The organism is Streptococcus sp. ALY_211 (assembly GCF_058314555.1).
This window is the reverse complement of sequence record NZ_JBZFUN010000006.1, coordinates 1-56,781: the sequence shown is the minus strand read 5'-3', so window position 1 is coordinate 56,781 and position 56,781 is coordinate 1. Positions and strand designations below refer to the sequence as shown.

General features: G+C 41.2%; 61 protein-coding genes, 1 tRNA gene and 1 rRNA gene (1 of these 63 only partly in view). 44 read left to right on the top strand and 19 right to left on the bottom strand.

The features are described from left to right. The 3 genes in view from accD to AC4HAJ_RS06465 are tightly spaced (at most 54 nt apart) and all read left to right on the top strand, a layout consistent with a single transcriptional unit that may run on beyond the window. Positions 1-165 carry the 3' portion of an acetyl-CoA carboxylase, carboxyltransferase subunit beta gene (gene accD / locus AC4HAJ_RS06475; protein ID WP_491079347.1) on the top strand. The gene continues 699 nt to the left of window position 1, outside the view, so only the last 165 of its 864 coding nucleotides appear in the window; the start codon falls outside the window, past its left edge; it ends in the stop codon at positions 163-165. Continuing rightward, positions 162-932: an acetyl-CoA carboxylase carboxyl transferase subunit alpha gene (locus AC4HAJ_RS06470; protein WP_491079346.1), complete on the top strand. Its 771-nt coding sequence runs from the start codon at positions 162-164 to the stop codon at positions 930-932. The genes accD and AC4HAJ_RS06470 overlap by 4 nt, the downstream gene beginning before the upstream one ends. Positions 933-986: 54 nt before the next feature. Further along, positions 987-1,610 carry an HI_0552 family protein gene (locus AC4HAJ_RS06465; protein WP_491079345.1) on the top strand — a complete coding sequence of 208 codons (624 nt, stop codon included), beginning with the start codon at positions 987-989 and terminating at the stop codon, positions 1,608-1,610. A gap of 776 nt (positions 1,611-2,386) precedes the next feature. Here AC4HAJ_RS06465 and serS read toward each other — a convergent pair. From serS to AC4HAJ_RS06415, 10 genes are all read right to left on the bottom strand, one after another. Next, a complete protein-coding gene (gene serS / locus AC4HAJ_RS06460) occupies positions 2,387-3,661 on the bottom strand; it encodes a serine--tRNA ligase (protein ID WP_491079344.1) in 1,275 nt (424 codons plus the stop codon). Between the two features lie 322 nt (positions 3,662-3,983). Continuing rightward, positions 3,984-4,355 carry a DUF956 family protein gene (locus tag AC4HAJ_RS06455; protein ID WP_491079343.1) on the bottom strand — a complete coding sequence of 124 codons (372 nt, stop codon included), beginning with the start codon at positions 4,353-4,355 and terminating at the stop codon, positions 3,984-3,986. 72 nt (positions 4,356-4,427) lie between these two features. Next, a complete protein-coding gene (locus AC4HAJ_RS06450) occupies positions 4,428-5,345 on the bottom strand; it encodes a PTS system mannose/fructose/sorbose family transporter subunit IID (RefSeq protein ID WP_491079342.1) in 918 nt (305 codons plus the stop codon). A gap of 14 nt (positions 5,346-5,359) precedes the next feature. Then, on the bottom strand, positions 5,360-6,172 hold the full coding sequence (locus AC4HAJ_RS06445; RefSeq protein ID WP_491079341.1) for a PTS mannose/fructose/sorbose transporter subunit IIC: 813 nt from the start codon (positions 6,170-6,172) through the stop codon (positions 5,360-5,362). 20 nt (positions 6,173-6,192) lie between these two features. Further along, positions 6,193-7,185, bottom strand: a complete 993-nt coding sequence (locus AC4HAJ_RS06440; RefSeq protein WP_491079340.1) for a PTS sugar transporter subunit IIB — start codon at positions 7,183-7,185, stop codon at positions 6,193-6,195. Positions 7,186-7,482: 297 nt separating this feature from the next. Next, positions 7,483-7,857 carry a DUF956 family protein gene (locus AC4HAJ_RS06435; RefSeq protein WP_491079339.1) on the bottom strand — a complete coding sequence of 125 codons (375 nt, stop codon included), beginning with the start codon at positions 7,855-7,857 and terminating at the stop codon, positions 7,483-7,485. A 17-nt stretch (positions 7,858-7,874) separates the two neighbouring features. Then, positions 7,875-8,795, bottom strand: coding sequence for a PTS system mannose/fructose/sorbose family transporter subunit IID (locus AC4HAJ_RS06430; protein WP_491079338.1), 921 nt, complete (start codon positions 8,793-8,795; stop codon positions 7,875-7,877). A 16-nt stretch (positions 8,796-8,811) separates the two neighbouring features. Beyond that, positions 8,812-9,612 (bottom strand): PTS mannose/fructose/sorbose transporter subunit IIC, encoded by an 801-nt coding sequence (locus AC4HAJ_RS06425; RefSeq protein ID WP_491079337.1) that lies wholly within the window; start codon positions 9,610-9,612, stop codon positions 8,812-8,814. A 19-nt stretch (positions 9,613-9,631) separates the two neighbouring features. After that, positions 9,632-10,639: a PTS sugar transporter subunit IIB gene (locus AC4HAJ_RS06420; protein ID WP_491079336.1), complete on the bottom strand. Its 1,008-nt coding sequence runs from the start codon at positions 10,637-10,639 to the stop codon at positions 9,632-9,634. A gap of 255 nt (positions 10,640-10,894) precedes the next feature. Beyond that, positions 10,895-11,707 (bottom strand): Cof-type HAD-IIB family hydrolase, encoded by an 813-nt coding sequence (locus tag AC4HAJ_RS06415; RefSeq protein ID WP_491079335.1) that lies wholly within the window; start codon positions 11,705-11,707, stop codon positions 10,895-10,897. A 283-nt stretch (positions 11,708-11,990) separates the two neighbouring features. Between AC4HAJ_RS06415 and AC4HAJ_RS06410 the strand changes: the two genes are divergently transcribed. The 5 genes from AC4HAJ_RS06410 (at position 11,991) to AC4HAJ_RS06390 (ending at position 16,317) form a co-directional block, all read left to right on the top strand. Beyond that, positions 11,991-13,412, top strand: a complete 1,422-nt coding sequence (locus AC4HAJ_RS06410) for an NCS2 family permease (RefSeq protein WP_491079334.1) — start codon at positions 11,991-11,993, stop codon at positions 13,410-13,412. 290 nt (positions 13,413-13,702) lie between these two features. Next, positions 13,703-14,161 carry a tRNA (adenosine(37)-N6)-threonylcarbamoyltransferase complex ATPase subunit type 1 TsaE gene (tsaE, locus tag AC4HAJ_RS06405; RefSeq protein ID WP_491079333.1) on the top strand — a complete coding sequence of 153 codons (459 nt, stop codon included), beginning with the start codon at positions 13,703-13,705 and terminating at the stop codon, positions 14,159-14,161. Further along, on the top strand, positions 14,136-14,645 hold the full coding sequence (locus AC4HAJ_RS06400; RefSeq protein ID WP_491079332.1) for a GNAT family N-acetyltransferase: 510 nt from the start codon (positions 14,136-14,138) through the stop codon (positions 14,643-14,645). The genes tsaE and AC4HAJ_RS06400 overlap by 26 nt, the downstream gene beginning before the upstream one ends. Position 14,646: 1 nt before the next feature. Next, positions 14,647-15,846, top strand: a complete 1,200-nt coding sequence (gene lytR, locus AC4HAJ_RS06395; protein WP_491079331.1) for a glycopolymer--peptidoglycan transferase LytR — start codon at positions 14,647-14,649, stop codon at positions 15,844-15,846. 225 nt (positions 15,847-16,071) lie between these two features. Continuing rightward, complete coding sequence (locus AC4HAJ_RS06390) at positions 16,072-16,317, top strand: hypothetical protein (RefSeq protein WP_491079330.1); 246 nt, start codon at positions 16,072-16,074, stop codon at positions 16,315-16,317. On the opposite strand, the gene AC4HAJ_RS06385 is transcribed toward AC4HAJ_RS06390, so the two are convergent. Continuing rightward, positions 16,314-16,604, bottom strand: coding sequence for a hypothetical protein (locus AC4HAJ_RS06385; RefSeq protein ID WP_491079329.1), 291 nt, complete (start codon positions 16,602-16,604; stop codon positions 16,314-16,316). The genes AC4HAJ_RS06390 and AC4HAJ_RS06385 overlap by 4 nt on opposite strands. Continuing rightward, positions 16,601-17,020 carry an HIT family protein gene (locus AC4HAJ_RS06380; protein WP_491079328.1) on the bottom strand — a complete coding sequence of 140 codons (420 nt, stop codon included), beginning with the start codon at positions 17,018-17,020 and terminating at the stop codon, positions 16,601-16,603. The genes AC4HAJ_RS06385 and AC4HAJ_RS06380 overlap by 4 nt, the downstream gene beginning before the upstream one ends. Positions 17,021-17,133: 113 nt before the next feature. Here AC4HAJ_RS06380 and AC4HAJ_RS06375 point away from each other — a divergent pair, with 113 nt between their 5' ends. The 16 genes from AC4HAJ_RS06375 (at position 17,134) to AC4HAJ_RS06300 (ending at position 30,976) form a co-directional block, all read left to right on the top strand. Further along, positions 17,134-17,859: an ABC transporter ATP-binding protein gene (locus AC4HAJ_RS06375; RefSeq protein ID WP_491079327.1), complete on the top strand. Its 726-nt coding sequence runs from the start codon at positions 17,134-17,136 to the stop codon at positions 17,857-17,859. Between the two features lie 2 nt (positions 17,860-17,861). After that, positions 17,862-18,917, top strand: coding sequence for an ABC transporter permease (locus AC4HAJ_RS06370; RefSeq protein WP_491079326.1), 1,056 nt, complete (start codon positions 17,862-17,864; stop codon positions 18,915-18,917). Between the two features lie 50 nt (positions 18,918-18,967). Next, the gene (ccrZ, locus tag AC4HAJ_RS06365) at positions 18,968-19,762 is read left to right on the top strand and encodes a cell cycle regulator CcrZ (protein WP_491079325.1); all 795 of its coding nucleotides are present in this window, start codon (positions 18,968-18,970) and stop codon (positions 19,760-19,762) included. Continuing rightward, entirely contained in the window at positions 19,759-20,397 is a 639-nt protein-coding gene (gene trmB / locus AC4HAJ_RS06360) for a tRNA (guanosine(46)-N7)-methyltransferase TrmB (protein ID WP_491079324.1), read from the top strand. The genes ccrZ and trmB overlap by 4 nt, the downstream gene beginning before the upstream one ends. A 36-nt stretch (positions 20,398-20,433) precedes the next feature. Beyond that, positions 20,434-20,520 (top strand) — tRNA-Ser (locus AC4HAJ_RS06355). 221 nt (positions 20,521-20,741) lie between these two features. Continuing rightward, complete coding sequence (gene rimP / locus AC4HAJ_RS06350; RefSeq protein ID WP_491079376.1) at positions 20,742-21,224, top strand: ribosome maturation factor RimP; 483 nt, start codon at positions 20,742-20,744, stop codon at positions 21,222-21,224. A 99-nt stretch (positions 21,225-21,323) separates the two neighbouring features. Further along, positions 21,324-22,487: a transcription termination factor NusA gene (nusA, locus tag AC4HAJ_RS06345; RefSeq protein ID WP_491079323.1), complete on the top strand. Its 1,164-nt coding sequence runs from the start codon at positions 21,324-21,326 to the stop codon at positions 22,485-22,487. 22 nt (positions 22,488-22,509) lie between these two features. Further along, complete coding sequence (gene rnpM, locus AC4HAJ_RS06340) at positions 22,510-22,806, top strand: RNase P modulator RnpM (RefSeq protein ID WP_491079322.1); 297 nt, start codon at positions 22,510-22,512, stop codon at positions 22,804-22,806. Then, the gene (locus AC4HAJ_RS06335; RefSeq protein ID WP_491079321.1) at positions 22,799-23,101 is read left to right on the top strand and encodes a YlxQ-related RNA-binding protein; all 303 of its coding nucleotides are present in this window, start codon (positions 22,799-22,801) and stop codon (positions 23,099-23,101) included. Before rnpM ends, AC4HAJ_RS06335 begins: the two co-directional genes overlap by 8 nt. Before the next feature lie 18 nt (positions 23,102-23,119). Continuing rightward, positions 23,120-25,807, top strand: coding sequence for a translation initiation factor IF-2 (gene infB, locus AC4HAJ_RS06330; protein WP_491079320.1), 2,688 nt, complete (start codon positions 23,120-23,122; stop codon positions 25,805-25,807). A gap of 32 nt (positions 25,808-25,839) precedes the next feature. Then, the gene (gene rbfA / locus AC4HAJ_RS06325) at positions 25,840-26,193 is read left to right on the top strand and encodes a 30S ribosome-binding factor RbfA (RefSeq protein ID WP_491079319.1); all 354 of its coding nucleotides are present in this window, start codon (positions 25,840-25,842) and stop codon (positions 26,191-26,193) included. Between the two features lie 165 nt (positions 26,194-26,358). Further along, positions 26,359-26,775: a CopY/TcrY family copper transport repressor gene (locus tag AC4HAJ_RS06320; RefSeq protein ID WP_491079318.1), complete on the top strand. Its 417-nt coding sequence runs from the start codon at positions 26,359-26,361 to the stop codon at positions 26,773-26,775. 16 nt (positions 26,776-26,791) lie between these two features. Continuing rightward, positions 26,792-29,029 (top strand): heavy metal translocating P-type ATPase, encoded by a 2,238-nt coding sequence (locus AC4HAJ_RS06315; protein WP_491079317.1) that lies wholly within the window; start codon positions 26,792-26,794, stop codon positions 29,027-29,029. 128 nt (positions 29,030-29,157) lie between these two features. After that, a complete protein-coding gene (gene copZ, locus AC4HAJ_RS06310; RefSeq protein WP_491079316.1) occupies positions 29,158-29,364 on the top strand; it encodes a copper chaperone CopZ in 207 nt (68 codons plus the stop codon). A gap of 157 nt (positions 29,365-29,521) precedes the next feature. Then, entirely contained in the window at positions 29,522-29,836 is a 315-nt protein-coding gene (gene trxA / locus AC4HAJ_RS06305) for a thioredoxin (RefSeq protein WP_491079315.1), read from the top strand. Positions 29,837-29,929: 93 nt separating this feature from the next. Beyond that, positions 29,930-30,976, top strand: a complete 1,047-nt coding sequence (locus AC4HAJ_RS06300; protein ID WP_491079314.1) for an alcohol dehydrogenase catalytic domain-containing protein — start codon at positions 29,930-29,932, stop codon at positions 30,974-30,976. Between the two features lie 790 nt (positions 30,977-31,766). Here the strand turns inward: AC4HAJ_RS06300 and AC4HAJ_RS06295 are convergent. Together AC4HAJ_RS06295 and mutY are read right to left on the bottom strand one after the other, a co-directional pair. Next, positions 31,767-32,195, bottom strand: coding sequence for a YjdF family protein (locus tag AC4HAJ_RS06295; protein WP_491079313.1), 429 nt, complete (start codon positions 32,193-32,195; stop codon positions 31,767-31,769). A gap of 135 nt (positions 32,196-32,330) precedes the next feature. Next, positions 32,331-33,494 carry an A/G-specific adenine glycosylase gene (gene mutY / locus AC4HAJ_RS06290; RefSeq protein WP_491079312.1) on the bottom strand — a complete coding sequence of 388 codons (1,164 nt, stop codon included), beginning with the start codon at positions 33,492-33,494 and terminating at the stop codon, positions 32,331-32,333. Positions 33,495-34,381: 887 nt separating this feature from the next. Here mutY and AC4HAJ_RS06285 point away from each other — a divergent pair. The 4 genes from AC4HAJ_RS06285 (at position 34,382) to rpsR (ending at position 35,865) form a co-directional block, all read left to right on the top strand. After that, positions 34,382-34,546 carry a hypothetical protein gene (locus AC4HAJ_RS06285; protein WP_491079311.1) on the top strand — a complete coding sequence of 55 codons (165 nt, stop codon included), beginning with the start codon at positions 34,382-34,384 and terminating at the stop codon, positions 34,544-34,546. A 223-nt stretch (positions 34,547-34,769) separates the two neighbouring features. Continuing rightward, a complete protein-coding gene (gene rpsF / locus AC4HAJ_RS06280) occupies positions 34,770-35,060 on the top strand; it encodes a 30S ribosomal protein S6 (protein WP_491079310.1) in 291 nt (96 codons plus the stop codon). A 30-nt stretch (positions 35,061-35,090) separates the two neighbouring features. Next, the gene (locus tag AC4HAJ_RS06275) at positions 35,091-35,585 is read left to right on the top strand and encodes a single-stranded DNA-binding protein (RefSeq protein ID WP_491079309.1); all 495 of its coding nucleotides are present in this window, start codon (positions 35,091-35,093) and stop codon (positions 35,583-35,585) included. A gap of 40 nt (positions 35,586-35,625) precedes the next feature. After that, complete coding sequence (rpsR, locus tag AC4HAJ_RS06270; RefSeq protein ID WP_018030689.1) at positions 35,626-35,865, top strand: 30S ribosomal protein S18; 240 nt, start codon at positions 35,626-35,628, stop codon at positions 35,863-35,865. 119 nt (positions 35,866-35,984) lie between these two features. Here rpsR and AC4HAJ_RS06265 read toward each other — a convergent pair whose 3' ends face one another. The 3 genes from AC4HAJ_RS06265 to AC4HAJ_RS06255 form a co-directional block, all read right to left on the bottom strand. After that, on the bottom strand, positions 35,985-36,683 hold the full coding sequence (locus AC4HAJ_RS06265; protein WP_491079308.1) for a hypothetical protein: 699 nt from the start codon (positions 36,681-36,683) through the stop codon (positions 35,985-35,987). Between the two features lie 97 nt (positions 36,684-36,780). Then, positions 36,781-37,467 carry a DUF1129 domain-containing protein gene (locus AC4HAJ_RS06260; RefSeq protein ID WP_491079307.1) on the bottom strand — a complete coding sequence of 229 codons (687 nt, stop codon included), beginning with the start codon at positions 37,465-37,467 and terminating at the stop codon, positions 36,781-36,783. Positions 37,468-37,491: 24 nt separating this feature from the next. Beyond that, complete coding sequence (locus tag AC4HAJ_RS06255) at positions 37,492-38,436, bottom strand: magnesium transporter CorA family protein (protein ID WP_491079306.1); 945 nt, start codon at positions 38,434-38,436, stop codon at positions 37,492-37,494. A gap of 379 nt (positions 38,437-38,815) precedes the next feature. Here AC4HAJ_RS06255 and gmk point away from each other — a divergent pair, with 379 nt between their 5' ends. The 12 genes from gmk (at position 38,816) to AC4HAJ_RS06195 (ending at position 51,601) form a co-directional block, all read left to right on the top strand. Further along, positions 38,816-39,430: a guanylate kinase gene (gmk, locus tag AC4HAJ_RS06250; protein WP_491079305.1), complete on the top strand. Its 615-nt coding sequence runs from the start codon at positions 38,816-38,818 to the stop codon at positions 39,428-39,430. A 23-nt stretch (positions 39,431-39,453) separates the two neighbouring features. Next, the gene (gene rpoZ, locus AC4HAJ_RS06245; RefSeq protein ID WP_491079304.1) at positions 39,454-39,771 is read left to right on the top strand and encodes a DNA-directed RNA polymerase subunit omega; all 318 of its coding nucleotides are present in this window, start codon (positions 39,454-39,456) and stop codon (positions 39,769-39,771) included. 314 nt (positions 39,772-40,085) lie between these two features. Beyond that, complete coding sequence (locus AC4HAJ_RS06240; protein WP_491079303.1) at positions 40,086-42,470, top strand: primosomal protein N'; 2,385 nt, start codon at positions 40,086-40,088, stop codon at positions 42,468-42,470. Positions 42,471-42,486: 16 nt separating this feature from the next. Then, positions 42,487-43,422: a methionyl-tRNA formyltransferase gene (fmt, locus tag AC4HAJ_RS06235; protein WP_491079302.1), complete on the top strand. Its 936-nt coding sequence runs from the start codon at positions 42,487-42,489 to the stop codon at positions 43,420-43,422. After that, on the top strand, positions 43,406-44,731 hold the full coding sequence (gene rsmB, locus AC4HAJ_RS06230) for a 16S rRNA (cytosine(967)-C(5))-methyltransferase RsmB (protein ID WP_491079375.1): 1,326 nt from the start codon (positions 43,406-43,408) through the stop codon (positions 44,729-44,731). Before fmt ends, rsmB begins: the two co-directional genes overlap by 17 nt. A 25-nt stretch (positions 44,732-44,756) precedes the next feature. Continuing rightward, positions 44,757-45,500: a Stp1/IreP family PP2C-type Ser/Thr phosphatase gene (locus tag AC4HAJ_RS06225; protein ID WP_491079301.1), complete on the top strand. Its 744-nt coding sequence runs from the start codon at positions 44,757-44,759 to the stop codon at positions 45,498-45,500. After that, positions 45,497-47,233, top strand: coding sequence for a Stk1 family PASTA domain-containing Ser/Thr kinase (pknB, locus tag AC4HAJ_RS06220; RefSeq protein WP_491079300.1), 1,737 nt, complete (start codon positions 45,497-45,499; stop codon positions 47,231-47,233). Before AC4HAJ_RS06225 ends, pknB begins: the two co-directional genes overlap by 4 nt. 185 nt (positions 47,234-47,418) lie before the next feature. Then, positions 47,419-48,117, top strand: coding sequence for a cell wall-active antibiotics response protein LiaF (liaF, locus tag AC4HAJ_RS06215; RefSeq protein WP_491079299.1), 699 nt, complete (start codon positions 47,419-47,421; stop codon positions 48,115-48,117). Next, positions 48,114-49,148 (top strand): envelope stress sensor histidine kinase LiaS, encoded by a 1,035-nt coding sequence (locus AC4HAJ_RS06210; protein WP_491079298.1) that lies wholly within the window; start codon positions 48,114-48,116, stop codon positions 49,146-49,148. Before liaF ends, AC4HAJ_RS06210 begins: the two co-directional genes overlap by 4 nt. Next, the gene (locus AC4HAJ_RS06205; protein WP_491079297.1) at positions 49,132-49,773 is read left to right on the top strand and encodes a response regulator transcription factor; all 642 of its coding nucleotides are present in this window, start codon (positions 49,132-49,134) and stop codon (positions 49,771-49,773) included. Before AC4HAJ_RS06210 ends, AC4HAJ_RS06205 begins: the two co-directional genes overlap by 17 nt. 77 nt (positions 49,774-49,850) lie before the next feature. Continuing rightward, the gene (locus tag AC4HAJ_RS06200) at positions 49,851-51,248 is read left to right on the top strand and encodes a Cof-type HAD-IIB family hydrolase (protein ID WP_491079296.1); all 1,398 of its coding nucleotides are present in this window, start codon (positions 49,851-49,853) and stop codon (positions 51,246-51,248) included. Next, on the top strand, positions 51,248-51,601 hold the full coding sequence (locus AC4HAJ_RS06195; protein WP_491079295.1) for a S1 RNA-binding domain-containing protein: 354 nt from the start codon (positions 51,248-51,250) through the stop codon (positions 51,599-51,601). Before AC4HAJ_RS06200 ends, AC4HAJ_RS06195 begins: the two co-directional genes overlap by 1 nt. A 513-nt stretch (positions 51,602-52,114) precedes the next feature. Here AC4HAJ_RS06195 and cysK read toward each other — a convergent pair. Then, entirely contained in the window at positions 52,115-53,044 is a 930-nt protein-coding gene (gene cysK, locus AC4HAJ_RS06190; protein WP_491079294.1) for a cysteine synthase A, read from the bottom strand. Positions 53,045-53,143: 99 nt separating this feature from the next. Beyond that, positions 53,144-53,773 carry a YigZ family protein gene (locus tag AC4HAJ_RS06185; protein WP_491079293.1) on the bottom strand — a complete coding sequence of 210 codons (630 nt, stop codon included), beginning with the start codon at positions 53,771-53,773 and terminating at the stop codon, positions 53,144-53,146. A 45-nt stretch (positions 53,774-53,818) separates the two neighbouring features. Here AC4HAJ_RS06185 and AC4HAJ_RS06180 point away from each other — a divergent pair, with 45 nt between their 5' ends. The 4 genes from AC4HAJ_RS06180 to AC4HAJ_RS06165 all read left to right on the top strand — a co-directional run. After that, complete coding sequence (locus AC4HAJ_RS06180) at positions 53,819-55,123, top strand: ATP-dependent helicase ComFA (RefSeq protein WP_491079374.1); 1,305 nt, start codon at positions 53,819-53,821, stop codon at positions 55,121-55,123. Continuing rightward, on the top strand, positions 55,124-55,792 hold the full coding sequence (locus AC4HAJ_RS06175) for a ComF family protein (RefSeq protein ID WP_491079292.1): 669 nt from the start codon (positions 55,124-55,126) through the stop codon (positions 55,790-55,792). 74 nt (positions 55,793-55,866) lie between these two features. After that, entirely contained in the window at positions 55,867-56,418 is a 552-nt protein-coding gene (gene hpf / locus AC4HAJ_RS06170) for a ribosome hibernation-promoting factor, HPF/YfiA family (RefSeq protein ID WP_491079291.1), read from the top strand. Positions 56,419-56,675: 257 nt separating this feature from the next. After that, a 16S ribosomal RNA gene (locus tag AC4HAJ_RS06165) occupies positions 56,676-56,781 on the top strand; the annotation flags it as partial.

Here is a 56,781-nt window from a genome sequence, read left to right as displayed (position 1 = left end):
GCTGGTCGCCGTGTCATTGAAACAACTGTTCGTGAGCAGTTACCTGATGATTTTCAAAGAGCTGAATTTTTGCTTGAGCATGGTTTTGTAGATGCTATTGTCAAACGGACTGAGATGAAAGAGACAATTGCTGATCTGATCGCATTTCATGGAGGTGTCAAATGAGTGATGTTGCCCGTATATTGAAAGAAGCCCGTGACCAAGGACGACTGACAGCTCTTGACTATGCAGCTCAAGTTTTTGATGACTTTATGGAGCTTCATGGTGATCGCCACTTTGCAGATGATGGTGCTGTTATTGGTGGCCTCGCTCGTCTAGACGGCCGACCTGTAACAGTGATTGGTATTCAAAAAGGTAAGAACTTACAAGATAATCTTAATCGTAATTTTGGTCAACCCAATCCAGACGGTTACCGTAAGGCACTTCGGTTGATGAAGCAAGCTGAAAAATTCGGTCGCCCAGTGATTACTTTCATCAATACAGCTGGTGCTTATCCAGGAGTAGGTGCTGAAGAACGTGGTCAAGGAGAAGCGATTGCTCGCAATCTTATGGAGATGAGTGATCTCAAAGTTCCCATTATTGCTATCATTATTGGTGAAGGTGGCTCTGGTGGTGCCCTTGCCTTGGCCGTAGCTGATAAAGTGTGGATGTTGGAGCACACTATTTATGCTATCCTCAGCCCTGAAGGCTTTGCTTCTATCCTTTGGAAAGACGGTTCCCGTGCGACAGAGGCAGCAGAGCTGATGAAGTTGACTGCCGGTGAATTGTATAATATGGGAATTGTCGATAAGGTTATCCCTGAGCATGGCTATTTCTCAAGTGAAATTATTGAGATGATTAAAACTAACCTCATTAAGGAAATCAATCAATTAAGCCAACTACCAGTTGAAGAGATGCTAGATCAACGCTATCAACGTTTTAGAAAATATTAATAAAAGTAGCCCCGTTAGGGGCTTTTTAGCTATAATAAAAAGAGGATAGTAAACATGTACCAAGAAATAAATGATTATTTGAATTACCAGGGCTTTAAATATATCAAGCCTGAAAAAGCAGGCCCCCTAGCTAGTGAGATGATCAAGCTCAAACAGCTGGGACAAAATGCCCGATCAGAATTTACAGGTATTGCTAAATATCTAGCAGATAAAGTAACCCCTTTTGAAATGACCCGAGTCAGTAACTGGGCTAATCAAGCTCAAGTCGCACGGCCGCGTTTTTGGTGCTATTTCAAGCAGCCTCAGGACAATCCATATGATGTTGGCTTGGCTATCCGCCTCTATGGTCACAAGGATAACTTTGGCATCTCGGTAGAGGTCAGCTTTGTTGAACGCAAAAAATCAGAAGATACCTTATCCAAACAAAATAAGGTCTTGACAGTACCAATCACTGAACCGCTTTACTATTTTGCTCAAGAAAATGGTCATAGCTATCTAGTCGATGGAACAGAAGAAAATAGGATAATGCTAAAGAAACAAGTAACCTCTGGACAGGTTCGTAAAGTTTTAGTTAAATATGATATTCCAATAACAGTTGATCTAAGGAGTGAGCAATTGACAGAACTGCTAGCTAAAGGATTTGAGAAATTATTACCTTATTATAATGTCACAAAATAGGCTTTCTGAATACCTTTAAACTCTGTAGAAAGTATCAATTGGACTGCTTATCTATTGTTTTTGTAAATCAAAAGAGATGTCGTTACCAACCTTTGAAAACGCTTGCGTTTTTAGAGGTTCTATGGCAACATAGTACATATAGATGGTAATATTTAAAGTTTTAGTCTTATTATCTTTGATGCTTGTAGTTTCTATTAGTGTAGTCAATGCAGGAACTGATCCTTATTGGGAGAGGCAAAAGCAGTTGAATCATTGGGCAGCTAAAGTACCAGGAACTTTTGAAACTAAAGTTCGTAAAGCTATCTTAAGGAGACATCCAAAGTTAAGCTCCAAAAAAGTATAGGGTACGTTGGCACCAAAAAATAAATCCCGGCGGTAGGTATGGGATGAGTCAGAATGGATCTGCCGTAGGTTTTTATTGCGAAAATTAGGAGGTGAAAATAAGATGTCTACCATAGTTGATATTTTACTTGCTTTCACAGATTTTATTGCTACTGTTCTTGGTATAAACCACCAAGATGGTAAGTGATGGCAGATAAGATCTTAAACTGATGATGCTCATCACAAATGATTATACTCTTGCTTCATGATCTAATTGATTGATATGGACTAATTATAGCTATGATCAAAAGTTAGAAAAGTTGGAGGCTTTGAAAAATTTTAAAAGAAAAAACGAGTCTGGGACAAAAGTCCCAGACTCTTACGTTTAATGCTATGATAGCGAAGAGAAATCAGTAACTTCAACATACTGATTTCTGGCTCACTCTTATTACAATTTATGGCTTGATAACCTCAACACCACCCATGTATGGACGAAGGACTTCTGGAATAGTGACAGAACCATCTTCATTTTGATAGTTTTCCAGAATGGCTGCGACGGTACGTCCAACAGCTAGTCCTGAACCATTGAGCGTGTGGAGCAATTTGACTTTGCCATCGGCTTCATCACGGTAGCGGATCTGTGCACGACGAGCTTGAAAATCTTCTGTATTTGAGCACGAAGAAATTTCACGGTAAGTATTTTGCGCTGGAATCCAGACTTCAAGGTCATAGGTCTTGGCAGCTGAGAATCCCATATCGCCTGTGCAAAGAGTGATGACACGGTAGGGTAACTCTAATTTTTGAAGGATATTTTCAGCATTAGCTACCATTTTTTCTAATTCATCATAAGAATTCTCTGGTTTAGAAAACTTCACCATTTCAACCTTGTGGAATTGGTGAAGACGGATCAAGCCACGTGTATCTCGTCCGGCAGAGCCAGCTTCTGAACGGAATGATGGACTCATAGCAGTAAATTTGATCGGCAAATCTTTACCATCAACAATCTCATCTCGGTAGAAGTTGGTCAAAGGAACCTCAGCTGTTGGAATAAGAACATAGTCGGAATCAGCTAACTCAAAAGTATCTTCTTTAAATTTTGGATACTGACCAGTACCAAACATAGAGTCGTGATTGACCATATAAGGAGGAATCATTTCGGTATAGCCCTCTTTAGAGTGCTCATCCAACATAAAGTTGTAGATAGCCCGCTCCAGACGTGCCCCTAATCCTTTGTAAAAGAGGAAGCGTGATCCAGTGACCTTGGCCCCACGTTCCCAATCAAGGATATTGAGATCTTCTCCCAGATCCCAGTGAGCCTTGATTTCAAAATCAAAATCACGTGGATTGCCCCAGCGACGCACTTCGACATTATCATCTTCGTCAGCACCGACAGTGACATCATCAGCAGGAATATTGGGAAGTGTTGTGATGAACTCAGTGACCTTGTCATCAATTTCTGAGAGTTCCTGATCAATAGCCTTGATATCGGAAGCCACCTTTTGCATAGTTGCAATTTGATCCGTAGCATCTTCCTTATTGCGCTTAGCCTGTGCAATAGCAGCAGAAGCAACATTTCGCTCAGCTTTTAGTTCTTCAGACTTGACGATGAGATCACGGCGTTTGATATCAAGTGCATGAAGATCTGATAAAGTTTCCTGAGCAACCCCACGACTGGCTAGCTTTTCAGCCACAGTGTCAAAGTCAGTACGAATGCGTTTTAAATCTAACATAAGTCCTTCTTTCTAAATAAAAAGCACAGCTAGTATAGCGTTGGAGTGCCCCTGGGGCACGGTTCCATCCAACTTCACTAGCTGTGCACTTAATTGCTATTTAATTGAATTAATAACGGTAGAATTTCGACCAAGCCACTTTATCTGCTCGCAACCCCCGCAGACTTTCTGAAAAAGCAGACTGACCTACTTATCCGTCACCAGTTATTATAGCGAAATTAGGCTAAAAAGTAAACCAAGACCAAGTATTGCGATGAAAAAAGAAGAATGATTGGATAAAAGAATCTAAAAACTAGTAAGTTTTAGTGCCACTAGTTTTAAATCAACGACGAGAAAGTAAATTTTTTAGATATTTAGTTAGCTTTTGAAGTAGGGTTGGTAACCTGACAATTTTATCATCACCTAGTTTTTCACGAGCAATCTTTAAAATCTTGCCAGAGTCCTTGGATGCAAAAAGAAAGGTACCTTCTTCTGTAAACACCTGAAAGTGACGACTGATTTTACGTCCATGGACATTAGCGCCAATTTTGCTAATCGTTGACCAAGGGATTTTAATATAGTCCTCAGGATTATTGTCTCTATAGAACTCTAAAGCTTTATCACCAATCAAAAAATCCCCTACTTTATTGTCCATGCCACGATAAAAGACACCTGAGGTAGAAAAATCAACACTAGTATTGAATGAAAGAGCCATAAAATATTTCCTATTAGTTTTTTTATATCATATTATAATAAAAAGAGGACCTACGCCCTCTTTGATAGATACTTACATCAATTTAACAAGGTGAGCAAGAACACCGATGATAAAGAGACCAATAATCATAAAGATAGGGGAAACTTTCTTCTTGAGTAACCACATGCACAGCAGAGTAAGGAGAAGTCCAGCAAAGCCAGGAATCAATGCGTCTAATTGTCCTTGTAATGATTGTGGTTCCTTTTGAGTCAAGCTCAAACCATCTTTCACATGAGCCAGAATTTCCTGTAGCTGTCCACTATTGATAGTTTCCTTAGATTCTGGGAATTTGATGTAAGCCCCATCTTGGAGAAGTTTATCAGGGAGTGGGAGGGTGAATTTTACAGTTACCCAACGTTCAACCAAAGCCGCTAAGATAAACATTCCAAGAATAGAAGCACCCTTGGTAATTTTTTGAAGAAGTCCACCGGACAAATCCTTAGTAATTTCAGAACCTGCTCTATAACCGAATTCTTGAGTATACCACAAGAAGGCCATACGAATGATGTTCCAACCAAGGAAGAAAATGATCGGACCGAGAATATTGCCGGCTGATGCTAGTGAAGCTCCAAGAGCACCTAGAATAGGGCGGACAGTAAACCAGAAAACAGGGTCACCGATACCAGCCAAAGGCCCCATCATACCGATTTTAACACCTTGAATAGCAGCATCATCGATTTCAGAACCATTAGCTTTTTCTTCTTCAAGAGCTAGAGATACCCCTAGAATAGGAGAAGCTACATAAGGGTGAGTATTGAAGAATTCCAAATGACGCTCAAGAGCGGCAGCTTGGTCTTCTTTAGTAGTGTAAAGCTTTTTAATAGCAGGGATAAGTGCGTAAGCCCATCCCAAGTTTTGCATACGTTCGTAGTTCCATGATCCTTGAAGGAAAGTCGAGCGCCACCAAACTTTACGACGATCAGATTTTGATAATTGAATTCTTTCTGACATTGTATTGCTCCTTTCTAGTAATCTTCCAAGATATCGCCGATTGGGTCTCCAGAACCACCAGAAGAACCAGCTGATCCGCCACCTTTACCAGCCATATCTGAAAGGTTGAGATAGATAAGAGCAAAAGCGACCCCAATTGTACCGAGAGCTATCAATGTAAAATCAGTAACTGCTGCAAAGACAAAGCCAAGAGCAAAGAATGGCCAAGTTTCACGAGTTGCCATCATATTAATAACCATGGCATAACCTACAGCGACAACCATACCACCGCCGATAGTCATACCATCGGAAAGCCAATCGGGAATAGAATTCAACATAGCCTGAACATCCTCGGTACGAAGTGCTAGAAGAAGGCCAACAGGCACAGCAATACGAAGACCTTGCAGAAGAAGAGCTGTAAAGTGAGCACGTTCTACCCCAGCAATATTACCATTTTTAGCGGCAGCATCAGCACCATGAACAATACCAACAGAGATTGTACGTACTAGCATTGTTAGAGCGAGACCTGCAACAGCCAATGGAATAGCAACACCGTAGGCAATAGTAATACCTTTTTGAGTGAAGTCGTTACCTTTGACCATAATGACAGATGCTGCAGTAGATGCAAGAGCGATATCGGGCGCAACAGCAGCTCCGATATTTGCCCAACCAAGAGCAAGCATTTGTAGTTGTCCACCAAGCATTATACCAGCAACAGGATGACCAGTTGCAAGACCGATCAAAGTACATGACACCAAGGGTTGGTGGAATTGGAATTGGTCCAAGATACCATCAAGCCCTGCAAAGAAGGCGATGATAAGGACCAAAATAATTGAGATAATTGACATTATTTTAGTTCCTTTCCTATTTATTGAACATTTGCTTTATCGATAAGATCGAACAAGTCTTTCTTAGAATCATTCGGAACTTTACGAACATCGAACTCAACACCTAGATCACGCAACTTTTCAAAGGTTGCAACATCGTCTTTATCCATAGATAAGACATTATTAACCATCGTTTTTCCAGTTGAGTGAGCCATGGATCCGATATTCAGTTCCTTGATTGGAACTCCACCTTCGATAGCTTGAAGTGCCTCCTGTGGAGTTTCAAACAAAATGAGAGCATGCGTGTTACCAAAGCGTGGATCTTTAGCAGCCTCGATCAATTTCTTGATCGGAACAACATTAGCCCTAACACCATTTGGTGCTGCTTGCTTAATCAAATTTTTACGAAGATCATCCTGTGAAACTGCGTCAGATGCGACGATAATGCGATCAGCTTTAGAGAAGGGTGTCCAGTTAGTAGCAACTTGACCATGCAACAAGCGTGTGTCAACACGTGCGAGATTGATCTTAAGCTTACCATCGCCAATAACTGTTCCCTCAGGAATCGCTCCTTGAGGGCTAGCACTTTCAGCTGCTTGAGGAGCTGCCTCCTCAGCAGGACTGAGTTCTTCTGGAAGCGGCTTGATGCCTTCTTTAGCTTCCTTGATAATGTTAGCTGCGACAGCTTCAACCCCTGCATCCGCTGCCATGAGACGCTCTGTATAGGCCTGTATCAACATTGGCAAGTTGAGACCTGTAAGAATAGCCATTTTGCGCTCAGGATTATCTCCCATGATCCGGCTGGCTTGGTTGAAGGGTGAACCAGACCATAAATCAGCCAAGACCAAGATCTCATCGTCATCATCAAACTGAGCGATAGCCTCTTGGAAGTGGCTGTAGAGGTCGTCCGGCCCTTCGTTTGGCATGAAAGTAACAACCTGAACCTTTTCTTGCTCACCGAAAATCATAGAGCCAGATTGGTGGATACCTTCAGCAAACTTACCGTGGCTGGCAATAATAATACCGATACCCATTCTTGAATTTCCTCCTTATTTATAATAGTCGTAAAGATTCGCCATAATCTCATGACAACTTTTCTTTTTGAACCTTAGTGACGGTCAAGAACATTCTAATTGTAAAACGCTTTCAAAAAAATGTCAAGACAATTTGTAGGAAAAATTCTGATATTTTCAAAAATTACCATTTTCTACCAATTAATGACAAATTTGAACTGGTGGCAAGAGAGAAACTAGCCAGCTACTGAGTCAAAAGTTTATAATAAAACCAAAAAGACTGGGCGATTTTTTGCCCAGTCTCATAGCTGTAAGGTGTTATCGTCTTTTAACCAATGCCTTAAAGCGATGCTTTAAAATACTTCCAACGCTACTAGCCTTTCTCAAGCTTTCACGTGGGATATGTTGCTGAATCGCCTTCAGAGTTGCTCGACTATTGCGACTGGCAAAGCGCATAACACCATCGTGTTTAGTACGAATTTCAAAACGTGGAATATAGCGATTGCCGAAATAGGTGTCAGCGACTACATAGGTGATCTCATCCCAAGGAATTTGAATATAATCTTGTAACTTGGTGTCATTGTAAAACTCAAAGGCCACATCACCAACCATAATATTGCCATAGATTGGACCATTGCGGAACCAAGTCCCTTTGGAGGTAAGATCCATTTTTGAATTGAGTGATTTAACCATGTAGTATCTCCGCCTGATTACAAGACATTAATAGCGTGAAGTGCAATAGCAAGAACAAAGATTCCAATGATAATGACAATTGGAGAAACTTTTTTCTTGAGTAGGTACATACACAAGAAAGTCAGACCAAGGGCAGCAAGACCAGGGATCAATTGATCCAAGTTATCTTGTAAAGTAGTGACTTTATTAACATCTAAAGCCTTACCTTTACCTAAGTCATATTGGATCAATGCCTCTTTAATTCCCTTAGCACCAGAAGGGATTTTATCCCAATGAATATAGGCATCGTCTTGTTGTTTAACAGTGGAAACAATAGGTGTGAAGTTAATAGTAACCCAACGTTCGATAAGGGCACCGATAACGAACATACCCATCATAGAAGCGCCACGTGTCACCATCTGGAGAAGGTTTCCTGATAAGTCATCAGTAATTGTTGTACCTGCCCTGTAACCAAATTCTTGGGTATACCATTTGACAACTGCTGCCATGATGTTCCAAAGAACAAAGAAAAGAATTGGACCGATGACGCTACCTGAAATTGCCAAGCTAGCTCCAAGGGAAAGGAGGATTGGACGAAGGGTGAACCAAAAGAGTGGATCACCTGCACCAGCCAAAGGTCCCATCATACCGATTTTAACCCCAGAGACAGCGGCATCATCAACTTTGGCACCGTTAGCTCTTTCTTCTTCGAGAGCTAAGGTTACTCCAAAGATTGGGTTTGCCATAAAGGGATGTGTGTTGAAGAATTCTAAGTGGCGTTTAAGAGCGGCAGCACGATCTTCTTTTTTAGTGTAGAGTTTTTTGATCGCAGGGATAAGTGTATAAGCAACCCCACCATTTTGCATCCGCTCATAGTTGAAGGAGCTAAGCAGGAAGTATGAACGCAAGAATGTTTTGATACGATCTCTTTTTGTTAATGTAATTTTATTATCAGCCATAGTATTTTCTCCTCAATTAAAAGTCCTCAAGAATTTCACCAAGCGGATCACCTGAGCCACCACTGTTTGAAGAACCGTTTGAACCGCTACCTTCAAGGGCAAGGAACAAGACAGCTAGACAGACACCAATGATACCCAAACTGATCAAGGTCAACTCACTAATAGCGGCAAGTGCAAACCCAAGGAAGAAGAAGGGCCAGACTTCACGACTAGACATCATATTGATAACCATGGCATAACCGACAGCTACGACCATACCACCACCGATAGTCATTCCATCTTTGAGTAACTCAGGCATAGACTCGAGTCCTTTTTGCACGGTTTCGACTGGGATAAGCATCAAAAGAAGAGCTGGGATTGCCACACGCAGACCTTGAAGAGTCATACCGATGAAGTGCCATCTTTGGATAGCAGCTATGTCAGCCTCTTCAGCATGACTATCCATAATGTGAGCGATGAAGACCGTTGCTGTACGGACAAGCATAGTCAATCCAAGACCCGCAACAGCCAAAGGAACAGCCAAGGCGATGGCTGGACCAATTCCCTTAGCGCCTTCACCACCAAGGATCAGAATAATAGCAGAAGCAACACCAGCTAGTGAAGCATCGGGAGCCATAGCTGCCCCGACATTAGCCCAGCCCATGGTAATCAATTGCAAGCTACCACCGAGCATAACACCGAGCTCTAAGTGCCCTGTTACCAAGCCGATCAAAGAGCAGGCAACAACAGGTTGATAAGTTTCAATCTGGTCATTAACTGAGCTACAACCGACGATAAAGGCAACAATAACGACTAAAATAATTTGTATTGTACTCATTTATGTATCCTCCGGATTATTAGTTTTCTGAGAGTTTCTTTTCAGCAGATGCGACAAGTTCATCAATGTTGGCTGGACTATCACTTGGGACACCGCGAACGTCAAATGTCACACCCAGTGACTGCAATTCCTTGATGGCATCTACATCGGTTTGATCAAATGACAAAGCCTTAGTAACATTAACTTTACCGTCCTTGTAGGCAGATGAACCAAGGTTGATTTCCTTGACATCGACCCCAGCTTTGACAGCAGTCAGTGCATCTTCCACAGATTCAAAGAGAAGCATGGCACGTGTGTCCCCGAACCGAGGATCATTGTTAGCTTTAACCATATTTTCTACAGGGATAACATTAACACGAACGCCACTTGGGGCAGCCTGCTTGATCATATTTGAACGCAAGGTATCACGACAAACAGTGTCTGATACAACAATGATCCGATCCGGATTAGTTGAGCGTGTCCAGCCGGTTGCAACCTGACCGTGCAGCAAACGTGTATCAACACGTGCAAGCACGTACTCAATTTTACCATCACCCAGAACGGTTCCTTCAGGGATAGTTCCCTGAGGAGCTGAACTTTGAGCAGAAGGCTCAGAAGCAGAAGGTTCGTCCGGTGTCAGTTCGCTAGGAAGAATCTTAACGCCTTCTTTCGTTTCCTTGTAAATATTGGCGACAACAGCCTCAACTCCTGCATCCCCAGCCATCATTCGCTCTGTATAAGCCTGTATCAACATTGGCAGGTTGAGCCCCGTCATGATGGCCATCTTGCGATTAGGTGTTTCCTCCATGACACGACTGGCTTGGTTGAAGGGAGATCCAGACCACAAATCAGCCAAGACCAAGATGTCATCGTCATCATCAAATTGAGCAATAGCATCTTGGAAATGCTTGTAGAGGTCGTCCGGCCCTTCGTTTGGCATGAAAGTAACAACTTGAACCTTTTCTTGCTCACCGAAAATCATAGAGCCAGATTGGTGGATACCTTCAGCAAACTTACCATGGCTGGCAATAATAATACCGATACCCATTCTTAAAATTCCTCCTTTAAATTATTTCCATGGGATTCCTCACAATCTCCGAATTAATAACCTTTCTGCAGAACCCTATAGGTATTTAAGAACATTATAATTGTAAAACGCTTACAGATTTTTGTCAATATAATTGTCAGAAAAATATGAAAATTAGCAAAAGCCACCAAGATTTTACAGGGAATATTCCAATATTGAGACAGTAAAAAAGTCGAGAACGATAAGATTCTCGACTTTTGATAGATTTTGATAGATTTACAGGAACAACTCCTCTAACTGGCGAGCCACACCGTCTTCTTCATTGGTAAATTTAGTAACAAAGTCCGCATAGGGCAGTAAGATCTCATTAGCATTTTTCATAGCATAACTGCTGGAAGCGAGTGCTAGCATTTCTGTATCGTTGTGCTCATCTCCAAAAGCTATCAGATCACCAATGTCGGCGTTCAGTTCCTTGAGAAGGTGCTTAAGTGCAAAAGCTTTATTGACCCCCTTAGGTGAGAATTCCAAGATATTCATAGGACCACCCCAAGAATCGACTTCGACTTGATGGTCGAAATGCTGGCGGATTTGATCAGCCAGTTCATATTTATCTTGGGCACGTGTTTGCATGAGTAGGGCGTTAGGATCTCGTGTGATTTTTTCTGGAATGAGAGCCATCTGATCAATAATGGCTGGTACACCAAAAATCTCAGGGGGAATGCGATCACGATTATCCATGGTAATATAGAAGTTTTTACGGTACTCGCTGGCAAGAAAATCAATTTCAAAGGCTTCGTAGTTCTTAAGTGTCTCGAAAAGATAGTGTTTATCCACCTTGATATTGAGTTCCCCTGACCATTTGGTTTCAGGGATATGGGTGAGGGCGCCATTGAAGTTGATCATAGGGCCGGTGTGCCCCAGCAGATCATAGATCCCCTTAGCCATACGATAAGGACGGCCAGTAACAATGACAATCCGGTGACCCTGTGCTTCGATCGCTTTTAGAGTAGATAAGGTATACTCAGAGATAGTATTGTCGCTTTTAAGCAGTGTTCCATCTAAATCAAGTGCAATAATTTTCTTTGTCATAGAGTCATTATAACAAAAAAATGCCTAAAAAACTGGATGGCTTCAGCACCTGATCTGTAGGGATCAGCCAAAGTGAAAATCCTAAGAAAGTGCTTGACAAAAATAAAATAGGATCCTGCTTTTTCCTGCTCATTGTTAAGGAGAAAATGGGAAACAGCAGAGTTGAGGGAGGGGGTAATAAAAAACAGTAGTTGTTTTCCGAACGATTATAAGATATAATGTAATTATCGTTCTAAATTAGTGCTGATGAACGGTGAAGTAGTAGAAAGGATGTTTCCACAAAATGGAAAAATTGTTCAAATTAAGAGAGCATGGTACGGATGTTCGTACTGAAATCACGGCAGGTCTAACTACCTTTTTTGCCATGTCTTATATCCTCTTTGTCAACCCAGCTATGCTGAGCCAAACTGGTATGCCCCAACAAGGTGTTTTCTTGGCCACTATCTTAGGTGCGGTAGCTGGGACCCTGATGATGGCTTTTTATGCTAATCTTCCCTATGCTCAAGCACCGGGAATGGGACTCAATGCTTTCTTTACCTACACAGTGGTTTTCTCTCTAGGTTACAGCTGGCAGGAAGCTCTAGCTATGGTCTTTATCTGTGGCGTCATTTCTCTGGTTATTACCCTGACTAAGGTTCGCAAGATGATTATAGAATCTATTCCTAGCCAGATCAAATCAGCAATTTCAGCCGGTATCGGCGTTTTCTTGGCCTATGTTGGGATTAAAAACGCAGGCTTGCTCGAGTTCGCTATTGATCCAGGTAAATATACCGTCTCTGGTAAAGGAGCTGACAAAGCTCTGGCTTCAATCACTGCTAACTCTGGTGCTACGCCTAGCTTGGTGGCATTTAATTCTCCAGCTGTGATTCTGGCTTTGCTTGGTCTGCTGATTACCATCATCTTTATTGTTAAGAAAATACGTGGTGGTGTCATTCTTTCCATTGCCCTAACAACTCTTATCGGTATTGCTATAGGTGTGGTCGATCTCGGTACTGTGGACTGGCATGCTGCAAGTTTGGGACAATCCTTTAAAGACTTACAGAGTGTTTTTGGAGCTGCTTTGAGTAGCAAAGGACTGGGAGCCTTATTTGCTGATCCTTCTCGTCTACCAGGTGTGTTTATGGCTATTCTAGCCTTCTCATTGACGGACATCTTCGATACCATTGGAACCTTGATTGGGACAGGTGAAAAGGTTGGTATTGTTGCCACAACTGGAGATAATCATGAATCCACTGGACTTGACCGTGCCCTTTATTCAGATCTTGTTGGGACAACAGTTGGAGCTATTGCAGGAACCTCAAATGTGACAACCTATGTGGAGTCTGCCGCAGGTATTGGAGCTGGAGGTCGTACAGGGTTGACAGCGTTGGTGGTAGCAGCCTTATTTGCTGTCTCAAGTATCTTCAGTCCCTTGATTTCTATTGTTCCTAATGCTGCAACTGCACCAATTTTGATCATTGTTGGTGTGATGATGCTGTCTAATCTAAAGAGTATCAAATGGGACGATATCTCTGAGGCAATTCCAGCCTTCTTTACGTCAATTTTCATGGGCTTTGCTTACAGTATCACCTACGGGATTGCTGCTGGTTTCCTGACCTATACGCTCGTGAAAATCATTAAAGGAGAAGCTAAAGAAATTCATGCCATACTTTGGATTTTGGACATCCTCTTCATCCTCAATTTTGTCAGTCTAGCCATTCTTTAGTATAGTATAAGCACAAGAATAAGGGGCGGTAATCGATAATGCTAAAATGTGGATTTCCTTAGCTCTCTTATTTTAAGATCATGTCCGTAGCTTAAAAATCATCCATAAACTGTACAGAAGCAGTTTTCAGGATTTTGTAGCTACCTTAACCAAATATAGAAAAAAGCTGAGAATTTTTATCTCAGCTTTTTGTTTGTATTGTTAATGAAGAAATTTTCAGATTTTCCAGTCTTTAGGCACCTCCAGTAAAAAAATTGAAACTGTTTCAGCTTTTTTGGTATAATGGGATCATGTTTTATAGCCATAACGAAGAGGAATTGATAGCGATTGGCCGCCAAATAGGCTCTCATCTTAAACCAAGAGATGTTCTTATACTGACAGGAGAGCTAGGATCTGGCAAGACGACATTGACAAAAGGTATTGCTAAAAGTCTTGGCATTAACCAAATGATAAAAAGTCCTACCTATACGATCGTGCGAGAATATGAAGGTGAGTTACCACTATATCATTTAGATGTTTACCGTATTGGTGATGACCCTGATTCGATTGATCTTGACGAGTTTCTCTTTGCAGATGGTGTGACTATTATAGAATGGGGAGAGGTTCTGGAAAGCAGCTTGCCAGATGATTACCTTCAAATCATCATAGATAGACTAGACAATGGACGTCAGGTTTCCTTTCATCCTGCAGGTGCTAGATCGCAAATCTTATTGGAGGAGATCAGTGACGAGTCGAGAAGTTCTTATTGAAGAAGCCAGTTCTAGAGATGCTTCTGCCTTGGTAGACTTTCTAGCTAGACTTACCCAGGAGACTGACCTGATTTATAAAGAAGGCCCCTCCTTAGATGTGGAGCAGATGACAATATTTCTAAATCAAAGTGCAGAATCTTTAGGCTGTCTATGTCTTCTTGCCAAGATAGATGAGCATGTAGTTGGTCTCGTTAATGTTGTTGAGGAATCTGGCGCAATTGGGGATGTCTTTCTAGCAGTGGACCAAGACTATCGTGGTCAGGGATTAGGAAATCTCCTCATGGAAGTGATGCTAGATTGGGCTTTAGAAAGTGGTATCCTAGTGGGTTTACGTTTGACTGTCCAAGCTAGAAATACGGTTGCCCTTCATCTCTACAAAAAATTCGGTTTTGAATATGATCGGCTTCTAAAAAAGGCTATCTTAAGTAAAGAGGGCTTGCCCTTAGATGTCTATCAAATGAGTATGCAATTAAGTAAGGAATGATATGAAATTAGGAAGAAAAATTTTTTTGATGCTGACTGCTATTGTTGTGACTACCATGCTTGCTATAGCAGTTTATGGCGGTAGTTTTATCAACTTCTCCAATTTTGAGTTGGCTAAAACATTCGAGCAGTTTGGTAAGAGCAGCAATGCTATTGAAGAGTCAGAGCCTTTTTCAGTCTTACTCATGGGGGTAGATACTGGAGACTCCCATCGTAAAGAAACCTGGGAGGGAAACAGTGATACCATGCTCCTAGTCACCGTTAATCCTAAGACCAAGCAAACAACTATGACCAGTCTAGAGCGTGATATCTTAGTTGATTTATCAGATCAGGAAGGAACACAAGAACACGCCAAGCTCAATGCCGCCTATGCTAACGGGGGGACCAAAGAGGCGTTGAGTAGGATCGGTAACCTGTTAGACATTGATATTGATTACTATATGCAAGTCAACATGCAAGGGTTGGTGGATTTAGTTGACGCTGTTGGTGGCATCAAAGTAACCAATGAGTTTGATTTCCCAATCTCTATCGAAAAAAACGAACCTCAGCACACTGCTAAAGTGGAACCAGGAACCCATCATATTAATGGGGAGCAAGCTTTAGTTTACTCGCGGATGCGCTATGATGACCCTAAAGGGGACTATGGACGTCAGGAGCGGCAGCGTATAGTTATCCAAAAAGTGGTCGAAAAACTGCTCAACATGGGATCTAGCGTAGGAAATTACCAAAAAATTCTCAAAGCCATCAGTGCCAATATGAAGACGGATATTTCGCTTAACAGTAACAATCTTAACAACCTCTTGAAGTACCGTCAGGCCATTAAAAATGTTAAAACCTATCAATTACGTGGATCAGATGCTGAGATTGATGGGGGATCCTACCAAGTGGCAGACTTGGATGGCCTGCTTAAAATCCAAAATAGAATTAAAAAGCAACTGGGACTAAGCCTAGTGACTAAGGACAGCTTGAAGACCAATGCTGTCTTGTACGAAGAATTATACGGAAGTTACGGTAGTTCCAGCTCTCAAAGCAGTGAGGGTTCTAGTCAGAGTGGTGCTGATAATGTTACCCCTTACAGTGAAACAGCACCATCTTATAGTGCTCCATCTGAGTCCTACATAGCTCCAGCACCAAGTAGTCAGGCGCCGGCTTCATCGGTTCCTTCTTCTGGAGCAGCACCTAGCGCCCCGGCAACACCATAAAGAGAGTGGGACTCAATCAGTAAACCGTGAGAAAATCACGGTTTTTATTTACCTCGCTTTCCTATTTTTGGACTCGGAGTTCTGCCACTTTCTTATTTTTAGGTGGCAGGCTTTGGCAGTCTATCCCCAGACTGCCAAAGTCCACTGGAGCATTTTGACACTTGCTTTGCAAGCTCTATTTCCCGATTAAAAAGCTCTACTGGATCTTTGGAGGTCATCACTTGCATGGTACTTAAACAGTCCAGTGGACTGTTTAAGGGGCGCTTGAAAATAAGAATGCGCCCCAAGATAAGGACTGCCAATCAGCAGTGGTTCATTGGTACTAAAGCACCTAATGAACTGGGCAGGGGTAAGACTAAAGTTGGCATAGCCAATAAGTCTTACTCCCAACCACTGCGCCTAGCAAATAAAATTGACCATATAAATAAGGCTGAGAACTTTTGTCTCAGCCTCTTTAATGAAATTGCCTAATTAGTTTGCCATTTTTTGACTTGCTCCTGGATATTTGCCAAGCGAGTCTTGGCTTCTTGTCCAAAGACCTTAGTCTGATAATCAAGATCGTCTTTATAATGATTGATAAGATCAAGCTGCTGTTTAATAGTCGCTGTATTTTTTTGAATAGCTTGCCAATCCTTTTGAATAATCTGGAAAGTTTCTTGGATCTCTGAAAACTGAGCCCTTAGCTCTTTGCGGTGTTGGACAGCTTTGACGCCGCCGTAGCCCAAAAGGCCAATAGTTAATATACTTTTTAGTCTCATTGCATTACCTCTTCACTAATCAATGTTGCTAGCTGATTGAGAGCTTCAAAATCAGGTTCATGCTCAGTGAATTGGATAGAAATAGCATCTGTGTCATCATATCTTGGAATAAGATGAATATGCGCATGATAAACAGTTTGTCCAGCAGCCTCTTCATTATTGTTAAGAATATTGAGACCCTTGGCATTAGTGGCTGCTTTAACAGCGCGTGCTAGCCTAGGAATGCGAGCGAAAAGATCACCAGCAGTAGCCTCGTCCATATCCAGGACATTACGCACATGTGCTTTGGGGATGACTAAGGTATGCCCCTTGGTAGTCTGTGATATATCTAAAAAGGCCATCACAAGATCATCCTCATAAATTTTAGATGATGGAATTTCTCCAGCAACAATCTGGCAAAAAATACAATTATCCATACGGTAACTCCTCGATTTCAGAGTGGCGCATAGCACAGAGCTAGACTAGTTACAATGGCCATCTCTTTAAGATTTTTGTTATAATGATTATATCAAATTTTAGAGAGAATGATATGCTAAAAATAGACAAGATGACAGGTGGTTACCGCAATCTGCCTGTCTTAAAAGAGGTTACCTTCGCCGTTCCAGATGGACAGCTAGTTGGACTCATCGGATTAAATGGTGCAGGTAAGTCGACAACCATTAAGGAGATTATTGGCCTTTTGAGACCTTATCAAGGCCATATTTCTATTGATGAGCTCAGCCTAGACCAAGATAGTGAAGCTTACCGTAAGAAGATAGGTTATATCCCAGAAACGCCAAGTCTATACGAAGAATTGACACTTAAGGAGCATCTAGAGGTAGTCGCTATGTCTTACGATATACCTATCGAGCAGGCCATGCAAAGAGCCCAAGGCCTCTTGGAGACCTTTCGTCTAGCGGATAGACTGGAGTGGTATCCAGTGAATTTTTCCAAAGGAATGAAGCAAAAGGTGATGATTATCTGTGCCTTGATTGTGAACCCCAGATTATTGATTGTAGATGAGCCTTTCTTGGGACTCGATCCTATTGCGATCAATGATTTGACACATTTACTTGATCAAGCCAAACAAAAAGGAACAGCAATCTTGATGTCAACACATGTCCTAGATGCAGCAGAACGGATGTGTGATAGCTTTGTGATCCTGCACCAAGGAAAAGTCAGAGCACAGGGAAGCCTAGCAGATTTGAGAGACGATTTTGGACAAGCTAGCGCCAGTTTGAATGATATTTATATGGCATTGACTAAAGAGGTCTAGTGATGAAAGAATTATTTGCACAAAGACGTTTTGAATTTCATCAGCAATGTCTAAAGTATCTCCGCTATGTCTTTAATGACCATTTTACACTGGTACTGCTGATATTTTTGGGTTTTTTGCTGGTTCAGTACCAGCAGCTCTTGTCTCATTTTCCAACCAATCATGTCCCTGTATATCTATGTTTGGTAACCATTAGTTTGACCCTGCTTTGGCTGGGTCGGATTGCTACTTATTTGGAACCGGCTGATCAGGTCTTTATCTTAACCAAGGAAGCGCAGATATTAGAACAGGTCAGATTAGCGAAAAGGCGGACCTTTCTAATCTGGGGAAGTCTGCTTGTTCTCGTTTATCTTGCCTTGATGCCAGTCTTTTTAGTCCTTGGATTGACTAAGTTTGAATTTATGCTTTGCCTTGTGCTCATGCTGGTCTTGAAGGCTCTCGTTATTCACTTCAAAGGAAGACGTCTGGTTTCAGACAATCACTTGCAATGGGAAGAGGCGATAAATTTAGAAAATAGCCGCAAGCAGTCTATTTTAAAATTTTTTGCCCTTTTTACAACAGTAAAGGGGATTTCAACCAAGATAAAGCGCAGGGCCTACCTGGATCCCTTACTTAACCCCATTCCAAAGACAAGAACCACCCTATGGAAGCATTTGTTCTTACGAGCTTATCTGCGCAGTGGTGACTATTTTGGCCTGAGCTTACGTTTGCTAATCCTAAGTTTGCTGGCCATAATGCTTGTTGCTTCTCCTTTAATTGCAGCGGAGTTGGCTGTTTTGTTTGATTTTTTACTGCTCTTTCAGCTTCTGAGCCTTTATCAGCATTACGATTATCAGTATACGACCGAGCTATTTCCCGTTGGTACCAAGTACAAAAAAAAGCAATTTAAACAGGTCCTACGTAGTGTTCTCTACACTGTTTTGATCTTAGAGATGATCTGTCTACTACTTTTTGCTTTCTCTTGGCAAGCCCTGCTCGTGTTACTAGGAGTTGGTATTCTCTTAGTTGAGGTCTACTTGCCTTATAAACTAAAGAAGGTCATTGACGAGCTATCATAAAACAAGTAAAATAGTAAAACAATCAGTGAAAATACCAGAAAGGAGCTACTGTGTCTAACAACGAATCAGATTTGACCCTAAAACCTTTAAGGGGAAAGAGTGGAAAAGCCTATGTAGGGACCTATCCTAATGGTAATCGTGTATTTGTTAAAATGAATACCACTCCGATTCTTGCTGCTCTGGCAAAAGAGCAGATTGCTCCTCAGCTCTTATGGGCCAAGCGCATGGCAAATGGTGATGTGATGAGTGCGCAAGAGTGGTTGAATGGCCGTATTCTCAATAAGCAGGATATGAGCAGTAAGCAGATTATTAATATCCTTCTGCGCATGCACCGCTCACGCCCCTTGGTCAATCAATTATCTCAGCTCAATTATCGTGTGGAAAAGCCTATAGATCTGCTAGCTGATTGGGAAAACAATGCTCCTGAGCAGCTTAGAGCTAACTCTTTTATCCAATTTATCATTCATGATCTGCGTACTCATCTTCCAGAGTTTGACCGAGACAAAGCGACTATTGTGCATGGAGACCTGCGTCATAGCAACTGGGTCATTACGACAACAGGTGTCATTTACTTGGTTGATTGGGACTCTGTCAGATTGACCGATCGCATGTATGATGTGGCCTATATTCTGAGCCACTATATCCCTCATGCTCATTGGAACGAATGGCTCAGCTACTATGGCTATAAGAAAAATGATCTAGTCATGAGCAAGATAGCTTGGTATGGCCAGCTATCCTTTCTTATGCAAGTCCTCAAATGTTATGATGAGAATGATATGGAACATGTTAATCAAGAGATTTATGATCTGCGCAAGTTCCGTGAGATGGTTGGTGAAAGTCAATGAGGGTACGAAAGCGCAAAGGAGCTGAAGAGTATCTTGCCACTAACAGCCATATCGTAATTGATAATCCAGAGGACATTAAAGGCAAGTGGCATGAGATTTTTGGCAATACAAACCCAATCCATATCGAAGTTGGATCAGGCAAGGGAGCCTTTATCACTGGTATGGCAGCAGCTCATCCAGAAATCAACTATATCGGCATTGATATTCAGTTATCAGTGCTCAGCTATGCTCTAGATAAGGTCCTTGAAAGTGATTTGAACAATATTCGTCTTTTGCGAGTCGATGGCTCAAGCCTGACCAATTACTTTGACAATCATGAGATAGATCTGCTCTATCTTAATTTCTCAGATCCTTGGCCTAAGAAAAAACACGCTAAGCGTCGCTTGACCTACAAAACCTTTCTGGATACCTACAAGCAGATTTTACCAGAAGGGGGAGAGATTCATTTTAAAACGGATAACAGAGGTTTATTTGAATATAGCTTGGCAAGTTTCTCACAATATGGTATGATTTTGAAACAGGTCTGGTTAGACTTGCACGCTAGCGACTACCAGGGCAATATCATGACAGAATATGAGAAAAAGTTCTCAGACAAGGGTCAGGTTATTTACCGAGTCGAAGCCAAATTTCAATAATAATTTTGGGTAAGGGATGTCCCTGCCCTCAAATATGGAGAGGTCGCATAGTGGCCGAGTGCGCACGCTTGGAAAGCGTGTAGTCCTTAACGGGGCTCGGGGGTTCGAATCCCCTCCTCTCCTTATCTTTTTTGATACAAGTGTTGAGCATGAATCCAAAATGCTAGACAAATAACGTCAAGGATAAGCGTAATGATGGTTATTGACAATCTTTCTTGCATATCCTGATACTTTTTGCTATACTATCTAAAGAGTAAGACATATCGAAAAGGAGGCGAAGTGGTAACTTCGCCTCTTAATGTGTATGCAACTTGTTTTCTTATAAGAACTAGGAAGTTGAGGTAATTATTATCAGTAGTCATTCGATTCCAGATATTGTTACAGATGTAGTCGCTCCTGTTATTCCTGAACCCTTTGAATTAGTCGACCTTGTCTATGAGAAATTAGGGGGAGATTATGTGCTCTCAATTTTAGTCGACAAGCCTGGAGGAATTACGGTAGAAGATACAGCAGAGTTGACAGACATTATTAGTCCCCTTCTGGACACTATCGATCCAGACCCTTTTCCAGATCAGTACATGCTAGAAATTTCGAGCCCTGGCTTAGAACGTCCACTCAAGACAGCTGAAAGTTTAGAAGCGGCTGTTGGTTCTTATATCAATGTCAGTCTTTACAAGGCGATTGACAAGGTAAAAACCTTTGAGGGAGACTTGCTTGCCTTTGACGGTGAAACGTTGACCCTTAGCTATAAAGATAAGACAAGACAAAAAACAGTTGAGATTCCCTATCAGACCGTTGCCAAGGCGCGTATGGCAGTCAAGCTGTAGCGTTGATATGAATGTGGTATCTGAAAGGGCCTAACCTCTCAGTAAGTCTAAGAATTAGAAAGGACACAAGGCTTTCCTTTAAGGAAAGAAAAAATCACTATGAGCAAAGAAATGCTAGAAGCCTTCCGCATTTTGGAAGAAGAGAAACACATTGATAAAAATGACATCATCGATGCTGTAACAGAATCCCTGAAATCAGCTTATAAGCGTCGCTATGGCCAATCAGAAAGCTGTGAAGTGGAATTTAATGAAAACACTGGGGACTTTCAAGTTTACAGTGTACGAGAAGTTGTTGAAGAGGTATTTGACAGCCGTCTTGAAATCAGCCTATCAGAAGCTTTGAAAATCAGCTCTGCTTATGAACTTGGAGACAAGATTCGCTTCGAGGAGCCAGTCAAAGAGTTTGGTCGTGTAGCGGCCCAATCAGCTAAACAAACAATTATGGAAAAAATGCGCCGTCAGATGCGTGAAGTTACTTATAACGAGTACAAAGAGCATGAAGGTGAGATCATGACAGGTACGGTTGAGCGTTTTGACCAGCGCTTCATCTACGTCAATCTTGGCTCTATCGAAGCCCAGTTATCTCATCAGGATCAAATTCCAGGTGAATCCTTTAAATCACATGACCGTATCGAAGTTTATGTCTACAAGGTGGAAAATAACCCTAGAGGTGTCAATGTATTCGTGAGCCGCAGCCATCCTCAATTCATAAAACGCATTATGGAGCAAGAAATCCCTGAAGTTTTCGATGGTACTGTCGAGATCATGAGTGTCTCTCGTGAAGCAGGCGATCGTACCAAGGTAGCTGTTCGCAGTCATAATCCTAATGTAGATGCCATTGGTACGATTGTCGGTCGTGGCGGGGCTAATATCAAGAAAGTTGTGAGCAAGTTCCACCCTATGCGTATAGACAGTAGAACGGGTCTTGAGATTCCAGTCGAAGAAAATATCGACGTTATCCAATGGGTAGAAGATCCGGCAGAATTCATCTACAATGCTATTGCGCCTGCCGAAGTGGATTATGTGATCTTTGATGATGAAAACAGTAAGCATGCGACAGTCGTCGTGCCTGATAGTAAGTTATCACTAGCTATCGGACGTCGTGGACAAAACGTCCGTCTGGCTGCTCATCTGACTGGCTATCGCATTGACATTAAGTCAGCTAGCGAGTATGAAGCAATGGAAGAAGAGCTAGAAAGAGAAACCATCGTCGAAACAGCAAATGCCTCAGATGTGGCAGCTGAAACTGACGACCAAGAGTAAGCCTAATAAAGGAAGGTGTTTGATGGCTAAAACAAGAAAAATACCTTTGAGAAAATCAGTTGTATCAGGTGAATTGATCGATAAGCGGGACTTACTTCGCATTGTTAAAAATAAAGACGGTGAGATATTTATCGATCCGACTGGTAAAAAAAATGGGCGAGGCGCCTACATCAAATTGGATAATGAAGAAGCCCAGCTAGCTAAGAAAAAGCGTGTCTTTAATCATAGCTTTTCCATGGACGTCCCAGAGGATTTTTATGATGAATTGATTGCTTATGTTGATCATAAGCTAAAAAGAAGAGAGCTCGGTCTTGAATAATCACGAAAAATTATCCAATTTATTAGGTATCGCTCAACGAGCAGGAGCAGTAACATCTGGTGAAGACTTTGTACTAAAGGCTGTGCAAACCCATAAAGCCAAGCTAGTCTTTCTAGCTGATGATGCCGCTTCTAACCTGACAAAAAAAATAACTGATAAATGTCACTATTATGATATAGAAGTCTCCACAGTGTTTACAACACTGGAATTAAGTGGCGCCATTGGTCGAGCCCGTAAGGTCTTGGCTGTGACGGACACTGGATTTGCAAAGAAAATGAGGACTCTTATGGATTAAAGGATAGGAGGACAAGATTTGTCTAAAAAAAGATTGTATGAAATTGCCAAAGAAGTCGGCAAACCAAGTAAAGAAGTTGTTGAACAGGCTAAGAGTCTGGGCTTGGCTGTCAAGAGCCATGCATCTAGCCTTGAGGAAGCGGACGCAAAACGTTTGACGGATAGCTTTTCACAAAAAGCACCAGCTCCTCAAGCTAAAACAGAAGTAGCTCCACAAAAAGCCAAGACTGTGGAACCTCAAAAAGAGGTTTCAAGTTCTAATGCAACAAGTGCGCAAGCTCCCTCTAAACCAAAAATTCGCAATTTTAAAGCAGAACGTGAAGCCAAAGCCAAAGCCGAAGCGGAACGTCGTCAAAACCAAAACAAGCGTGATGGTCAAGGTAAAAACCGCAAGCGTCGCCATGAGGATAACCGTCCAGCGAATCGTCAGCGAAATAATGATCAAAGAGGAGCAAATCGCAACCAGCAACAAGGTCCACGTATCGATTTCAAGGCAAGAGCTGCCGCTTTAAAAGCCGAACAAAATGCGCAGTATTCCCGTGAAAGCGAAAATCGTTTCCGTCAGGAGCAAGAGCGTAAGGCTCAAGAAGCCAAAAAGGCCCAAGAAAACCGTCAAAATAACAAGAAAAAGGCTGAGCAAGAAGTTAAAGATAACCCAGCTGTCGATGTGGCTTCACCCTCTCCTGCTCCAGCTGCAATTACAAGTCAACCAGCTCCGGCCAAGGATAATCGTCGTAAAAAGGGGAACCGCTCTGAAAAGTCTCGTGATTTTTCAGATAAGAATGAAGATGGACCAAAGCAAGCTAGAAATAAAAAGTGGAATAATCAAAGCCAAGTGAGAAATCAAAGAAATAGTAACTGGAATAACACTAAAAAGAATAAGAAAAATAAAAATAATCGCCATAACGAAGCTACGAAACCAGTAACTGAACGTAAATTCCACGAGCTTCCAAAGGAATTTGAATATACAGAAGGAATGACGGTTGCAGATATTGCAAAACGTATCAAGCGTGAACCAGCTGAAATCGTCAAGAAACTCTTTATGATGGGAGTCATGGCCACTCAAAATCAAAGTCTAGACGGCGATACCATCGAACTCTTGATGGTTGATTATGGGATTAATCCTAAGAAAAAAGTTGAAGTGGACAATGCGGATATTGAGCGTTTCTTCGCAGACGAAGGCTACCTCCATGAAGAAAATATGGTTGAGCGTGCCCCTGTCGTGACGATTATGGGTCACGTTGACCATGGTAAGACAACCCTTCTGGATACCCTTCGTAATTCTCGAGTGGCTACTGGTGAGGCTGGAGGAATCACTCAGCATATCGGTGCCTATCAAATTGAAGAAAATGGTAAGAAAATCACCTTCCTAGATACACCGGGTCACGCAGCCTTTACAAGTATGCGTGCACGCGGTGCCTCTGTCACAGATATTACGATCTTAATCGTGGCAGCTGATGATGGTGTTATGCCACAGACTATCGAAGCCATTAACCACTCTAAAGCTGCTGGTGTGCCTATTATCGTTGCGATCAATAAAATTGATAAACCAGGGGCAAACCCAGAGCGTGTCATTGGTGAGTTGGCTGAACATGGTGTCATTTCAACAGCTTGGGGCGGCGATTCTGAATTCGTTGAGATTTCTGCCAAGTTTGGTAAAAATATTGATGAATTATTAGAAACGGTACTTTTAGTAGCTGAAGTTGAGGAACTCAAGGCTGATCCAACGGTGCGTGCCATCGGTACGGTAATCGAAGCACGTCTGGATAAAGGAAAGGGTGCTGTAGCGACTCTCCTTGTACAACAAGGAACACTGAATGTCCAAGATCCTATTGTTGTTGGGAATACATTTGGACGTGTCCGTGCTATGACCAATGACCTCGGTCGTCGTGTTAAGGTAGCAGAACCTTCTACACCAGTTTCTATCACAGGATTAAATGAAGCGCCTATGGCTGGTGACCACTTTGCTGTCTATGAAGACGAAAAAGCCGCACGTGCAGCTGGTGAAGAGCGTGCCAAACGAGCTCTGCTCAAACAACGTCAAATCACTCACCGTGTCAGCTTGGACAACCTCTTTGACACCCTTAAGGATAGTGAGGTTAAGTCTGTTAATGTCATCATCAAGGCTGATGTGCAGGGATCTGTTGAAGCCTTGGCAACCTCTCTTCAAAAGATTGAGGTTGAAGGAGCTAAGGTAACCATTGTCCATTCGGCTGTTGGTGCTATCAATGAATCAGATATTACTCTGGCAGAAGCATCTGATGCTATTGTCATTGGCTTTAACGTCCGCCCTACTCCACAAGCCCGTATCCAAGCGGAATCTGATGAAGTCGAAATCCGTCTCCACAGCATTATCTACAAGGTTATTGAAGAAATTGAAGATGCTATGAAGGGAATGCTGGATCCAGAATATCAAGAAAAAATTCTTGGAGAAGCGCTTATTCGTGAGACCTTCAAGGTTTCAAAAGTCGGTACCATTGGTGGATTCTTAGTCACAAATGGTAAGATCACCCGCGACTCAAGCGTCCGTGTGATCAGAGACGGTGTTGTTATCTATGATGGTAATTTAGCCAGCTTGCGTCACTTCAAAGATGATGTCAAAGAGATCGGTAATGCTCAAGAAGGTGGTCTCATGATTGATGGCTACAATGATATTAAGGTAGATGATACTATCGAAGCCTACATCATGGAAGAAATCAAACGCTGATACTCAAGGCAGTCTAAAGAAAGGAGCCTTGCATGGCAAATTCATTTCGTATTGATCGTGTCGGTATGGAAATCAAGCGTGAGGTCAATGAAATCCTTCAACTAAAGGTACGTGATCCTCGAGTACAGGATGTCACGATTACGGATGTCCAAATGCTTGGAGATTTATCGCTTGCCAAGGTCTACTATACTGTTCGCAGTGATCTAGCCTCGGTTAATAAAAAGGCTCAAGAAGGTCTTGAAAAAGCGACAGGGACCATCAAGCGTGAACTGGGGAAAAATCTCCAAATGTATAAGATACCAGATTTAACCTTTATCAAGGACGAATCTATTGCCTACGGCAATAAGATTGATCAGATGCTGAGAGAACTTGAGCGCAAAGACTAAGATGGATCAATTAAAACCACCAGTTTTCAGAACTGGTGGTTTTAATTTTTATACTAAGAAAAAAACTAAAAGTTTTTATTTACAAATGTAGATCAAAAGAATATAATATATTTACAAACGTAAATAAGAAGTCATTGTGACAGTCAAGCAGTGAAAGGAGGAGCTATGATTACTAGTAGTGAATGGGAAGTTATGCGGGTGATCTGGACCCAAGGAGAAATTGGCAGTCAGGATATTATGGCGATACTTTTACAAAAGCTAGCCTGGACAGAATCAACAGTTAAGACCCTGTTAGGGCGCTTGGTTGAAAAGGGTGTTGTCAAGACACGCCGAGACGGGCGGCGCTATCTTTACAGTACAGATGTATCGGAAAGAGAAGCAAGCCTTAATCGTGTGAAGGCAGAGCTTGATAAGATATGCCTGACCAAGCAAGCTGATTTAATCTATACTATCCTAGCAGATCTCCCCATGACACAAGCAGATCTCCAACAGTTCCAACAGTTGCTGAACACCAAAGTACCCCAAGAAACCGTTCAGTGCGACTGTATACCGGGACAATGCCTCTGTCACGAACACCAATAGAAAAGGAGTACACACTATGGTAAAAGATACCTTTGTCATTGATGGCATGGTCTGTGCAGCCTGTGCAGCCACTGTCGAAGGCGCTGTCAATAAGTTGTCTGGTGTAGAATCCTGTGCAGTTAATTTGACGACGGAAAAGATGGCGGTCAACTATGATCAGTCGCAAGTCAGTACAGAAACCATTGAAAAGGCAGTTGCCGATTCGGGTTACCGAGCCCATATTTTTGATAAAACGAAAGATCTGAGTCAGGAAGAGCGGGAATTACAACGGCTGGCAGGTATGAAGACCCGTTTGATCTGGTCAGCTATCTTTACCCTTCCCTTGCTGTATATCTCAATGGGGAGTATGGTCGGTCTCCCCCTTCCCGGATTCCTAAACCATACCGCCCACCCAATAGCTTTTGTTGCCAGTCAGCTGATTCTTACTTTACCGGTTATGATTCTAGGTTGGCACTTCTACCGATCAGGTTATAAATCTCTAACCAAGGGACATCCCAACATGGACAGCCTAGTTGCTGTCGCAACGACAGCAGCTTTTGGCTACAGCCTTTATAGCGCCTATCATGTCGTCTTGGGGCATCATCACCATATGCACCAGCTCTATTTTGAGTCAGTTGCAGTGATTTTGACCCTGATTACCTTAGGTAAGTTCTTTGAAACCCTATCTCGAGGACGGACATCCGATGCGATTAAGAAGCTTCTCCATCTCTCAGCTAAAGAAGCTGTCGTCCTGCGTGACGGTCAAGAAATCACCTTACCCATCGAAGAAGTGGCCTTGGGGGACACTGTCCGTGTTAAACCTGGAGAGAAAATCCCAGTAGATGGCCAGATCCTTTCTGGACAGTCATCAGTGGATGAATCCATGCTGACAGGAGAATCCATTCCAGTTGAAAAAACTGTTGATGATCAGGTCTATGGTGGTTCCATCAATGCCCAGGGAAGCCTAGATATTCGAGCGGATAAGCTGGGCAAGGATACCCTTTTATCGCAAATCATCAAGCTAGTTGAAGATGCTCAAGAGACTAAAGCCCCCATTGCCCGCTTGGCAGACCAAGTGTCAGGGATCTTTGTACCTATCGTGATGACCATAGCTTTAGTCACAGGCTTACTCTGGTTCTTTATCGGTGGGGAATCCTTCACCTTTGCACTGACTGTAGCGGTTAGCGTTTTAGTTATTGCCTGCCCATGTGCTCTTGGACTTGCGACTCCAACAGCTATTATGGTAGGGACTGGCCTAGCCGCTGAGCATGGAATTCTCTTTAAATCTGGTGATAGTCTGGAGCTAGCTCATAAGATAGAAACCATTGTCTTTGATAAGACAGGTACCCTCACTCAAGGGAAGCCATCTCTAGTAGCTACTTATAATTATAGCTCCACCCTAGATGATACAGAGCTCTTGGCTTTAGCAGCTAGCTTAGAAGCTGACTCCAGTCACCCTATTAGCCAAGCGATTGTTCAAGCGGCCAAAGAGGCTAAATTGGCGCTCAAACCAGTTGAACAGTTTGAAAATTTAGCAGGCTTTGGCCTGAAAGCCCAGATAGAGAATGACTGGCTATGGGTAGGAAATAAAGCCCTCATGGACAAAGAGGGGATCAGTTTGGATAACTCTCTTACAGACTTGGACCATCTCACCCAGTCTGGTCAGACCCCGATCTATATAGCACGTAATAGCCAGTTACTAGGCTTACTAGGTGTTGCTGATCAGCTTAAGCCGGACAGTTTGGAGACAGTTAAACAACTCAAAGAGCAAGGACTAACTGTGGTCATGCTGACAGGAGACCACGAAAAGACTGCTAAAGCTATTGCTGAAAAGGCAGGCATTGATCAAGTGATCAGTCAGGTACTTCCTGATCAAAAAGCCCAAGCTATCAGCGACTTAAAAGCAGATGGTAAAATTGTTGCCATGGTTGGCGATGGCATCAATGACGCTCCGGCTCTAGCTACAGCAGATCTTGGTATTGCGATGGGTGCAGGCAGTGATATTGCCATTGAATCAGCAGATCTAGTCATGATGAAGCCTGATATGACAGATGTCCCTAGAGCTCTTGAGATTAGTACCCATACCATTAAAACTATTAAGGAAAATCTTTTTTGGGCTTTTATCTACAATGTCCTAGCCATTCCAGTAGCTATGGGAGTCCTTCACCTATTTGGCGGTCCCCTACTAGACCCTATGATAGCCGGTTTAGCAATGAGCTTTAGTTCGGTTTCAGTCGTCCTTAATAGTTTACGACTCAAATATAAAAAACTGTAACCAAAATAAAAGCAAGTTAGTCTAGCCAATAAGTTTTATGCCCAGTTATGGCACTATTTGGAGATATATAGGACAAGGCTGAGGTCTGGACTTCTTGTAAACTAGTATGAATAAAAAGGAGAATTGCAATGTCTAAAGTTTATAACGTCAAGGGTATGAAATGCGACGGCTGTGCTAAAACAGTCACAGAAAAACTCTCAGCGGTCAAAGGAGTCCAATCAGCGACTGTTGACCTTGAAAAAAATCAAGTGACGATTGAAGGCAAACCATGGAAATGGTCGCTCAAGCGTGCACTCAAAGAAACAAAGTATGAGCTTGGTGAAGAGATTTCCTAAGCCTCCTCAAATCAGGGTTTGATCGTCTTAAGCTACTTTAGGAATTATGCGTAGCAAATATTTGGCAAGCCCCCTCTTTTACGTTAGAATATCTCTACAAGATTAAAAAAATGCAGTGCATGTACAGCACTGCTGGCTTATAGAAAAGGAGTTTTATATGGTTGAAGCAGTTACTGATAAATCATTTGAACAAGACACTCAAGACGGTGTCGTACTCGTAGATTTTTGGGCAACCTGGTGTGGTCCTTGTCGGATGCAATCCCCAATCGTTGAGCAGTTAGCTGACGAATACGATGACAGTGAATTGCGTGTACTCAAGATGGATGTTGATGCCAATCCTGAGACAGCCCGCCAATTCGGCATTATGTCTATCCCAACCCTTCTCTTCAAAAAAGACGGTCAAGTGGTTAAGCAAGTGGCAGGTGTCCACACTAAAGATCAAATCAAATCAATTCTTGCTGAAATTGGTTAAGCAAACGAGGCTTGAAAGCCTCGTTTTTGCTGCGCAGAAAAATATAAAAAATATGGTATAATGTCGACACGATAACCATAAAAGGAGTTTGTGATGAAAACAGCTATTTTTGAAAAAGCAGGACAGATGATTGTAGAAGATCTGCCAATGCCAACCCTCAAAGAAAGTGATGATGCTATTATCCAGATTGTACGTGCCTGTGTATGTGGCTCAGACCTCTGGTCTTACTCGCACGGCGATGATCGCAAAGAACACTCTATCAATGGTGGTCATGAAGCCCTAGGTATTGTTCATGAAGTTGGACCTGATGTCACCAACGTCAAGCCAGGTGACTTTGTCATCGTACCTTTCACTCATGGCTGTGGGGAGTGTGATGCTTGTCGTCAAGGATTCGATGGGACTTGTGATAACCACCCAGCTCCAACCAACTGGGGTGGTGGCTTCCAAGCAGAATATCTTCGCTTCCACTATGCTAATTGGGCCTTGATCAAAGTACCTGGTCAGCCATCTGATTATTCAGAAGGCATGATCAAGTCATTATTGACCCTAGCCGATGTCATGCCAACCGGTTACCACGCTGCACGTGTAGCAGATGTCAAGCCAGGTGACCGTGTCGTCGTCATCGGAGATGGCGCTGTCGGTCAATGTGCAGTCATTGCTGCTAAGATGCGCGGAGCCTCTCAGATCGTTATGATGAGTCGCCACGAGGATCGTCAGCAAATGGCCCTTTCATCAGGTGCAACAGCTATTGTAGCTGAACGTGGTGAAGACGGAATAGCTAAAGTACGTGAAATCCTTGGTGGTGGTGCAGATGTTGCCCTTGAGTGCGTCGGTACCGAAGGTGCTTTAGAGCAAGCGCTAGGCGTTCTTCATAACGGCGGTCGCATAGGAGCTGTCGGCGTTCCTCACTACGGTGATCGTCGTATCGGCTCTACCTTTGCCCAAAACATTTCTATCGCCGGTGGATCAGCATCAGTCACAACCTATGACAAGCAAATTCTGCTCAAAGAAGTTCTTGATGGCAATATCAACCCAGGTAAAGTCTTCACTCATACCTACGCTCTAGATGATGTCAACCAAGCCTATCGTGATATGGCAGATCGCAAAGCCATTAAGTCTATGCTGGTTGTCGCAGAATAATCAAAATGATCAGTTCTTTTGGTAGGACTAATCAAGCACCTGAGAAGTTAGCCTTCTCAGGTGCTTTTTGAGTGGCTCAATAGCATAAAGATTAAGGGAATAAGAACCATTCAGGCATAAAAAACGACCGTTCAGGGTATTAGCATGCACAGTCCCAATATTGTTGTATACTAAATTTATCGCATAACAGTAAGAGAAAAAGAGTCAAAGATATCCCCTTAACCTTAGATTGATATGAAAAATAAAAGACATCTGACAGCAAAGCTGCTTTTACCATTTTTAATAGCCTTAACAGTTAGAAATTTTTTGGGTGAACTTTCTCCCTTATCCTACCTGCTTAATGGCATAGCCCTAATCACCTTTTTGACCTTGTACTTAAAATTGCTGCACAAATTATGAAATAATTAATGGCAGATAAAAGTTCCCCACTCATCCAGATCAAAAAAGGAGTATATATATCATCATCATGAAAAGAAGTTTAAAACAGAATTATTGTCATTAGCCCTAGGGATTATTATCATGCTTATTCTAACCATACTAGAGACAAAGGCAAAAATAGATTTATTCTATATCCTGGCAGTCTACACTTCCCTCAGTATAGCTGATGAGCTCATGGAGCTTATCAAGCTGTTTAAAAAATCAGAGTAAGACTGATCTATAATGGATTGATATAGAGACTAGATAAGAAGCAAAATCAAAGGCAGATTTTCTCATAAAAAAAGTCCTATCATATCCTAATAGACTGAGCTATTAGAAAATATGATAGGACTCTAAAATTTAGGACATTCGATCAGTGTCCTTTTTTCTTTTGCCGGCGTTTTTCCTGCTTAAGCTGAAACTGTCTTTCCTTATATTCTTGACGTTTTTGCCGCTTGGAAGCTTTCTTTTCCAGTTTCAGCAGTTCATGACTGGCTTGCAAAGTCTGCTGAGCCTTAGAAGATAGGACAGGTTCTTTCATCTGTTTGCTGATTTCCCTTTGCATTCGCTTAGGATTGATGGATTTATGCACAAGAGATGTATCTGGTTCATCACTGACTAAGCCCAGCCTTTCTTGTTTTTGCATCCATTCGGTCAAATGAAGATGGATAAAATCAAGAATATCGCTGTCCTTGGCTTCCTTGCCAAAGGGATAGCGAAAGGCTTGGTAGCCAAGCTGCTTATCCTGATATTCAATCAAAGCAAACCAGAAACCGCCGTCAAAAAATACTGTCATTTTCATGCCAGCCCTCCAAAAAATAAATTTTGATAAGGGACGACCGGAGGGAAGGTTACTGACAGCTACGGTGATGTAACTGTGTGCAGACTACCCAACTGCACTTGTGTTTTTATATCAATATAAGGCTATTATAGCATTTTATAGCCTATGTTTCTCATAAGCCTCAATCATTTTCTTTTGGGGAGCAGCCATGGGAAACTGATTAAAATCATCGGGGGCTACCCAACGAAGCTCTCGCTCACCTTTTAGCTCAGTCTTTCTAGTAAGACCTAGCTGAAGCTGGATCTGCCATTTTTGATGGCTAAAGGTATGCTTAACTAGGGGAAACACTTGCTCTGACCAATCAGGCTTGAGCTGGTAAGTTTCCTCGAAAAGTGCCTTTTGTGAAATGGTTTCAAGTACATGAACATCATCATCATTTTCAAAGAGATTGAGCTGTTGAGCAACGAAATCAGTCTCTTTTATTGGAAAGGTCCAAAACCCTTCTAAGAGCCGTCCATCGGTTTGCTTTTCAAGAAGAAATTCTCCTTTTTGATTACGGATGATGAAGGCTTGAATTTGTATCGGTTTAGGTTTTTTCTTGGGTAATTTGACTGGGTATTTATCATAGCTTCCATGCAAATAGGCTGCATTGAAACTCCGAATAGGACTTTCATCAGGACGAGGATTTTTAGCAGATTCTATATCGGTTCCCAAATCCATCAGAGCCTGATTAAAGTCCCCAGGTCGCTCAGGATCGATCAGCTTTTCCATAATAGCTTGGAAAATTTTCCTGTTTTTAGGATCTCCAATATCATAATCGACTTCAAATAATCTAGCCATAACCCGCATAACGTTCCCATCAACCGCGGGCTCGGGAAGGCCAAAGGCGATGCTGGAAATCGCACCAGCTGTGTAAGGGCCGATACCCTGGAGCGAAGCGATACCCTCATAAGTATCAGGAAATACTCCATCAAATTTCTCCATGATTTGCTGGGCAGCCGCCTGCATATTCCGTACCCGAGAGTAGTATCCCAGCCCCTCCCAGGCTTTCAGGAGCTTATCTTCTGGCGCATTAGCCAGATCGATGATCCTTGGAAACCACTCTAGAAATCTCTCATAGTAGGGGATAACAGTTTGAACCTGTGTTTGTTGAAGCATAATTTCTGACACCCAGATGGGATAAGGATCCTTGGTTCTGCGCCAAGGGAGATCCCTTTTCTCGCGATCGTACCAAGCCAATAAAGTTCGGCGAAAATCTTTTATAGTCTTGGGATCCCACATATGGATACCATAATTTCTTAAATCAAGTTTTTTACCCATGACTAGATTATATCAGAAGCTTTCTAGCTCACCTAGTAAAATTTTTATAAAAAAATGAAGAAAGTCATTGACAAATGAAAGCGTTTGCAATATAATAAACATGAAAAGAAGGAAAGGTAAGTAAGGAGGACGAGCTCATGGTTAGGCGAAATCTTTCTAGATATAAAAACGGAGATCAGTCTGGACAGTAGGCAAGGAAATCTCAACTTTACAAAAAAATAGGAAATCTTAAGGCTGAGGTGATGTTTATGATGAGACTGACACCATCTAGGTATAAAAACGGTGATTACTAGTTTTAATTGTCGATTAAAGAGTTTAAGAGCCTTTCAGTGGAGGTAGCGCTTATGTTAAGGTATGATATAAGTCGTTATAAAAATGGAGACCAATCTAGACCAGTTGCATAAAATAGCTAAAGGAGTGATTCCAATGTAATTGGTTGTGGTGCTACCAGTTAAAATATATATGGCTGTAAATGAGGTGATCCATCATGCTAAGAATAAATCCTAGTCGCTATAAAAATGGAGATCTAATCATCTATTAGCTCCTTATGAATCATAAAAGGATGTGGTTCCAATGACAAACGAAGATACAAAGTAGGCTGTGATTCGAGTGTGCACGAGTCATAGCCTATTTTTTTATCTATCCTAGATTAAGGGGCGTGGCTCAGCGCCCCTCTCAAGCTTCCTATAAATAAGATAGACATGTGCTGTATAATAATGGGCAATTTAGGAAATCCCAACCTCTAATAGTCAGAAAATTTTCTAGCGTGTCTAGCCTCTATCATTTTAGTGTCGCTGTCTTACAATCCATCGAAATCCCTTGTTCAAGCTGGCTTCAAAGAGTAAAATGATAACCAACACTAAAGGATATAAAAGGAGGTTGCTAGCTTGCCCTATTTATTTCTGGCTATCTTTTGGCTCATCCTCATTATTCTGGCTGAAATGATAATAAAAAAAACGAATAACGCCAAACTTAAATTGATTTTATCAACAAGTACAAAAATCGTGACGATTGTCTGGATCATCTATGCCATTTATCTTGTACAATCTTAAAAGTCAGTTTCAAAGACTCTCTATCAATTAAATAAAAGGGATCTGAGCTGATCCTCTTTTTATATGCCAAGTTTCATCTAAAAATATAAGTTCCAAGCTATTTTAAGACAATAAAATTCTTGCAAAATCTATTGAAATCTAGTAATATAATATCTTGTGAGTATCCCTCACTTCCTGCTAGCAAAGACTAGTAGGCATTAGTCCAAAAGGAGGAGAAATATCAATGGCTAAATACGAAATTCTTTATATCATTCGTCCAAACATTGAAGAAGAAGCTAAAAACGCTTTGGTAGCACGCTTTGACTCTATTTTGACTGACAATGGTGCAACTGTTGTTGAATCAAAAGATTGGGAAAAACGTCGCTTGGCCTATGAAATCCAAGATTTCACAGAAGGGCTTTACCATATCGTTAACGTTGAATCCGATAATGCTCATGCTCTTAACGAGTTTGACCGCCTATCAAAAATCAACGGTGACATTCTTCGTCACATGATCGTTAAGCTTGACGCTTAATGCAAGAACAGTAGACTAAGAAGGTAGACTATGATTAACAATGTCGTACTTGTCGGCCGCATGACTCGTGATGCGGAACTTCGATATACCCCGTCCAATCAAGCAGTTGCGACGTTCAGCCTAGCTGTTAATCGTAATTTTAAAAACCAAAATGGGGAGCGTGAAGCCGATTTCATCAACTGTGTTATTTGGCGTCAGCAAGCTGAAAACTTAGCGAATTGGGCTAAGAAGGGTGCTCTGATTGGGATTACTGGCCGTATTCAAACTCGTAATTATGAGAATCAGCAAGGGCAGCGTGTCTACGTGACTGAGGTGGTTGCGGATAATTTCCAACTGCTAGAAAGTCGTGCAGCGCGTGAAAACAGTGCTGGTGGATCATTTGGTGGTCCTGGCACTCCTGTTGCTTCCAATTTTGGTGGAGATAGCAGACAAGAAGCTGCATCAACACCAGATTTTGGTCGTGATGACAGTCCCTTTGGAGCATCAAATCCAGTAGATATTTCAGACGACGATCTACCATTCTAAGCTATCTTGGATAATGACTAAACTATAAAGGAGAAAAGACATGGCTCAACAACGTCGTGGCGGATTCAAACGCCGTAAAAAAGTTGACTACATCGCAGCTAACAAAATTGAATACGTTGATTACAAAGATACTGAATTACTCAGTCGTTTCGTATCAGAACGTGGAAAAATTCTTCCACGTCGCGTAACTGGTACGTCAGCTAAAAACCAACGTAAAGTAACAGCGGCAATCAAACGTGCTCGTGTAATGGCACTTATGCCGTTTGTAAACGAAGACTAATAAAAAAGCCCTCGAGGGCTTTTTTATTAGTCCGGGAATGACTGGCTAAGGTTTTTTATGATAAAACCTAGTCTTGTAAGCTATATCAAATAAATGAGTCTGGAACAAGCCCAGACTTACTAATGATAAATATCTAACTCTCCACAAAAGATACTGCCAGAGAGGATAATGGTTTGAATATCTCCCTTTGAGTCAGCGGAATGAGGACGGATATTTTTAAATTCAGCAAACGTTTTACTAAAATTTTTTGGAACAACTTCCCAGTGTTCAGGAATACGAATTTTAGCAGATCCAAAACTGACATGCACTTTAATTTCAGGTCGGTTAGTCATAAATTGTGCCTGCCTTAAGTCGATTGTTGACTCACCAAAATTTGCTTCAACGTAAACGATATCAAGGTTTTGTGAGCTAACATGGACATGATCTTCTGAGAAAAATGAGCGGGCGGATGCTTCTCTTTCATGATCATAGTGGTGGGAGGCCTGATAGTCTTTAAATTCTTCAGAATAAATCTTACGGTACTTGCCTAATGAGGGCCTAAACAGATGATTGAGTACTACTCCGATTAGAACGATTCCAACAAATAAAGAGGTTTTGGAGTAGTTGAGGTGTGCAAGATCATGCAGGTAATTGGATAGTATAGCTAATCCAATCGCACCAGGAATAAAACTCTTTTGCTGCCAGGCCAAAAAGAAGAAAAAGGCCATAGCAATCAGATTAAAATTGAGGAAGTCAGAAAGATTTGGGATAAAGGCTATCATAATAAAATAAAGAGCCAATAGGCTAAGGAGAATAGTCCCGAGTGAAAAACGTCTCATAATAAAAACTCCAATCTTTTGGGATAAGAAATCTAATGACATATCAATAGCAATAGGGTTTAGACCAGATGATCTAAACCCTGTTGTCTTATAATTACTAATTATTTCGTGGTGTGATTGGTGCTGAAGCCAAAGCACTTTGAATATTGTAACGTTTTTTGAGGCAAAGTTCACCTGCCAAAGCTATACCACCGATAATCATCATAGGAAGTGGCGCAAGTACAGGATTGATAGCTTTAGGAACAAAGCTAGCGATAGAGACAAAGAGGATCCAAATCAATAAAAAGCCAGCGAGATATAGAGCAGATTTTATGAACTTAGGCCGTTCAGATTTAGGCTTGCCCATATGGCGGTAGATAAAATGATACAGAGCATAGAAGGCAGCTCCACCTGATAAGGAGATAATAATAGTTGTCAAAAAGCCATAAGGATAAGTACTACGGCTGCTGATCATGCCGATCAGTCCATAGAAAAGCGAAAAGAGTGAAAAGATCAACAAGCTGCTATCCATCCACATCAACCAAGGATTTTTATTGGTTTCGGAATCTTGAGACACTTCTTTTGAGCTTGTCTCTTCTGATGATGTGAAGCTTTTAGCCCAAATAGTCGGAGCACCGTAAATTTGGCGAGCGGTCATCCCCTGTTTTTGATGCTCCGTGATGGTTGGAACAATGTCAGAGAGGATAGCATCAATTTCTTCGGGAGTTTTGCCATCTTGACTTAATTGATGACTGGCAATTTTTATAAATTCCTGATTTTTTTTGGTCAGTTTTTGTAAATCCATATGTGATTTCCTTTGATAATGTAATTAAAACCAGCGTTTTCTGATGAAATAAATAACGATGGTCAAGCTGAGGACTGAAGCGATTAAAACGATATACCAAAAAGCATGTTCAAGACCGTTTAAGGGCATCGAGTTGTTTTTAAAGTTCATGCCATAGGCAGAGAAGATAACAGTTGGGATATCGAGAGCCATGGTCATGAGAGCCAAAGTTTTCATAATCGAGTTCTGATTATTGGAGATAATAGAAGCAGATGTCTCGGTCATGACGTTGAGGACGTTTTCATAGATGCTAGCCATCTCAATCGCCTGTTGGGTCTCAATAAGCGTATCCTCCAGGAGATCTTCATCGTCCACATATTTCTTTAAGCTAGAAGCATTACCGGTCAGTTTCTTAACAATTCGTTCATTGATTTTTAGCGAAGCCTTCAAATAGATGATGGACTTTTCCAGCTCCATCATATCGATGAGTTGTTCATTTCTCGTTGCCCCTTCCAACTGGGCTTCAATACGGTCACTCTGCCGATCGATCGAACGCAAGGCGGTCAAAAAGAGCTCAGCATTGCGGTAGAGTAATTGAAAGACAAAGCGGGTCTTCATAAAAGTGTAAAAGCCACGAATGCGATTGTTAAAAAAGTGATCAAAAAGCAGCAACGGCTCCAGACAAGTGGTGATAACTACATCGTTGGTAACAATGATTCCTAAGGGGATAGTGACATAATAATTTTTGCCATTGCGATCTTCTTGAGTAGGAACATCCACGATAATGAGGGTGTAGTTATCCTCAACACTGATACGCGAGCTTTCTTCAGCATCCAAAGGAGCACGAAGGTCTGTGATATCAATGTTGAATTGTTCGGCTAGACTGACGGACTCTTCCTGGGAAGGGTTGACCAGATTGATCCAAGCACCAGGCTCGAATGTTTCGATTTCGTTGAGTTGATTATTAGCAGAAAGAAACACCTGTTTCATAGAAACCCTCCTTCAATATAAGATATAGAGTCCTTAGCAGCACTTCATCTAAGACTATAATACAACAGCGCACCTGAGACTGCTAAGTGAATTTTATAGATCAGCAGATCTCTAAAGCTGCTTTATATAACTGCTTGTAGGCTGAATACAGACCTCCCTATTATACAATATTTAGTGCATTTTGTGGAGGAAGCTGTTAAAAATATTGCTTATTTTTACTAGTCAAGAAACCAAGTTAAAATGAGGAACTCTTGATAAACTAGACCTATTTTGGTAAACTAAAAAGTAAAGTTTTACATGATAGTTGTGGTCTTCCTCCTAGGGGAGAGGTCGTTTAACTGTTAATAACCTTACATGCGCTTAGATAAAGGAGTTCTTTATGTCCGAACGTGGATTGCTGATTGTTTTTTCTGGACCTTCAGGAGTAGGAAAAGGAACAGTGCGTCAGGAGATCTTCTCAACGCCTGACCATAAGTTTGAATACTCTGTTTCTATGACAACACGTTCTCAACGCCCTGGTGAGGTTGACGGTGTCGATTATTTCTTCCGCACACGTGAGGAATTTGAGGAGCTTATTCGCCGAGGTCAAATGCTGGAGTATGCTGAATATGTCGGCAACTACTACGGAACACCCTTGAACTATGTTAATGAGACATTGGATAAGGGAATTGATGTCTTTCTCGAAATTGAGGTCCAAGGTGCTCTACAAGTTAAGAAAAAAGTTCCTGATGGTGTTTTCATCTTTTTGACACCACCAGATTTAGAAGAGCTTAGGGACCGCCTAGTTGGTCGTGGCACTGATAGTCAAGAGGTCATTGCGCAGCGTATCCAGGTTGCCAAAGAAGAGATTGCCCTCATGCGTGAGTATGACTATGCTGTGGTCAACGATGAAGTTCCTCTGGCTGCAGAGCGAGTGAAGCGGATCATCGAAGCAGAACATTTCCGAGTTGATCGAGTGATTGGCCGCTACAACGATATGATTAAAGATATATAAATGTTAGAAAAGAGAATTGCCTTATGATGTTGAAACCTTCTATTGATAAATTGCTAGACAAAGTGCCATCAAAATATTCCCTCTGTGTGCTCCAAGCCAAGCGTGCTCATGAGCTTGAAGCTGGTGCCCAAGCTACTCAAAATTTCAAATCTGTAAAAACAACACTTCAAGCCTTAGAAGAAATTGAATCTGGTAATGTAACGATTCACCCAGATCCAGAAGCTAAGCGTGCAGCAGAATTGGCACGCATTGAGGCGGAACGTCTTGCAAAAGAAGAAGAAGAGCGCAAGATTAAAGAGCAGATTGCTAAAGAAAAAGAAGAAGAGGGCGAAAAGATCTAAAACCAGCCTTGTTCACAAAGATACGAGGCAAGAGAATAGAACAAGTTGCTCACCTTCGCATACGCTTAGATTAATTAGCTGGTATCCCTTGTACAGCACTTAAAAGTCCAGTGTTTTTAAGCTAGTTGCCTCAAATCTAAAAAGTACCCTGTTACAAAGTAGAGGGGAAGATTTAGTTGTCTAAACTGACAAAGCTAATTTTTAACTCTTGCGTCAGTCTGATAAATTTAGAACAATTACTAAAGAGTCTGGACTTTTGTCCCAGACTCTTGCTTAATTTTTAGATAAATTTTTGCAGAGGAAAGGAGGTATTTATGGACCTTGTTGCACAAATTATTGTGGATATTCCCTTAATGCAGACGGATAAGCCTTATTCTTATTCTGTCCCTGATGATTTACAAGGACTGATTAACTTGGGAAGTCGTGTCCATGTCCCTTTTGGAAAGAACAACCGCCTTCTACAGGGATTTGTAGTTGGTCTTGCAAAAGGACAGGTGGATGGATTGAAAGTGATTGAGACTGTTTTGGATTTTGAACCTGTTCTCAACCAGGAGCAGCTCTCTCTAGCTGATCAGATGCGCCACAGTGTCTTTGCTTATAAGATCACCATTTTAAAGTCTATGATTCCTAGCCTTCTTAATTCTAACTATAATCGGCTATTGCTGCCGACACCAGATTTGTCTCAAGATGACCGCCAGGTTATCTTTGGTAACAAAGATCAGGTAACAGATTCATCATTGCCAACCAACCTAGCTCCTAGAGTAGCTCAGTTGGTCAGAAGTGGTCAAATCAAGGCGACTTATCAGGCCAAGGATAAGAAGACGATCAAGACACTTAAGTATGTCCAGTCTGTTCCAGAAGTTTTAGAAACCGTGGAGTGTTCTAAGCGGGCAAAGCGTCGCCAGCAGCTAAAGGATTTTTTACAGCAGCATCCCCAAAAGCATCTGTTGTCTGATCTATTGAAAGATTTTTCACGTGATCAGGTGAATTTTTTTATTGAGCAAGGGGCGCTTAAAATTAAAGAAGTTCAGGTCAATCGGAGTCAGGAGCATTTTGATAAGGTAATAAAAACGGATTTTCTCAAACTAAATGATGAGCAAAAACAAGCCGTTGAGATGATTACTTCTGCTATTGGTCAGGATAACAAACCTTACCTCTTAGAAGGTATCACAGGATCTGGTAAGACTGAGGTTTACCTCCATATCATCGACCGTGTTCTTAAGATGGGAAAAACGGCGATTGTCTTGGTTCCAGAGATTTCGTTGACTCCTCAAATGACAAATCGTTTCATTTCACGGTTTGGTGAGCAGGTTGCCATTATGCATTCTGGATTGTCAGATGGGGAAAAGTATGATGAGTGGCGTAAAATTCGATCTGGCCAAGCCAGGGTTGTAGTGGGAGCACGCTCAGCTATATTTAGCCCCTTGGAGAATATCGGGGCTATCATTATTGATGAGGAGCATGAGGCAACCTATAAGCAGGAATCAAATCCTCGCTATCATGCTCGAGAAGTAGCCCTTATTCGCTCCAAATATCACAAGGCTGTCCTAGTCTTAGGTTCGGCAACACCAAGCATTGAAAGTCGAGCCAGAGCTAGCCGGGATGTTTATCATTTCATCCAGTTGACTCAGCGGGCTAACCCTCTTGCAAAAATTCCAAAGGTAGATATTGTTGATTTTAGAGATTACTTGGGTCAGCAGGAGACGTCTAATTTCACTCCAATCTTATTAGAAAAGATTAGGGATCGTTTGCCAAAAGGAGAGCAGACAGTCCTTATGCTGAATCGTCGGGGCTTTTCTAGCTTCATCATGTGTCGTGAGTGTGGTTATGTGGATGAGTGTCCTAATTGTGATATTTCATTGACGCTGCATATGGATACTAAGACAATGAACTGTCATTACTGTGGTTTTCAAAAGGGAATTCCCCATACCTGTCCTAATTGTGAGAGTAGAAGTATTCGCTACTACGGAACAGGTACCCAAAAAGCCTATGATGAGCTAGCTGAGCTTTTACCTGAAGCACGTATTCTTCGCATGGACGTCGACACTACCCGTAAGAAGGGAGCACACGAAAGGATTCTTGAGATCTTTGGACGTGGTGAAGCAGACATACTCCTTGGAACGCAAATGATTGCCAAGGGACTGGATTTTCCTAATGTCACCCTAGTAGGTGTTCTCAATGCAGATACCTCACTGAATCTCCCTGACTTTCGATCTGCTGAGAGAACCTTTCAGCTATTGACACAAGTGGCAGGCCGAGCAGGCCGAGCAGAAAAAGAGGGTGAGGTTTTAATTCAAACCTATAATCCTAACAATTATGCGATTAAACTAGCCAAAGCACAGGACTATGAAGCTTTTTATGCTTACGAGATGAAAGTGCGCAAGCAATTAGCTTATCCGCCTTATTATTACACAATTGGCTTGACCTTATCACATAAAAATGAGGAAGCGGTTATCAAGAAGTCTTTTGCCTTGGTTAAACTGCTTAAAGAACAATTGAGTGATCAGATTAAGATCCTGGGCCCAACGCCAAAACCTATCGCAAGGACTCATAACCTTTACCACTATCAAATCATTATCAAATATCGATTCGAGGATAAATTGGAAGCTGTCCTCAATCAGATTTTAGACTTGTCTCAAGACAAGGATAATAAAGATTTACGCTTAATTATCGACCAAGAACCACAGAACTTTGTATAAAAGAGGATAGGACATTATGACAAGATTAATTTTTATGGGCACCCCTGTATTTGCGGCAACTGTATTAGATGGGCTGCTAGCAGATAACAACTATGACATCGTCGCTGTGGTCACGCAACCAGATCGAGCGGTCGGCCGAAAAAAAGAAATTCGCAGAACCCCTGTAAAAGAATTAGCTCTATCCCATCATCTCCCTGTTTATCAGCCTGAAAAATTATCAGGGTCAGAAGAACTTACAGCACTGATGAACTTAAAAGCAGACGGCATTATTACTGCTGCTTTTGGGCAGTTTCTACCAAGTCAGTTATTAGACAATGTTGATTTTGCCCTCAATGTCCACGCTTCACTTCTTCCCAACTATCGTGGCGGTGCCCCTATTCACTATGCCCTCATCAATGGAGATGAAAAAACAGGTGTGACGATCATGGAGATGGTCAAGGAGATGGATGCTGGTGATATAGTGCAGCAGGCTAGTCTAAAGATTACAGATACGGATAATGTTGGCACCCTATTTGATAAACTAGCTATTTTAGGACGTGATCTTTTACTTGAAACCCTACCGGATTATCTGGAAGGAAAACTAGCCCCCATCCCTCAAGATCCCAACAAAGTTAGCTTCTCGCCCAATATTACTCCAGAACAAGAACGCTTAGATTGGAATAAATCAGCTCGTGAACTCTTTAACCATATACGAGGGATGTATCCATGGCCGGTAGCTCACACCCTTTTGAAGGGACAACGCTTTAAAATCTATGAGGCTGTGGAAGCTGAAGGACAAGGGGAACCCGGTCAAATTATCGAGAAGACAAGAAAGGCGCTCATTGTTGCCACAGGACAAGGAGCCCTATCTTTAAAAACTGTTCAACCCGCTGGAAAGCCCAAGATGGCTATCGGTGATTTTCTTAATGGAGTTGGCCGCCAGCTTGAAGTAGGTGATCAGCTTGGTCAATAATACTCTAAAAACAGCACGCTCAGCTGCTCTAGCGGTCTTAGAAGAAGTTTTTAACAAAGGTGCCTACTCTAATATTGCTCTGAACCGTGTACTGGGAGCTAATCATCTATCTGACCAGGATAAAGGGCTAGCAACGGAGATTGTCTATGGAACAGTTGCAAGAAAGATCACTCTGGAGTGGCAGCTAGCCCACTATATTGACGATAGGGATAAGTTGGAACCTTGGATCTATATCCTATTGATGCTCAGCCTTTACCAGTTAGAATTCCTGGATCGCCTACCAGATCATGCTGTAGTCAATCAGGCAGTTGATTTGGCCAAGGAGAGAAGTAAGACAGGGGCTGATAAGCTGGTCAATGCTGTTTTGCGCAAGATAACACAGAAAGAATTACCAGATCCAGCTCAGATTAAGCGTAAAAACAAACGTTATTCGGTTCAGTATTCTCTTCCTGTTTGGTTGGTCAAAAAAATGATCAGCCAGTATGGTGAAGAGCGTGCGCTTAAAATATTTGAAAGTCTACTCACTCGAAATAAAGCTAGTGCTCGTGTGACTGATCCCAATCAGCTCCAATCCCTCTTGGAGCAAATGAAAGCAAAGCCATCTGAGATTTCGCCAGTTGGACTTATCAAAGAGACTGGTTATTTTGCCGGAACCGCTGCTTTTAAAGAGGGTTTAATAACCATTCAAGATGAGTCCAGTCAATTAGTCGCACCGACTCTAAATATACAGGGAGATGAAAATATTCTAGATGCCTGTGCAGCTCCGGGAGGCAAGACCAGTCATATGGCCTCTTATTTAACCACAGGCCATATAACAGCTTTAGACCTCTATGATCATAAGTTGGATTTGATCCGTGAAAATGCCCAAAGGCTTGGCCTAGCAGCTAAGATAAGTGCTCAGAAACTTGATGCTAGAAAGGTTCATGAGTTTTTCGATCAAGATACATTTGACAAAATCTTAGTTGATGCTCCCTGTTCTGGCATGGGACTTATGCGCCGCAAACCTGATATTAAATACACTAAAGAAATTAAAGATTTTGCTAGCCTGCAGGCAGTTCAACTAGAGATCCTAGAGAGTGTTTGTCAAACGCTCAGAAAAAATGGTATAATTACCTACAGCACTTGCACTATTTTTAGGGAAGAAAATCAGGTTGTGATTGAGAAATTTTTAGCCAATCACCCCAACTTTGAGCAGGTAAAGCTGGAACATGAGCAAGAATCAATTATTTCGGAAGGGTGTATCACCATCACCCCCGAATTGTTTCAGACAGACGGATTTTTCATCGCCCAAATCAAGCGTACGTATTAGCGTGAAAGGACAGTTAAACAGATAAATGGAAACTGCTTTAAGAACTGACATTGGACGTAAGCGGTCTGATAATCAGGATTACATTGGTCAATTTTATAATAAATCAGAGTCTCTCCTCATCATACTAGCAGATGGTATGGGGGGGCATCGTGCTGGTAATATTGCTAGCGAGTTGACTGTGACAGACTTAGGTAAAGCCTGGGAAGAAACTGATTTTATAGATCTGAGTGAGATCCGTGATTGGATGATTGAGATGATCGAGCAAGAGAATCAGAAAGTCCACGAGCTTGGAAAAGAAGAGTCGTTTCGTGGGATGGGCACTACTATTGAGGCGGTTGCAGTCGTTAATGAAGCGGCCCTCTATGCTCACCTGGGAGATTCACGAATTGGTCTCATACGTGATGGGAAATATCAGCAATTAACCACCGACCATTCCTTGGTCAATGAGCTTTTAAAAGCTGGACAAATTACTGAGGAGGAGGCTGCTAGTCATCCTCAGCGTAACATCATCACGCAATCTATCGGTCAGCAAGGTCCTATCGAACTTGATTTAGGTGTCCAGCAGTTGGAATCAGGGGACTATCTTTTGCTAAACAGCGACGGTTTAACCAATATGATTACCACTGACATGATCGAAAATATTCTGATGGCTGATGATGGTAGTATCGTTGATAAGGCCAACCTCTTAGTCGAAGCTGCTAATAAGGCAGGTGGATTGGACAATATTACCGTGGGGCTTCTTCACGTAGAAGGTGAGGCAGCATCATGATTCAGATTGGAAAACTATTTGCAGGACGCTACCGCATCCTCAAGTCTATCGGACGTGGTGGGATGGCAGATGTTTATCTCGCCAATGACCTGATTTTGGAAGGTGAAGAGGTAGCTATCAAGGTTCTCAGAACCAATTATCAGACGGACCAGATCGCTGTGACTCGTTTTCAGCGTGAGGCGCGAGCTATGGCTGAACTTAGCCATCCCAATATTGTCTCCATTCGAGACATTGGTGAGGAGGATGGTCAACAATTCCTTGTTATGGAATATGTTGATGGTTCAGACTTAAAGCGCTATATTCAGGAAAACGCTCCTCTGGCTAACAATGAAGTCGTTCATATCATGGAAGAAGTCCTCTCGGCTATGTCATTAGCCCATGAAATGGGGATTATCCATCGAGATTTAAAACCTCAAAATATTCTTCTTACTAAGGATGGAACCGTTAAGGTTACTGACTTCGGTATTGCAGTAGCTTTTGCAGAGACAAGCCTGACTCAGACGAATTCCATGCTAGGTAGTGTCCATTATCTATCACCTGAGCAAGCACGAGGGTCTAAGGCTACAGTGCAGTCAGATATCTATGCGATGGGGATCATGCTCTATGAGATGCTGACTGGCCATATTCCTTATGATGGAGATAGTGCTGTGACGATCGCCCTTCAGCATTTTCAAAAGCCGCTACCTTCGATCATGGATTTTAATCCAGACGTTCCCCAAGCCTTAGAAAACGTTGTCATTAAAGCAACAGCCAAGCGTTTGAGCGATCGCTATCAATCAACCTACGAGATGAGTCGTGATTTGATGAGCAGCTTAAGTTTCAATCGCAGTCGAGAAGCTAAACTGGTTTTCTCAGATAAGGCTGATACGAAAACTCTGCCTAAAATTGAAAATAGTACGGCTAATACTTCAGCTGAGGAGTTGGTTAAAGCGTCTGATAAACAGAAAAAAAATGATCCTAGTAAGAAACAGCAAAACGCTAATAGTAAATCAAAAAACAAGGAAAAATCACAGAAACATCGTCGCCCATTAGGAGTTTTGGGTAAGGTGTTGATCGGGATTATCTTAGTTATTATTGCTATATTTGTCTTTAGACGCTGGGCTTATCCGATGACAGTAGAGGTTCCCAATACAGGCAATGACACGGTTGAGCAGGCAACTAAGGAGATTACAGATTCAGGCCTTAAGGTTGGTAAAGTAATCGAATCCGATAGTTCATCTGTTGATGAAGGAAAGGTTATCCGAACTAACCCTGAAGCAGGTAGCAGTACCAAGGAAGGTACCCGCATCGATATTTATGTATCCTCTGGCCAGGCGAGTATCACTTTAGATGATTACGTGGGACAAGACTATGAAGAAGTAGTCGCAGAGTTGAAAGAAAAATACGGTCTAGATGACTCTCAGATAGAGATCGTCGAAGAAGCTTCGAGCTATTACGCTGAAGGTGAAATCGTCAGTCAGTCACCATCCAAGGGAGAAAAGTTTGATCCATCTGGAGATGATAAAATTAAATTTGTTGTCGCCAAAAATGCGACAGCTGATGATACGTCATCCTACGATAGTTCACAATCTTATGGAGATACAGAGTCGACAGAATCGAGTGACAGTCAGTCAGACTCCGATTCAAACTCAGATACAACTCCATCATCTTCAGATGATAATACCGCTGAAGGAGATGCCGGAGTAACACCTGAGCCATCATCTCCCCCTGAATCAGCTGGTGGTAATGAGTAAATAAAGATGCTAATTGATAACTAGAATCTGCTGATTAAAGGATTCAGTCTAAGGACTGGATCTTTTTTAGGTCCTAGGACCTATATTGTTTCCAACGGCTTAGGCTTACTGAAATTTCAATAGATTTTTGTTACAATGGCATCATAAATGGGAAATATCTAAATGTTCGAGAGATAAGGATTGATATGAAAAAATTTCAATTTTTTTTATTGGTTGAAGCCTGTCTATTGGTTTTGGCCCTGCTTGGGGTCTTCTCCAATCGAGTGACCTCCTTTGTACTGATTGTAACTATCATCTTGATGGCTATTATTTTTTATAATCGTGATAGTAAAGGACGTTTCTTACTGACTATCTGTGCTCTATTTCTCTTCTTAGTACTGATGCTCAACCCATTTATGGTAGCAGCTATTCTATTAGCAGTCGCTTATACAATTATCAATCATTTTTCTGAAGTTAAGCACCGGAATCGTTATGCCGTTTTAGAATTTGAAAAAGATCAGTTATCTGTATCTCCCCAACCCAATCAATGGATTGGAGCCAGTCGACACATCAGTAGAGATTTTTATACATTTGATGATATTAATGTGATCAGAGTCAGTGGCTCTGATACGATTGACTTATCGAAAGTGATTGTTAAAGGAAAAGATAATGTTGTTATTGTTCGCAAAGTTTATGGTCCCACCAAGATTGTTGTCCCGCGGGAGGTAGCCATCAAACTTGATGTCAGTGCTATTTATGCTAGTGTATCTTATCTTGATTTTCCAGAATATGATTTACGCAACCAGTCTATAAAATTTGAGCAAGAAGAGGATAAAGAACTGCTGCGGTCAGTCAAAATTGTGGTCAATATCATTGCCGGTTCTGTAGAGGTGGTGCGATCATGAAGCGAAATGATTTTATTTTAATTTTTTTATATGTCAGTATTACTGTCGGCTTTATCATCTTCATTATCTTTGATAGTTTAAATTTAGATTATCGCTCTGTTTTTGCTGATACGACAGTACTGGAGCAGTTTGCTTTTTCTGTTATTTTATTGATGTTCTCTATCAGCTTCCTTTTGATTCTGGTCTGGTTAGTCGTAGATGATAATAGTAAACGTCATATTAATAAAAATCTTAGACGTATTATTAGCAATCAGCCAGTTACGGGACAAAGCGAGACAGAGGTAGGTAAAAACCTAGAGCGTTTATCCAAAAAAATGGGTCGCTTAACCACTACCTTGCAAAAGACAGAAAATGCCTATATTACCAACAGTCGTGCCATCGTGACTCAGGAACGAAAGCGTATAGCACGAGATCTCCATGATACCGTCAGCCAAGAATTATTCGCTTCCTCTATGATGTTATCAGGTGTAGCCCAAAATATTGATATGCTGAGTAAAGAGCAACTTAAGGAGCAACTAAGCTTGATTGAGTCGACCTTGATGGGGGCGCAAAATGATCTGAGAGTTATGCTACTACATCTGCGACCTACTGAATTAGAAGGGCGGACGCTGTCAGAAGGTATTCAGCTGCTCCTAAATGAGTTAAAAGATAAGAGCAATATCGAAATTGTTTTTAAAAAGAATGTCTCTCATTTGCCTAAAGTGATTGAAGACAACCTCTTTAGAATCGCTCAAGAATTTATTTCCAATACCCTAAAGCATGCTCATGCCAGTCGAGTTGAGGTCTATCTTTTTCAAAATGAAAATGATGTCCAATTTAAAATGATTGATAATGGACAAGGATTTGATATGGATGCCAGTCGTGAGCTAAGCTATGGCTTGAAAAATATTCAAGATCGTGTTGATGATCTGGCAGGAACTCTATCTATGCTTAGTAGCAAGGGAAGCGGTGTCTCTATGGACATTCATATTCCAATTTTTGAAGAAATGATGACAAAAAATAGCGAGGAAGACGATGACAAACAAGACTAAAATTATATTGGTAGATGATCATGAAATGGTTCGTCTGGGGCTCAGAAGTTTTTTTAATATCCAACCAGACGTTGAAATAATCGCTGAAGCTAGCAATGGACGTGAGGGTGTCGAAAAAGCTTTAGAATTAAGGCCTGATGTTGTTGTCATGGATCTAGTTATGCCAGAGATGGATGGTGTAGAAGCCACTTTAGAAATTCTCAAAGAATGGAAAGAGGCTAAAATTTTAGTGCTAACATCCTATTTGGATAATGAAAAGATCTATCCGGTTATCGAAGCAGGAGCCAAAGGCTACATGCTGAAAACATCCAGCGCTGCAGAGATTTTAAATAGTATCCGAAAGGTAGCTAACGGTGAATTGGCGATTGAAACAGAAGTTGATCAAAAGATCCAATATCACAAGCAACACCCCCAGCTCCACGATGATTTAACAGCACGTGAGCGTGATGTCCTAAACCTTCTGGCTAAAGGCTATGACAATCAAAGGATCGCAGATGAGTTGTTTATTTCTCTGAAGACAGTTAAAACTCATGTATCCAGTATTCTCTCGAAATTAAATGTTGAGGACCGTACTCAGGCTGTTGTCTACGCTTTCCAGCACAATCTGGTTCCACAAGATGATTAATAAATGCTATAATAAAAAGAAATTAGACTATCTAGCAGACCCATTTAATAGGGACTATTAGAAAGCGGGGTTAGAGCATGGATGCCAAAACCAAATATAAGGCTAAAAAAATCAAAGCCATATTTTTTGATATTGATGATACCTTGCGTCTCAAAGACACCGGCTATATGCCAGCATCTATTGAGCGGGTCTTTAAGCAACTCAAATCTAAAGGCATTATTACTGGAATAGCCTCGGGACGTGCTATGTATGGCATTGTTCCAGAAATACAAGCCCTGAATCCAGATTATTTTGTGACGATCAATGGGGCTTTTGTACAAAGTAGTAAGAGAGATGTGATCTACGACAATCCTATCCCCCTTGATATTAAGAAATCTTATGTCTCCTGGGCAAAAGAACAAGGGATTGCTTACGGATTTGCTGGGAAAGATGAGCCTATTGTCTCAGAGCGTAGTGCATTGATTGATAGGGCTATAGAACCTGTTTATGGCCAGTGTCGAGTCGATCCAGATTTTTATCTAGAGCATGATGTTTACCACATGTGGACTTTTTCTGAAAACGATGCTGATTTGCGCTTACCTGAGGAGTTGAAAGACCAATTGCGTCTGGTTCCTTGGCATCCCCATTCATCAGATGTTGTTCTATATGAGACATCAAAAGCTTCAGGTGTCTCTCGTGTTTTAAAAGCATTGGATTTAAAACCTGAGAATCTCTTGGTTTTTGGTGATGGACCAAATGATAAAGAAATTTTTGATTTTGCTGGTCTAAAAATTGCCATGGGCAACAGTGTCACGGAATTAAAAGAAAAAGCAGATTTTGTAACAAAAACGGTAGAAGAAGATGGCATTGCTTATGCCTTAGAGGAGTTAGGTTTGGTAGAAAAAGAACTGTATTTTCCACAATTGGATTTAAAAAATATCGAAGGCCCTAAAGCTATAATGAAAACGAATTTTGGATCTTTAACGATTCAGCTGTTTCCTGACCAAGCACCTAAAACAGTGGCCAATTTTATCGCTCTAGCCAAAGATGGTTATTATGATGGTATTATTTTTCACCGCATTATTCCTGATTTTATGATTCAAGGTGGTGATCCGACTGGTACCGGCATGGGCGGTGAATCTATCTATGGCGATCGCTTTGAAGATGAATTTTCAGAAGTGCTTTACAATCTTAGGGGGGCGCTATCTATGGCTAATGCTGGTCCAAATACAAACGGTAGCCAATTCTTTATTGTCCAAAATAAAGAATTCCCTTATTCTGCTAAAGAATTAAAACGTGGAGGATGGCCTGAAGCCATTGCGGATGCTTATGTTTCAGGAGGGACACCACATTTGGACCGTCGTCACACAGTTTTTGGCCAATTATTAGATGAAGAATCTTATGATGTTTTAGATAAGATTGCATCAGTTGAAACTGGAGCTCAAGATCGTCCAGTAGAAGATGTTGTGATTGAGTCTATCGAGGTTATTGAGTGATGAAAATCGGTGATAAATATAAAGGAAGAATTACAGGAATAAAACCCTACGGCGCCTTTGTCCAACTAGAAAATGGAACAACAGGCTTAATTCATATATCTGAGATTAAGACAGGTTATATAGAAAATATCTATGATGTATTGCATATCAACCAAGAGGTAGATGTCCAGGTCTTAGATTTAGATGAATTCAGTGAAAAGGCTAGTCTCTCTATGAGAACATTGGAAGAGGAAAAGCATCATTTTTCGCATCGCCACCGATTCTCAAACAGTCGCTATAAGATTGGATTCAAACCCTTAGAGCGACATATGGACCAATGGATCCGAGAAGGACTAGATTATTTATCACAGTAAAAAGAGTTTGAGACAAGAGTAGTCCTTAGTAAATGAAAAAGTAATGGATTTGAACTGCACTCCAAAAATTAGTATAAAATCTAACTTTTGGAGTGCTTTTTGCACGAAATGAAGTTAAGAAGATAAATTAAAGAATGATGTGCTGAGACGAAATGAAGGGTCTTTGTCTAAGTTTAGTCAATAGTGTGGCGTTCAGGTTTCTAATCTCTCAGTTACATGGTTTACTACACAAAGATCTAAGAGAAAAGCCCCCCCCTTCAAACGGATTTTAATAATGCTGCTCTACTAGGAGCTCTTTCTGTTAGGACTATTACTGTTGCGAGAGTTCTTACAGCTTTTAGTCTACATTTGATAATTAGAAAGGAAACAATGATGCCCAAGCAATTCAGAGCTACTAATCAAATCCCCATTAAAAGAGATTGGGACAGAAGAATAGCTCACAACAAAAACAGAGGCTCCCATTAAAAGAAGTCTCTGTTTTTGTTTGATCTGAACCTTTTGCCCAGTCTCTTTTTAACTATCAAAATCAAATAAACTAGTTGATAAATAACGCTCACCATTATCTGGAAGTAAGGCAAGAATTTTTTTACCCGCTCCAAGTTCTTTAGCTAATTGACGAGCAGCGAAAATGGCAGCAGAAGAAGAAATTCCCGCAAGAAAGCCTTCCTCTCGACCGATATGACGGCCAGTAGCAATAGCGTCATCAGACTTCACACGAATAATACCATCATAAGACTCAGTATCTAGCGTCTCTGGGATAAAACCAGCAGAGATCCCTTGAATTTTATGAGGACCAGGTTGCTCACCTGATAAGATCGCTGATTCATCAGCTTCAACCGCATAGATCGAAATATCGGGATAGGCACTTTTTAAGGCTCTTGAGACTCCAGAGATAGTTCCGCCAGTACCGACGCCAGCTACAAAGGCGTCCAAACCATCAGCACCAAAAGCATCAACAATCTCAGCGCCAGTAGTTTTTTCGTGAATAGCAGGGTTAGCAGGATTGTTAAATTGTAATGGAATCCATCCACCAATTTCATCAGCCAGTTCTTCGGCTTTAGCAATAGCGCCCTTCATCCCTTGGCTTCCAGGTGTCAAAACAAGCCGTGCACCATAGCCTTGAATCAGCTTACGTCGTTCAACACTCATAGTCTCAGGCATGGTTATAATAACCTTGTATCCCTTGGCAGCTCCAACCCAGGCCAAGCCAATACCAGTGTTACCACTGGTAGGTTCAATGATGGTATCTCCAGGTTTGATGAGTCCTTTTTTCTCTGCATCTTCAATCATAGCCAGAGCAATACGATCTTTGACAGAAGATCCAGGATTGAAAGCTTCAAGCTTCACATAAATATCAGATTGGTCAGATGGATCAGGATTATGCAGTTTTACAATGGGTGTCTGTCCAATGAGATCGACAATATTGTTATAAATTTTTACCATAGATATCACCTCAGTTCAATTAAAAAGTAAATCTAGTATAGGATCAAAGAAGAATTCTGTAAAATACAAATTCTTTATAAAAGTGATAGAGAATATATATCAAGATATAGGAATAGCTACAGTTCTGTAACCAGCCTTAGTCACAGAAATGTTACCATTATAGAATTCTGTCAAGTCATTGAGAAAGTCTTCTATATATTCAGAACGAAGAAATACCTTGGTAAGAATCTTATCTGAGAATTCTGTATCTAGTTCCTGCAGATTACGCTGAGATAAAAAGGATGGAAAAGATTGATACTGAGAATAGGATAATTCTATTTCAACTCCCTCCAATTCTCTAATTTCAACTAGACCGGTGTCGTCAATGGCATGAGCTACAGAATTTGAGTAAGCCCTTATTAAGCCACCTGTTCCTAATTTAATGCCACCAAAGTAGCGCGTGACAACAGCGACGACATCAGTTAATTCTTTTTTCTCCAAAACATTAAGTATAGGAATACCGGCAGTTCCACTAGGCTCGCCATCATCGCTAGAGCGTTTGATCTCAGATTGTTCACCAATAATCATAGCTGAACAAGAATGGTTAGCCTTATAGTGTTCTTTTTTTATTTGAGCAATATAAGCTCTGGCTTCTTCTTCAGATTCAACATGTTTGAGATGGCAAATAAAACGTGATTTTTTTATGGTATCTTCGACGATAATATCCTTAGCAATAGTTTTAAAATTCATAGGAAAATTTTATCATATTTCATCTTAATTTCGGATAAATAGATGATGGATACATTAGAAGATTATTACGGTAGGCAATTCTTGGAATTTCAAATAGAAGAATCAGTGCAGAAATTTTCTAAACAGCGTCCAAGTATGATAACCAGAGAAGGACAGTTATTTTGTGGTCGATGTCAGTCACTCATTGATAGCAGATGGATGCTCCCGGATAAGTCATATTATTGTAGGAGATGTATTGTTTTTGGAAGGGTAACTAGTGATTCTTGTCTATACTCACTACCACAACATCCCTTTCCCAAAGAAAATTATCTGAGATGGCAAGGTCAGTTAACCCCATATCAAGACAAAGTATCTAAACAGCTACTATCTACCTTCTTAAGCAATGAGGATGTCTGGATACATGCTGTAACAGGAGCCGGTAAGACTGAAATAACCTACGCTACGATTGCTAAAGCCCTTAGTAAAGGTTATGCAGTAGCTATAGTGAGTCCTAGGGTTGATGTATGCCGCGAATTGTACTCAAGGTTCAAAAGAGATTTTTCCTGTGAGATTAGTCTTTTACACCAGGGGGCAAAGCCTTATAAGCGTAGCCCTTTAGTCATTGCAACTATTCATCAACTCTTTAAATTTCATAGAGCTTTTGACCTAATAATTATTGATGAAGTAGATGCCTATCCGTATTCAGGAAATCCTATGTTGGAGGCAGCGGTCGACCTTGCTTTAAAAAAATCAGGCAGACAAATCTTTTTGACAGCTACTTCAACCAAGCAATTGAATAAGCGGGTTAAGAGAGCACAGCTAAAAAAACTTGAATTGCCTAAAAGGTATCACGATTCTGCCATGGTAGTTCCCAAAATGATCTGGATAGGCAGGTTAAGGAGTTTACTAAGTCCGAAGCAGATCAAACTTCCTAAAAGACTCCTACATGATATAGAGCTACAAAGGAAAAGTGGCTACCCATTGCTGATTTTCTACCCAACCATTGAAGGAGGTAGATGTTTTAGTAAAAAAATAGGAGCATATTTTAAGAATGAGACGGTAGCGTTTGTATCTAGTGAATCTAAGGAAAGACTCTCTACTGTTGAACGCTTTAGGACAGGGGAGGTCAACATACTTGTTAGCACAACAGTATTAGAAAGAGGTGTCACTTTCCCCAAGGTAGATGTCTTCATTGTGGAAACTTCTCATAAGTTATATACTGCCTCTGCTCTCATTCAAATGAGCGGGCGTGTGGGAAGAAGTAAAGAAAGGCCGGAAGGTTTATTAAATTTTTACCATAGTGGTAAAACAAAAGCGATGGTAGAGGCAATTAAAGAAATTAAGCAAATGAACAAAAAGGCAGGCAAATAAATGGAGTGTTTATTATGCCAACAAAAAATCAGAAAAGAAAAAAGTCTAAAGCAATTATTCGAACTAAAAGAACAATACGATATTTGTTACGATTGTCATTTAAAATTTGAAACCATTGGAGATAAACACTGCAAATGGTGCTACAAGATAGGAATTGAGGGGCTGTGCAGAGACTGCCAAAAATGGCAAGAGAGCGGCTATACGGTAGATCATAAAGCATTATATACTTACAACAGGGCTATGAAAAAATTTTTCTCAAGCTATAAATTTAGTGGGGATTATATGTTAAGATATTGTTTTCAACGGGACATACAATCGGCTCTAAAAATCTATAAAGATTTTGTAGTAATTCCTGTTCCCATAAGCCGTAAAAATTTTAGTCAAAGAAAATTTAATCAAGTTGAGGGACTATTGGAAGCAGCGCACATCAATTTTCAATCCCTGTTAAGAGTCGATGAAAACAAAAAAATAGAGGACCAATCTAGAAAGACGAAAGTGCAAAGATTAGAAACGAAGCAGTTCTTTTCAATTACAAAAGATCAAAAATTGCCTCCAAAGGTGGTGATTGTTGATGATGTTTATACAACTGGTAAAACACTGATGTTAGCCAAAGAAATATTGTATGAAAATGGTGTGGAAAAAGTAAAAACTTTTTCATTGGCAAGATAATAGCTTGCAAAAAATGAGGTAAAGAAGTAAAATAATTAAAAAAGAAAGCGTTTTACGCAAGAAAGAGGTAGTCTATGATCACATTTAACATCCGTGGTGAAAACATCGAAGTTACTGAAGCGATCAGAAATTATGTAGAGCAGAAGCTCGTGAAAGTTGAAAAATATTTCAATGATAATCAAAATCTGAACGCCAAAGTCAACCTCAAAGTTTACCGAGAAAAAACTGCTAAAGTCGAAGTGACCATCCCAATTGGAGCAGTTACATTGAGAGCAGAGGATGTTTCACAAGATTTATATGGTTCAATTGATCTTGTTTCTGATAAGATTGAACGTCAAATCAGAAAAAACAAAACAAAAATCGCCAAAAAACATCGTGAAAAAATTGCGGTTGGAGAGATCTTTTCTACTGATTTCATCGCTGAAGAAAATGAAGAGGCTTCAGACATTACCATTGTTAGAACAAAAAATATTGACCTTAAACCAATGGATGCAGAAGAAGCGGTTTTACAAATGGATTTGCTCGGACATGACTTCTTCATCTATAAAGATTCTCAAGATGACTCTGTTAATGTTATCTACAAGCGTGAGGATGGAGCCTATGGCTTAATTGAAGCAAAAAAATAAATACTTCAAAGAACATTCTTATGAAGCCTCAATCATAAGGATGTCTTTTAATATCACAAGGTCATCTGATTTTAAAAAATAAAAAGAAAAATGAGTTGACAAGAGGCGTAGAAGTATAGTAGAATAATGGAGTTGTCTCGAGAGAACAACAAAGACCTTTGAGAACTGAATAGACAAGAAACCAAGCGTGCGGGTTGTAGGAATACGACCTGTCAAAAAAAGAACAATAAGTCAGAAGTGACTGAGTAAGATTAACTTTAAATGAGAGTTTGATCCTGGCTCAGGACGAACGCTGGCGGCGTGCCTAATACATGCAAGTAGAACGCAGAAGGAAGGAGCTTGCTTTTTCTGGATGAGTTGCGA

Excerpts from the sequence above, each read along its gene's own strand:
- AC4HAJ_RS06410 (WP_491079334.1), top strand. The coding sequence starts at position 11,991 with ATGGAAAAATTGTTCAAATTAAGAGAGCATGGTACGGATGTTCGTACT.
- AC4HAJ_RS06470 (WP_491079346.1), top strand. The coding sequence starts at position 162 with ATGAGTGATGTTGCCCGTATATTGAAAGAAGCCCGTGACCAAGGACGA.
- AC4HAJ_RS06320 (WP_491079318.1), top strand. The coding sequence starts at position 26,359 with ATGATTACTAGTAGTGAATGGGAAGTTATGCGGGTGATCTGGACCCAA.
- rbfA (WP_491079319.1), top strand. The coding sequence starts at position 25,840 with ATGGCAAATTCATTTCGTATTGATCGTGTCGGTATGGAAATCAAGCGT.
- AC4HAJ_RS06385 (WP_491079329.1), bottom strand. The coding sequence starts at position 16,604 with ATGAGACTAAAAAGTATATTAACTATTGGCCTTTTGGGCTACGGCGGC.
- AC4HAJ_RS06255 (WP_491079306.1), bottom strand. The coding sequence starts at position 38,436 with ATGAAACAGGTGTTTCTTTCTGCTAATAATCAACTCAACGAAATCGAA.
- mutY (WP_491079312.1), bottom strand. The coding sequence starts at position 33,494 with ATGGGTAAAAAACTTGATTTAAGAAATTATGGTATCCATATGTGGGAT.
- serS (WP_491079344.1), bottom strand. The coding sequence starts at position 3,661 with ATGTTAGATTTAAAACGCATTCGTACTGACTTTGACACTGTGGCTGAA.
- AC4HAJ_RS06260 (WP_491079307.1), bottom strand. The coding sequence starts at position 37,467 with ATGGATTTACAAAAACTGACCAAAAAAAATCAGGAATTTATAAAAATT.
- AC4HAJ_RS06300 (WP_491079314.1), top strand. The coding sequence starts at position 29,930 with ATGAAAACAGCTATTTTTGAAAAAGCAGGACAGATGATTGTAGAAGAT.
- AC4HAJ_RS06455 (WP_491079343.1), bottom strand. The coding sequence starts at position 4,355 with ATGGCTCTTTCATTCAATACTAGTGTTGATTTTTCTACCTCAGGTGTC.
- AC4HAJ_RS06425 (WP_491079337.1), bottom strand. The coding sequence starts at position 9,612 with ATGAGTACAATACAAATTATTTTAGTCGTTATTGTTGCCTTTATCGTC.
- trmB (WP_491079324.1), top strand. The coding sequence starts at position 19,759 with ATGAGGGTACGAAAGCGCAAAGGAGCTGAAGAGTATCTTGCCACTAAC.
- hpf (WP_491079291.1), top strand. The coding sequence starts at position 55,867 with ATGATCACATTTAACATCCGTGGTGAAAACATCGAAGTTACTGAAGCG.
- AC4HAJ_RS06205 (WP_491079297.1), top strand. The coding sequence starts at position 49,132 with ATGACAAACAAGACTAAAATTATATTGGTAGATGATCATGAAATGGTT.
- AC4HAJ_RS06390 (WP_491079330.1), top strand. The coding sequence starts at position 16,072 with ATGGTACTTAAACAGTCCAGTGGACTGTTTAAGGGGCGCTTGAAAATA.
- gmk (WP_491079305.1), top strand. The coding sequence starts at position 38,816 with ATGTCCGAACGTGGATTGCTGATTGTTTTTTCTGGACCTTCAGGAGTA.
- AC4HAJ_RS06420 (WP_491079336.1), bottom strand. The coding sequence starts at position 10,639 with ATGGGTATCGGTATTATTATTGCCAGCCATGGTAAGTTTGCTGAAGGT.
- AC4HAJ_RS06445 (WP_491079341.1), bottom strand. The coding sequence starts at position 6,172 with ATGTCAATTATCTCAATTATTTTGGTCCTTATCATCGCCTTCTTTGCA.
- AC4HAJ_RS06375 (WP_491079327.1), top strand. The coding sequence starts at position 17,134 with ATGCTAAAAATAGACAAGATGACAGGTGGTTACCGCAATCTGCCTGTC.
- AC4HAJ_RS06275 (WP_491079309.1), top strand. The coding sequence starts at position 35,091 with ATGATTAACAATGTCGTACTTGTCGGCCGCATGACTCGTGATGCGGAA.
- trxA (WP_491079315.1), top strand. The coding sequence starts at position 29,522 with ATGGTTGAAGCAGTTACTGATAAATCATTTGAACAAGACACTCAAGAC.
- AC4HAJ_RS06380 (WP_491079328.1), bottom strand. The coding sequence starts at position 17,020 with ATGGATAATTGTATTTTTTGCCAGATTGTTGCTGGAGAAATTCCATCA.
- AC4HAJ_RS06210 (WP_491079298.1), top strand. The coding sequence starts at position 48,114 with ATGAAGCGAAATGATTTTATTTTAATTTTTTTATATGTCAGTATTACT.
- AC4HAJ_RS06175 (WP_491079292.1), top strand. The coding sequence starts at position 55,124 with ATGGAGTGTTTATTATGCCAACAAAAAATCAGAAAAGAAAAAAGTCTA.
- AC4HAJ_RS06180 (WP_491079374.1), top strand. The coding sequence starts at position 53,819 with ATGGATACATTAGAAGATTATTACGGTAGGCAATTCTTGGAATTTCAA.
- nusA (WP_491079323.1), top strand. The coding sequence starts at position 21,324 with ATGAGCAAAGAAATGCTAGAAGCCTTCCGCATTTTGGAAGAAGAGAAA.
- lytR (WP_491079331.1), top strand. The coding sequence starts at position 14,647 with ATGAAATTAGGAAGAAAAATTTTTTTGATGCTGACTGCTATTGTTGTG.
- rpoZ (WP_491079304.1), top strand. The coding sequence starts at position 39,454 with ATGATGTTGAAACCTTCTATTGATAAATTGCTAGACAAAGTGCCATCA.
- rnpM (WP_491079322.1), top strand. The coding sequence starts at position 22,510 with ATGGCTAAAACAAGAAAAATACCTTTGAGAAAATCAGTTGTATCAGGT.
- AC4HAJ_RS06430 (WP_491079338.1), bottom strand. The coding sequence starts at position 8,795 with ATGGCTGATAATAAAATTACATTAACAAAAAGAGATCGTATCAAAACA.
- pknB (WP_491079300.1), top strand. The coding sequence starts at position 45,497 with ATGATTCAGATTGGAAAACTATTTGCAGGACGCTACCGCATCCTCAAG.
- AC4HAJ_RS06315 (WP_491079317.1), top strand. The coding sequence starts at position 26,792 with ATGGTAAAAGATACCTTTGTCATTGATGGCATGGTCTGTGCAGCCTGT.
- fmt (WP_491079302.1), top strand. The coding sequence starts at position 42,487 with ATGACAAGATTAATTTTTATGGGCACCCCTGTATTTGCGGCAACTGTA.
- AC4HAJ_RS06225 (WP_491079301.1), top strand. The coding sequence starts at position 44,757 with ATGGAAACTGCTTTAAGAACTGACATTGGACGTAAGCGGTCTGATAAT.
- AC4HAJ_RS06435 (WP_491079339.1), bottom strand. The coding sequence starts at position 7,857 with ATGGTTAAATCACTCAATTCAAAAATGGATCTTACCTCCAAAGGGACT.
- AC4HAJ_RS06440 (WP_491079340.1), bottom strand. The coding sequence starts at position 7,185 with ATGGGTATCGGTATTATTATTGCCAGCCACGGTAAGTTTGCTGAAGGT.
- AC4HAJ_RS06200 (WP_491079296.1), top strand. The coding sequence starts at position 49,851 with ATGGATGCCAAAACCAAATATAAGGCTAAAAAAATCAAAGCCATATTT.
- AC4HAJ_RS06450 (WP_491079342.1), bottom strand. The coding sequence starts at position 5,345 with ATGTCAGAAAGAATTCAATTATCAAAATCTGATCGTCGTAAAGTTTGG.
- AC4HAJ_RS06265 (WP_491079308.1), bottom strand. The coding sequence starts at position 36,683 with ATGAGACGTTTTTCACTCGGGACTATTCTCCTTAGCCTATTGGCTCTT.
- AC4HAJ_RS06185 (WP_491079293.1), bottom strand. The coding sequence starts at position 53,773 with ATGAATTTTAAAACTATTGCTAAGGATATTATCGTCGAAGATACCATA.
- AC4HAJ_RS06295 (WP_491079313.1), bottom strand. The coding sequence starts at position 32,195 with ATGAAAATGACAGTATTTTTTGACGGCGGTTTCTGGTTTGCTTTGATT.
- AC4HAJ_RS06240 (WP_491079303.1), top strand. The coding sequence starts at position 40,086 with ATGGACCTTGTTGCACAAATTATTGTGGATATTCCCTTAATGCAGACG.
- AC4HAJ_RS06465 (WP_491079345.1), top strand. The coding sequence starts at position 987 with ATGTACCAAGAAATAAATGATTATTTGAATTACCAGGGCTTTAAATAT.
- rpsF (WP_491079310.1), top strand. The coding sequence starts at position 34,770 with ATGGCTAAATACGAAATTCTTTATATCATTCGTCCAAACATTGAAGAA.
- tsaE (WP_491079333.1), top strand. The coding sequence starts at position 13,703 with ATGTTTTATAGCCATAACGAAGAGGAATTGATAGCGATTGGCCGCCAA.
- cysK (WP_491079294.1), bottom strand. The coding sequence starts at position 53,044 with ATGGTAAAAATTTATAACAATATTGTCGATCTCATTGGACAGACACCC.
- rpsR (WP_018030689.1), top strand. The coding sequence starts at position 35,626 with ATGGCTCAACAACGTCGTGGCGGATTCAAACGCCGTAAAAAAGTTGAC.
- AC4HAJ_RS06415 (WP_491079335.1), bottom strand. The coding sequence starts at position 11,707 with ATGACAAAGAAAATTATTGCACTTGATTTAGATGGAACACTGCTTAAA.
- AC4HAJ_RS06195 (WP_491079295.1), top strand. The coding sequence starts at position 51,248 with ATGAAAATCGGTGATAAATATAAAGGAAGAATTACAGGAATAAAACCC.
- copZ (WP_491079316.1), top strand. The coding sequence starts at position 29,158 with ATGTCTAAAGTTTATAACGTCAAGGGTATGAAATGCGACGGCTGTGCT.
- liaF (WP_491079299.1), top strand. The coding sequence starts at position 47,419 with ATGAAAAAATTTCAATTTTTTTTATTGGTTGAAGCCTGTCTATTGGTT.
- AC4HAJ_RS06370 (WP_491079326.1), top strand. The coding sequence starts at position 17,862 with ATGAAAGAATTATTTGCACAAAGACGTTTTGAATTTCATCAGCAATGT.